This is a genomic window from Gammaproteobacteria bacterium (assembly GCA_016712635.1).
Classification (GTDB): Bacteria; Pseudomonadota; Gammaproteobacteria; order SZUA-140; family SZUA-140; genus JADJWH01.
On record JADJQS010000008.1, the window covers coordinates 1 to 57,671 of the forward strand.

50 protein-coding genes, 1 tRNA gene and 2 pseudogenes (1 of these 53 running past the window's edge) are annotated in these 57,671 nt (G+C 61.8%); 31 read left to right on the plus strand and 22 right to left on the minus strand.

Annotated elements, in window-relative coordinates; genetic code table 11:
* The 13 genes and pseudogenes from IPK65_10865 to IPK65_10925 all read left to right on the plus strand — a co-directional run.
* Window positions 1-486: cbb3-type cytochrome c oxidase subunit II (locus IPK65_10865; GenBank protein MBK8163607.1), on the plus strand; the 486-nt coding region annotated here is incomplete at its 5' end.
* 22 nt (window positions 487-508) lie between these two features.
* Entirely contained in the window at window positions 509-1,177 is a 669-nt protein-coding gene (locus IPK65_10870; GenBank protein ID MBK8163608.1) for a hypothetical protein, read from the plus strand.
* A 263-nt stretch (window positions 1,178-1,440) separates the two neighbouring features.
* Window positions 1,441-1,815 carry a hypothetical protein gene (locus IPK65_10875; protein MBK8163609.1) on the plus strand — a complete coding sequence of 125 codons (375 nt, stop codon included), beginning with the start codon at window positions 1,441-1,443 and terminating at the stop codon, window positions 1,813-1,815.
* A gap of 12 nt (window positions 1,816-1,827) precedes the next feature.
* On the plus strand, window positions 1,828-2,112 hold the full coding sequence (locus IPK65_10880) for a hypothetical protein (GenBank protein MBK8163610.1): 285 nt from the start codon (window positions 1,828-1,830) through the stop codon (window positions 2,110-2,112).
* Window positions 2,099-2,584 (plus strand): cytochrome c, encoded by a 486-nt coding sequence (locus tag IPK65_10885; protein ID MBK8163611.1) that lies wholly within the window; start codon window positions 2,099-2,101, stop codon window positions 2,582-2,584. Before IPK65_10880 ends, IPK65_10885 begins: the two co-directional genes overlap by 14 nt.
* A complete protein-coding gene (locus IPK65_10890) occupies window positions 2,581-3,045 on the plus strand; it encodes a hypothetical protein (GenBank protein ID MBK8163612.1) in 465 nt (154 codons plus the stop codon). Before IPK65_10885 ends, IPK65_10890 begins: the two co-directional genes overlap by 4 nt.
* On the plus strand, window positions 3,045-4,121 hold the full coding sequence (locus tag IPK65_10895) for a formylglycine-generating enzyme family protein (protein MBK8163613.1): 1,077 nt from the start codon (window positions 3,045-3,047) through the stop codon (window positions 4,119-4,121). Before IPK65_10890 ends, IPK65_10895 begins: the two co-directional genes overlap by 1 nt.
* Window positions 4,118-4,345: a hypothetical protein gene (locus IPK65_10900; GenBank protein MBK8163614.1), complete on the plus strand. Its 228-nt coding sequence runs from the start codon at window positions 4,118-4,120 to the stop codon at window positions 4,343-4,345. The genes IPK65_10895 and IPK65_10900 overlap by 4 nt, the downstream gene beginning before the upstream one ends.
* A 19-nt stretch (window positions 4,346-4,364) precedes the next feature.
* Entirely contained in the window at window positions 4,365-4,757 is a 393-nt protein-coding gene (locus tag IPK65_10905; protein MBK8163615.1) for a hypothetical protein, read from the plus strand.
* Between the two features lie 90 nt (window positions 4,758-4,847).
* Window positions 4,848-7,475: a fused MFS/spermidine synthase gene (locus tag IPK65_10910; GenBank protein ID MBK8163616.1), complete on the plus strand. Its 2,628-nt coding sequence runs from the start codon at window positions 4,848-4,850 to the stop codon at window positions 7,473-7,475.
* A 67-nt stretch (window positions 7,476-7,542) separates the two neighbouring features.
* Entirely contained in the window at window positions 7,543-8,871 is a 1,329-nt protein-coding gene (locus tag IPK65_10915; GenBank protein MBK8163617.1) for a 4Fe-4S binding protein, read from the plus strand.
* A pseudogene (locus IPK65_10920) lies at window positions 8,864-9,250 on the plus strand (hypothetical protein). Before IPK65_10915 ends, IPK65_10920 begins: the two are co-directional and overlap by 8 nt.
* Before the next feature lie 507 nt (window positions 9,251-9,757).
* The gene (locus tag IPK65_10925) at window positions 9,758-9,988 is read left to right on the plus strand and encodes a hypothetical protein (GenBank protein MBK8163618.1); all 231 of its coding nucleotides are present in this window, start codon (window positions 9,758-9,760) and stop codon (window positions 9,986-9,988) included.
* Window positions 9,989-9,996: 8 nt separating this feature from the next.
* On the opposite strand, the gene IPK65_10930 is transcribed toward IPK65_10925, so the two are convergent.
* The 7 genes from IPK65_10930 to IPK65_10960 all read right to left on the minus strand — a co-directional run bounded on the left by IPK65_10930 (window position 9,997) and on the right by IPK65_10960 (window position 16,205).
* The gene (locus tag IPK65_10930; GenBank protein MBK8163619.1) at window positions 9,997-10,521 is read right to left on the minus strand and encodes a hypothetical protein; all 525 of its coding nucleotides are present in this window, start codon (window positions 10,519-10,521) and stop codon (window positions 9,997-9,999) included.
* On the minus strand, window positions 10,511-11,047 hold the full coding sequence (locus IPK65_10935) for a cbb3-type cytochrome c oxidase subunit I (GenBank protein ID MBK8163620.1): 537 nt from the start codon (window positions 11,045-11,047) through the stop codon (window positions 10,511-10,513). Before IPK65_10935 ends, IPK65_10930 begins: the two co-directional genes overlap by 11 nt.
* A gap of 369 nt (window positions 11,048-11,416) precedes the next feature.
* Window positions 11,417-13,438 carry a dynamin family protein gene (locus IPK65_10940; protein MBK8163621.1) on the minus strand — a complete coding sequence of 674 codons (2,022 nt, stop codon included), beginning with the start codon at window positions 13,436-13,438 and terminating at the stop codon, window positions 11,417-11,419.
* A 223-nt stretch (window positions 13,439-13,661) separates the two neighbouring features.
* Complete coding sequence (locus IPK65_10945; protein MBK8163622.1) at window positions 13,662-13,958, minus strand: YggU family protein; 297 nt, start codon at window positions 13,956-13,958, stop codon at window positions 13,662-13,664.
* A 30-nt stretch (window positions 13,959-13,988) separates the two neighbouring features.
* Complete coding sequence (locus IPK65_10950) at window positions 13,989-14,573, minus strand: YggT family protein (protein ID MBK8163623.1); 585 nt, start codon at window positions 14,571-14,573, stop codon at window positions 13,989-13,991.
* On the minus strand, window positions 14,566-15,399 hold the full coding sequence (locus IPK65_10955) for a pyrroline-5-carboxylate reductase (GenBank protein MBK8163624.1): 834 nt from the start codon (window positions 15,397-15,399) through the stop codon (window positions 14,566-14,568). Before IPK65_10955 ends, IPK65_10950 begins: the two co-directional genes overlap by 8 nt.
* Window positions 15,400-15,518: 119 nt before the next feature.
* On the minus strand, window positions 15,519-16,205 hold the full coding sequence (locus IPK65_10960) for a YggS family pyridoxal phosphate-dependent enzyme (GenBank protein ID MBK8163625.1): 687 nt from the start codon (window positions 16,203-16,205) through the stop codon (window positions 15,519-15,521).
* Window positions 16,206-16,369: 164 nt separating this feature from the next.
* Here IPK65_10960 and IPK65_10965 point away from each other — a divergent pair, with 164 nt between their 5' ends.
* Window positions 16,370-17,410, plus strand: a complete 1,041-nt coding sequence (locus IPK65_10965; GenBank protein MBK8163626.1) for a type IV pilus twitching motility protein PilT — start codon at window positions 16,370-16,372, stop codon at window positions 17,408-17,410.
* Between the two features lie 80 nt (window positions 17,411-17,490).
* On the opposite strand, the gene IPK65_10970 is transcribed toward IPK65_10965, so the two are convergent.
* Genes IPK65_10970 through IPK65_10980 form a run of 3 tightly spaced genes read right to left on the minus strand, consistent with a single transcriptional unit; the run spans window position 17,491 to window position 19,888 of the window.
* Complete coding sequence (locus IPK65_10970) at window positions 17,491-18,270, minus strand: ABC transporter ATP-binding protein (protein ID MBK8163627.1); 780 nt, start codon at window positions 18,268-18,270, stop codon at window positions 17,491-17,493.
* Window positions 18,267-19,259, minus strand: a complete 993-nt coding sequence (locus IPK65_10975) for an iron ABC transporter permease (protein MBK8163628.1) — start codon at window positions 19,257-19,259, stop codon at window positions 18,267-18,269. The genes IPK65_10970 and IPK65_10975 overlap by 4 nt, the downstream gene beginning before the upstream one ends.
* Window positions 19,235-19,888 carry an HAD family hydrolase gene (locus tag IPK65_10980; GenBank protein ID MBK8163629.1) on the minus strand — a complete coding sequence of 218 codons (654 nt, stop codon included), beginning with the start codon at window positions 19,886-19,888 and terminating at the stop codon, window positions 19,235-19,237. The genes IPK65_10975 and IPK65_10980 overlap by 25 nt, the downstream gene beginning before the upstream one ends.
* 178 nt (window positions 19,889-20,066) lie before the next feature.
* Here IPK65_10980 and IPK65_10985 point away from each other — a divergent pair, with 178 nt between their 5' ends.
* The gene (locus IPK65_10985) at window positions 20,067-20,597 is read left to right on the plus strand and encodes an RNA pyrophosphohydrolase (GenBank protein ID MBK8163630.1); all 531 of its coding nucleotides are present in this window, start codon (window positions 20,067-20,069) and stop codon (window positions 20,595-20,597) included.
* A gap of 27 nt (window positions 20,598-20,624) precedes the next feature.
* A complete protein-coding gene (gene ptsP / locus IPK65_10990; GenBank protein MBK8163631.1) occupies window positions 20,625-22,892 on the plus strand; it encodes a phosphoenolpyruvate--protein phosphotransferase in 2,268 nt (755 codons plus the stop codon).
* A gap of 9 nt (window positions 22,893-22,901) precedes the next feature.
* On the opposite strand, the gene IPK65_10995 is transcribed toward ptsP, so the two are convergent.
* The 4 genes from IPK65_10995 to IPK65_11010 form a co-directional block, all read right to left on the minus strand.
* On the minus strand, window positions 22,902-24,293 hold the full coding sequence (locus IPK65_10995; GenBank protein ID MBK8163632.1) for a hypothetical protein: 1,392 nt from the start codon (window positions 24,291-24,293) through the stop codon (window positions 22,902-22,904).
* Window positions 24,294-24,442: 149 nt separating this feature from the next.
* Entirely contained in the window at window positions 24,443-24,952 is a 510-nt protein-coding gene (locus tag IPK65_11000; GenBank protein MBK8163633.1) for a hypothetical protein, read from the minus strand.
* Window positions 24,949-25,629 (minus strand): zf-HC2 domain-containing protein, encoded by a 681-nt coding sequence (locus IPK65_11005; protein MBK8163634.1) that lies wholly within the window; start codon window positions 25,627-25,629, stop codon window positions 24,949-24,951. Before IPK65_11005 ends, IPK65_11000 begins: the two co-directional genes overlap by 4 nt.
* Before the next feature lie 66 nt (window positions 25,630-25,695).
* A complete protein-coding gene (locus IPK65_11010; protein ID MBK8163635.1) occupies window positions 25,696-26,310 on the minus strand; it encodes an RNA polymerase sigma factor in 615 nt (204 codons plus the stop codon).
* Between the two features lie 473 nt (window positions 26,311-26,783).
* Here IPK65_11010 and rpsU point away from each other — a divergent pair, with 473 nt between their 5' ends.
* The 15 genes and pseudogenes from rpsU to IPK65_11085 all read left to right on the plus strand — a co-directional run bounded on the left by rpsU (window position 26,784) and on the right by IPK65_11085 (window position 46,540).
* Complete coding sequence (gene rpsU, locus IPK65_11015) at window positions 26,784-27,002, plus strand: 30S ribosomal protein S21 (protein MBK8163636.1); 219 nt, start codon at window positions 26,784-26,786, stop codon at window positions 27,000-27,002.
* Between the two features lie 83 nt (window positions 27,003-27,085).
* Entirely contained in the window at window positions 27,086-27,535 is a 450-nt protein-coding gene (locus IPK65_11020) for a GatB/YqeY domain-containing protein (protein MBK8163637.1), read from the plus strand.
* A 136-nt stretch (window positions 27,536-27,671) separates the two neighbouring features.
* Window positions 27,672-29,450, plus strand: coding sequence for a DNA primase (locus tag IPK65_11025; protein MBK8163638.1), 1,779 nt, complete (start codon window positions 27,672-27,674; stop codon window positions 29,448-29,450).
* Window positions 29,451-29,554: 104 nt separating this feature from the next.
* Window positions 29,555-31,399: an RNA polymerase sigma factor RpoD gene (gene rpoD / locus IPK65_11030; protein ID MBK8163639.1), complete on the plus strand. Its 1,845-nt coding sequence runs from the start codon at window positions 29,555-29,557 to the stop codon at window positions 31,397-31,399.
* Between the two features lie 181 nt (window positions 31,400-31,580).
* Window positions 31,581-31,657: transfer RNA gene (locus IPK65_11035), tRNA-Ile, on the plus strand.
* A 459-nt stretch (window positions 31,658-32,116) separates the two neighbouring features.
* Window positions 32,117-32,866, plus strand: coding sequence for a thermostable hemolysin (locus IPK65_11040; protein ID MBK8163640.1), 750 nt, complete (start codon window positions 32,117-32,119; stop codon window positions 32,864-32,866).
* On the plus strand, window positions 32,863-34,338 hold the full coding sequence (locus IPK65_11045; protein MBK8163641.1) for an AMP-binding protein: 1,476 nt from the start codon (window positions 32,863-32,865) through the stop codon (window positions 34,336-34,338). The genes IPK65_11040 and IPK65_11045 overlap by 4 nt, the downstream gene beginning before the upstream one ends.
* Window positions 34,339-34,995, plus strand: coding sequence for an iron-containing redox enzyme family protein (locus IPK65_11050; GenBank protein MBK8163642.1), 657 nt, complete (start codon window positions 34,339-34,341; stop codon window positions 34,993-34,995).
* 17 nt (window positions 34,996-35,012) lie between these two features.
* Window positions 35,013-35,675 carry a hypothetical protein gene (locus IPK65_11055; GenBank protein MBK8163643.1) on the plus strand — a complete coding sequence of 221 codons (663 nt, stop codon included), beginning with the start codon at window positions 35,013-35,015 and terminating at the stop codon, window positions 35,673-35,675.
* Between the two features lie 14 nt (window positions 35,676-35,689).
* Entirely contained in the window at window positions 35,690-36,490 is an 801-nt protein-coding gene (locus tag IPK65_11060) for an SDR family oxidoreductase (GenBank protein ID MBK8163644.1), read from the plus strand.
* Window positions 36,491-36,791: 301 nt separating this feature from the next.
* A complete protein-coding gene (locus IPK65_11065) occupies window positions 36,792-40,238 on the plus strand; it encodes a tandem-95 repeat protein (protein ID MBK8163645.1) in 3,447 nt (1,148 codons plus the stop codon).
* Window positions 40,235-40,492: a hypothetical protein gene (locus IPK65_11070; protein MBK8163646.1), complete on the plus strand. Its 258-nt coding sequence runs from the start codon at window positions 40,235-40,237 to the stop codon at window positions 40,490-40,492. Before IPK65_11065 ends, IPK65_11070 begins: the two co-directional genes overlap by 4 nt.
* Window positions 40,393-43,683 (plus strand): annotated as a pseudogene (locus tag IPK65_11075) (tandem-95 repeat protein). Before IPK65_11070 ends, IPK65_11075 begins: the two are co-directional and overlap by 100 nt.
* A gap of 93 nt (window positions 43,684-43,776) precedes the next feature.
* Complete coding sequence (locus tag IPK65_11080) at window positions 43,777-44,130, plus strand: cadherin-like domain-containing protein (protein MBK8163647.1); 354 nt, start codon at window positions 43,777-43,779, stop codon at window positions 44,128-44,130.
* Entirely contained in the window at window positions 44,093-46,540 is a 2,448-nt protein-coding gene (locus tag IPK65_11085) for a tandem-95 repeat protein (protein MBK8163648.1), read from the plus strand. Before IPK65_11080 ends, IPK65_11085 begins: the two co-directional genes overlap by 38 nt.
* Window positions 46,541-46,595: 55 nt before the next feature.
* On the opposite strand, the gene IPK65_11090 is transcribed toward IPK65_11085, so the two are convergent.
* The 8 genes from IPK65_11090 to IPK65_11125 all read right to left on the minus strand — a co-directional run.
* Complete coding sequence (locus tag IPK65_11090; protein ID MBK8163649.1) at window positions 46,596-47,804, minus strand: alanine--glyoxylate aminotransferase family protein; 1,209 nt, start codon at window positions 47,802-47,804, stop codon at window positions 46,596-46,598.
* Between the two features lie 179 nt (window positions 47,805-47,983).
* Complete coding sequence (gene glcF / locus IPK65_11095; GenBank protein MBK8163650.1) at window positions 47,984-49,216, minus strand: glycolate oxidase subunit GlcF; 1,233 nt, start codon at window positions 49,214-49,216, stop codon at window positions 47,984-47,986.
* A gap of 154 nt (window positions 49,217-49,370) precedes the next feature.
* Complete coding sequence (glcE, locus tag IPK65_11100) at window positions 49,371-50,474, minus strand: glycolate oxidase subunit GlcE (protein MBK8163651.1); 1,104 nt, start codon at window positions 50,472-50,474, stop codon at window positions 49,371-49,373.
* A 105-nt stretch (window positions 50,475-50,579) separates the two neighbouring features.
* Entirely contained in the window at window positions 50,580-52,697 is a 2,118-nt protein-coding gene (locus IPK65_11105; protein ID MBK8163652.1) for an SPOR domain-containing protein, read from the minus strand.
* Window positions 52,698-52,704: 7 nt separating this feature from the next.
* A complete protein-coding gene (locus IPK65_11110) occupies window positions 52,705-53,199 on the minus strand; it encodes a hypothetical protein (protein MBK8163653.1) in 495 nt (164 codons plus the stop codon).
* A 5-nt stretch (window positions 53,200-53,204) separates the two neighbouring features.
* Entirely contained in the window at window positions 53,205-55,268 is a 2,064-nt protein-coding gene (locus IPK65_11115; protein MBK8163654.1) for a cytochrome C, read from the minus strand.
* Window positions 55,269-55,336: 68 nt separating this feature from the next.
* The gene (locus IPK65_11120) at window positions 55,337-56,941 is read right to left on the minus strand and encodes a cytochrome C (protein MBK8163655.1); all 1,605 of its coding nucleotides are present in this window, start codon (window positions 56,939-56,941) and stop codon (window positions 55,337-55,339) included.
* A gap of 16 nt (window positions 56,942-56,957) precedes the next feature.
* Window positions 56,958-57,671: the 3' portion of a pyridine nucleotide-disulfide oxidoreductase gene (locus tag IPK65_11125; protein ID MBK8163656.1), read on the minus strand. The gene runs 255 nt beyond the window's last position; 714 of the gene's 969 nt are visible here — the last part of the coding sequence; the start codon falls outside the window, past its right edge; the stop codon is at window positions 56,958-56,960.

A 57,671-nucleotide genomic window follows, 5' to 3' on the forward strand; every position in this document is an offset into this window, starting at 1 on the left:
ACGCCTGATGTCGTGATGAACTCGGTCACCGACGCGGACGTTCGTTACATCGGCGCCGGCAAGATCATGTTCGTGAAGGAAGGTTGCTGGTGGTGCCATACCCTGCTGCCGGAAGAGACCCAGGACTGGCAGGTCTTCGGCGCACCGCCGCGTCTTGGCGACTTCAACAGCGAATCGCCAACCGCGCTGGGATCCGACCGCAAGGCGCCTGACCTGCTGCACGTGGGTTCGCGCAACTCTTCACGTGAGTGGATGATCATGCACTTCTTCAACCCGCGTCTGGTGCAGCCGCATTCGATCATGCCCCGCTTCGATTATCTGTGGGGCGAGGTGGATGCGCAGGGCAATGCGATCGACTATGACAAGTGGCGTGCGGAATACAATGAGTATGCCGCCGGCACGCGAGTCTACGCGCCGGATGTTCCGGAACCCGCGGCGAACAGCGAGGCGCGCAAGCTCATCGACTTCGTGTTGAACCTGAAATAAGAAGAGTGGGGGAGAATATAACATGGCTTGGAAATTTGAAAATCCGCTCTATTCTCTGACAGATGAGGCGCAGAACGATCAGGCGCGCAAACTGTGGGAAGGCGAAAGCCTGGGGGGCATCACCGAGGACAATAATCGCCTTCCCCGCCCTGTGGTCTGGTTGCTCGGGTTGACCATCATTACCGCGTTCCTGGTGACGGCCCCTCTGTGGGGGCAGCGGCCGACGGCGGCGATCTACGCAGAGTATATCGCCCTGATGGACACCCCGGCGGTACTGGATCTGGTGGAGACCAAGGGTGACGACGCAGCGATGCAATATATCGTCAAGTCTGTCAAATCCACCGGCTCCCAGTGGGAGGCATTGCAGGATAGGCATCCGCTCACCATGAATGATCTCCGTCTGATCAAGGACCAGGTCATCGAACTCCAGAACGCGGGTGTCGATCTGTCGGAGTACTCAATACTCGGTGACAAAGTCCTGCTGGCCAATTTTGAGGGCAATTGCAAAGGTCCGATGAATGCCGCCGGTAATTGTGTTGAAGGTGTAGAGCGTGAGAGGAAACAGCCACACTGGGATCGCGGTTATACCATCGACGTCTTCTACGTGATCTACTTCTGCATTGCGGTCATAATCGCGGTAAAGCGGTTACCCAACCACAAGTGGCAGCCGGATCACAACAAGCATCATTAATTCGCAGGGGGATTTACCATGATCGATATCGATAACCCGCCGCTTGCGCTGTTGATTCCCATCATCATCGTGTTCGTGGCGCCGTTCATCTACAGTTTCTTCGTAGACAAGCACGAGAAGGGCAAGCCGCCGATTCGTGATTGAAGTCCGGCTGCGGTCGATCCGCCACCTCGGCTGGCGGATCGACCGCAGCGAAACATCACTGCACCTGACAATGCCGCTCGCGAGAGCGGCATTGGCTTTTCAGCCAGGGCATGTTTTCCATGCATTTCTCCCCCGGGCCATCGGATATTTCCATGGATATATTTGAGTTTACCGACTCATCCGGCCTTTCCGGACACCTGCGCGACGCGGGCGTGAAACCCTGGTCAGCCGTCGTGCAGGCTGAGGACCCGGACGATTCCAGCTATTTCACCATCGAAGGGATGCGCGGTGAGGAGTACAGCGTAGGCATCTTCATCTTCATGCTGATCGGGGTGCTGGTGTTTGCCGGCGTCATACTCCGGTTTGTCTGGATGGCGAAGAAGGAATCCGGACTGAAAACCGGGGAGAAAATCATGTTTCTGTGGATAATTCTCGGGACAATTGTTGCCGTGATATTCGGTGGATTACAATTGCTCCATGGTCGGCTGTTCTAGGAGGAACTGGATATGAACTTCTTTCAATCACTGCCGGACGGCTGGACCATATATGTCTGGATGGTCGCAGGCGGCCTGATCATCATCGCGGCGATCTTCGGCATCCGCTGGGCCCATCACAACGAGCAGTTCGACGAGGATATCAAGTACCTGGTATTCGACGAGAATGACAAGGAAAAGATGTCGCCGGAAGAATTTGCAAAGAGCCAGGAGGTCAACAAGCGGCAGGTGGAGCGTCGCAATGAGGTCCTGAAGGAAAAGGCCGAACAGCACGCGTCCAGGCATGAAAAGAGGTGAGAAGACCATACTCATCATCACCGTGGCGGTCGTGGTCGGGTTGATGGCGTGGAATTACCACCGGCAGAGCGAACGCACCGCGAACGACAACAGCATCCCGTTTTACAGCACTGCTTCCGCCGAGCTGGGCCGGCAGGCGGGTGAGCTCATCCGGCGACACGAATGCCGCAGTTGCCACACGCTGTGGACCCTGCGCGACATGCTGCGCGCGGTTCCCGCGCCCGCCCTAGACGGCATAGGCTCGCTGCGAGACCAGGACTGGCTCTATGCCTATCTTTCGGCGGACGACCCGCAGCGCATCCTCCCGACGCGCCTGAAGAAGGAGTATCAGATGCCTTCCTACGCCGGCCTGCCCGAGCACGAGCGCCGGATCCTGGCGGAGTATCTGGCGAGCCTGAAGGTGGAGGACTGGTACCTGGAGGAAGCCCGCATGGCCGAATGCAGCAAGCTGACGGGAGAGAACTGCCAGTGAACGTCAAGACCAGGCGTTACATCACGGGTTGTGTCGCGCTGCTCGCAGGCTGTCTGGTCAATTACGCAGGCGATCGCCTGCTGGGCGTCGATCCGGAGCTGTGGTGGGGGCTCGGCACGTTCAATCTGGCCTGGATGCTGGACATCTTCGTGGTTCCGCTGCTGGCCGGCATTGTGGTGGCGGTCATCTTCGGACTGGGAGGAAAGTGGCTGTGCTATTTCCCCCCCCTCATCGTGCGCACCATCAACTATTTCAGCCTGTATTCCGCCGAGTCGCTGCCGGACGGCGCGCTGATGCTGACCTTCCCGCTCTGGATCCTGATCGTCATCCTGGTGGTCGAGTCCGCGGCCTTCGGCGGGGTGATCGGCGAAATCATGATCAAGCGCACCTATGGCCGCATCCCGCGGCATCTGCTCTACCGCGACAAGGATCAGGCTGACTCCACCGAGACGAAGGGCTGATGGCCGTCCCCTATCAGCAGAGGGAATCCCTCCCGGCGGAAGAGCGCGCGCGGCGCCGGCGCTTTCTTGCCGCCACACTGGTGACCTGTGTGGTGCTCGCCATGCTGGGGGGGATCGTTCACGTGCTCATGCTGGGCGCCGACCGCCTGTCCTATATGAAGGGCAAGGCGTCCTACGATCTGGCCGAGGTGAAGCAGCGCATCCGCGCCGCCGGCGAAGACATCACACTGAACCGGAGTAATGAGCACCGTCTCGTTGCGCTGAGCAGCTATACGGTGGCGGAGGTCGAGACCCTGCTCACCCCCGGGCAGTGGCAGGAACTTGCGACGATGGTGACGGTTCCCGCCGGGGACTTCCTCATGGGCACCGACCGCGAACGCAGCGATGCCCAGGATCAACCCCAGCACCGGGTTCGCCTCGCGGAATACCGCATCGACAAATACCCGGTCACCAACGCCCAGTACGCGCGCTTCGTCGCCGAAACCGGACATCGTCCCCCGCTGCACTGGGAGGAGGGGCGGATCCCGCCCGGACTGGAGCTGCATCCGGTTACGATGGTGTCCTGGTTTGACGCGAGCGCGTATGCGCGCTGGGCCGGCAAGCGCCTGCCCAGCGAGGCGGAATGGGAAAAGGCCGCACGCGGCCCGGACGGCCGGCGCTGGCCATGGGGGGACCTGATGGATGCCAGCCGCCTCAATACCTATTATCAGGTGGCATCGACCACCGAGGTGCTGCAGTATCCGGCCGGTGCCAGCTACTACGGGGCCATGGACATGGCGGGTAACGTGAGCGAGTGGATCGCCGACGATTTCCATCCGTATGCCGGATCGACCGCGCCGGCGGAACTGTTCCAGGGCAAGGTCGGGGTGGCGAATTCCCCTGCGGACCGCGCCATGAAGGTGGTGGACCTGGTGCCGGTACAGGGATTTTACAAGGTGTTGCGCGGCGGGTCATGGAAGAGCGACCCGTTTTCGACCAGCACGTATCATCGCAATTTTTCCTGGCCACACTATGCTTCTGACTTTTTCGGCTTCCGCTGCGCGGCGGATGCAGCATCGGGGGTTGAAGTTAAATGAACAAATGGACTGGATGGATCATCGCGGTCGCGGGCGCGTTGACGCTGCCGGAACTGGCATGGGCGGTGGACAGCTACCGGTATTTTCACGTCACGCCGGAAACGCCCTGGTACATCTTTCTCTTCCTGTTGCCGATCGTCGTCTCGCCGTTCATCCTGATGGCGATCCTCTACTGGTATTTTGCCTGGCACAAACCCGGCGGTCAGGACAAGGAAAAGGATTAGGTCGCACGGCCGCATGAACATGTTCGCTGGAAGGTCGGGCGCGCTGTGCTGGCTCCTGTTGTTGCCGCTCCTGCTGCTGCTGGCGGGGGCCGTCCATGCCCAGGATGCGGGGGAAGCGCCTGCTGCGGAGCCCGTGCCGGAAACCCAGGTGATGCATGCCTTCACCCAGCAGGCCCTGGAAGGCGGTGACGTCTTCGCGGTGCCGGATCGGACGAAGCACCTGATCATGTTCATCATGGGCGCCTCCCTGCTGGTATTCCTCATCGTGACCGTGGTGCTGGGTGTGGCGATGGCCCTGTACGGGAAGCGTGTCTTCATCCCGCACATGATATTCGCCGGCTTCAGCCTGACCCTGGCCATCGTCCACTCTGTCGTCGCGGTGGTGTGGTTCTTCCCGTTTTCCTCACCCTAGCCTGCAGCAGGCCCGCATGAGCGTCGACCGGCTGCCAGCGCGATTGCCGTTCAGTGTCGGCCGGGTGCGAGACGCGGGCGGCGGCCGATCATGACGGGCGCAACCGCCGTCCACCCCGCGCCGGCACGGACCCTGCCGCTCGCACTACTGTATGCCGGTTCGGGCGCGACCAGCCTGGCCTTCGAGGTGCTGTGGGCCCGCATGCTGTCCATGCAGTTCGGGATCAGCATCTTCGGGGTGGTCGTGACGGTGGCGGCGTTCATGGGCGGGCTGGGTTTGGGCAGCCTGCTCGGCATGCGTTGGCGCCGCCGCTGGCCGCGGCCACTGCATGTCTTTGCGCTCCTCGAGGGCGGCATCGCAGCGTATGCGCTGCTCCTGCCCTCCCTGCTGGCGCTCACGGAACGCGGCCTGGACACCATCGCACCCGGTGTGGGTCTGGCGGGCTGGTATCTGCTCCAGGGCAGCGGGCTGCTGCTGCTGATCCTGGCGCCCGCCACGGCGATGGGATTCGGGTTCCCGCTGGTCCTGCGCGCCATCGACGCGGGGCCGCGTACCCTGGGGCGGATCTACGGCGCCAACGCCTGCGGCGCGGCCGTCGGTGCCCTGCTGCCGCTCTGGCTGCTGCCTGAGTACGGCTGGGGATCTGCGGTGCAGACCGTTGCTGTTTTCGGATTGCTCGTCGCCCTGGGCGCACTCTGGCTCGGCGGGCGGGTCGGCACCGCGGACGGCGCGTACCTGCCTGCGGCCGTCACGCCGGGCGGCATACCGCGTGCGACACTGCTGGTGTACGGCGCGCTCGGCGCCGCCGCCATCATGCTGGAGGTCGGCTGGAGCCGTCTGTTCGGCATGGTGCTGATGCGGACCGAATACGTGCTGGGGGTGATCCTGGCGGTGTATTTGGCGGGGATCGGCGGCGGCAGCCTCTTCGCACATCGCCTGAGCGATCGCCGCTGGTTCGCACTGCTGCCGCTGATCGCCGGCGCCGCCGCTCTGGCCAGCCTCGCGGTGGTTCCGCTGGTGTCGACCTGGGTGGAAACACAGACATTCGCCACACTGGGCAGCGCCTTGATCAGCGAGGCGGCGCTCCTGGCCGCGCTCACCCTGCCGGTGACGCTCGCCCTCGGCGCATGGCTGCCGCTGCTGGCCACGCGCTACGGTACCCGCCCCCAGCAGGGCGCGGTGCTGTATGGTGCGAATTCGGTCGGTGCTGCGCTGGGCGCGTTGCTCGCGGGGTTTGTTCTGATTCCGGCCCTTGGCACCGCCCTGACAGTGGCGGTCGCCGGACTGCTGCTGTTTGTATGCGGCATGTATTGGTCGTTTCACCGGCGCGCCTGGCTCGCGCTGCTGCCGCTGCTGGCCGCGGCCTGGCCGCTGGCAGGTTTCCCGCCGGTCAGCGCCATGCTCCCCGCAACCTATGCGGGCAGCCGCGACCTCTATCGATATGAAGACGCCGTGAGCATCACCCATGTGGTGGAACAGGCCGATGGCCAGCGCGTGCTTCTGACCGACCTGCAGCGCATGGACGCCTCGAGCGAGCCGGCGGCGGTGGAACTGCAGAAGAACCAGACGCGCCTCGCTCTGCTGCTGCACCCGGCGCCCCGGTCGGTGCTGTTTCTCGGGCTGGGTACCGGCATATCGGCGGCAGGCTCGCTGGCCTACCCCGGCATCGAGCGTACAGCGGTGGAGCTGTCGCAGGGTTCCATCGTCGCCGCACAACACTGGTTCGCCCCGGTCAACCACGGGATCAGCGAAGAAATGTCCGTAGTGCGCGACGACGTGCGACGGTTCCTGCGCGTCTCCGGGCAGCACTACGACGTGATCATCGGTGACGTCTTTCATCCGGATCTGGCCGGCCGCAGCGCGCTGCTGTCGGTGCAGCAGTTCGAGCTCGCGCGCGCGCGCCTCAATCCGGGCGGCGTGTTTGTCCAGTGGCTGGCGCTGAATCAGTTCGACCTGGAAACCTTGCGCATAGTATTGCGAACCTTCCGCCATGTGTTCCCCGGAGGCGTCCTGTTCATGGACGGTTTCCGTATCGCCCTGGTCGGTTTCGAGGGTGAATCCGCTCCCTCCATGCGCCGGCCCGCGGGAGATCCGGGTACGGATCCCACCAATGATGCGACCGGAGGAGAGGGATTCTGGACCTGGCAGGGGCGTTACTGGGGGAAGATCCCCGCCTCCGAAGGGCCGCTGCAGGACGAATGGCGCCCGGTGATCGAATATCGACTCCCGCATGCGCGCTATCGCGTCGAGCCGGATCTGGTCGGCCTCCTGGAATGGCTGCTGCTGCGGCGTCCGGCAGTCGAGCAGGCGGCCGTGGAACTGAGTATCCCGGCGGAGGATTTCCCCGCCATGGAGCGTGCGTACATCGCGACGGATCTCGGCCTGCGCAGCTGGCTGGCTGCGCTGCGCGGCGCGGATGCCGAATCAATCCGGCTGATCCGCTATGCCTATCAGGCCAATGCACGCGATCGCTGGGTGTCCTATTCCCTGGCGGATGACATGTACGAATCGCTCTCGCAGTCGTCCCTGGCGGGTGACGAGCGGCGGCGGGCCCTGCTCACGATCCTGGGCGGCCGCCCTGACCACAGCGAGGTGCTGCGCGGGCGCTGGCGCCTGGAACGGGACGCGGGCGACCCCCTCGCCGCCGGGTCCTATCTTGCGAGACTGCGCACAGTGAGCCCGCTCGACCGCGATGTCGTGACGCAGGCGGGCGAGTAGGCCGGCAGAGTGTGCCCGCCGTACGCATCTGGGTGAAAATCGGCACCCGGCATGTTAGTCTAATGCCATGAATTATCAAAGGACATTGGCCGGAATCCCGATCGTATCGGCGGACGCGAAAGCGGGCCGCCGCCTGCACCTCGTGCGCCGTACAGTGCAGATTGTCACCCTCATCGTCGCTGTCCTGGTTCCGGTGTCCGGTCTGTTCCGCATCGATCCCGTCGAAGGCGCCTTTGTGGTGCTCGACAGGCAGATCTGGTTCGCCGACTTCTTCCTGGTCGTAGGCCTGTGGCTCGCGATATCGAGCCTCCTGGTGATGACATACTCCCTGGTCGGCACCGCCTTCTGCGGCTGGTCCTGTCCGCAAAATACGCTGGCGGAGTGGGCCAACACCATGACGTACAGACTGCTGGGTAAACGCGCCGAGGTGAGCCTGGACGGGAAACCGATGAGGGTGTCGAGCGGCAAGGACAAATGGCTCAATTGGACGATACTGGGAACGATCTTCCTGGCGGTTGCGGGTGTGGCGGCGCTGGTGCCCATGTTCTATTTCTATTCTCCCGAGATGATCTGGATGTTCGTGACTTTCCAGAGCGACCCGCGCCTGGCCGGTTCCCTGTACTGGATTTACACCATGTTCGTCCTGATTCTGTTCCTTGACATCGCCTTCATCCGCCACTTCTGGTGCCGCTTCATGTGCGTCTATCGCGTCTGGCAGCATACCTTCAAGACCCGTGAGACGCTGCACGTGGCGCATGACAAATCCCGCCCCGAGGAGTGTTCGCACTGCAATTTCTGCGAAACGTCCTGTTTTATCGGCATCGACCCGCGCCGGACCGAGGTCTACGATGCCTGCATCAATTGCGGCGAGTGCATCACTGCCTGCAGCAGCATCCGCGGTTCGCGCAAGTCCGGCAACAGTCTGCTGCGCTTCGCCATCGGGGAGGCGGGCAGTCCCGCTGCAGCGGATTTCAAGCGTACCAACGTCGGGTCCATCCTGCTGCGCGTGCCGTGGTCCCTGATGCTGACGGTGTTCGGCCTGGGCCTGTTCAGCTGGGGCATATCGTCATACCAGCCATATCATTTTTCGGTCTACCGGGCGGAGACCCTGCAGGGCGGGCAGATCAGCGACTATCGCATCAGCCTGGCGAACAAGCTGTACCGGCCCGCGGTGCTGAGCATACAGGTGGAGGGGCTGGCACCTGATGAGTACACCCTGGGCACATCGCAGGTCTCGTTCGTCGGCGCCGGCCGCCAGGACGTGAACCTCCATATCGATGGCGGGCTGTCACCCGGCCTGTATCCCGTCCTCGTGCATGTGGACGGGGAGGATGGACGGCGGGAAAGCTTCCGCGTCCAGCATTTTGTTGCGACTTCGGACATCGGCCATGGCTAGCAAAGATACGCAATCCAGCGACAAATCCGAACTCGGTACCGTGAGCAGCGAGTGGGGCAGGCAGCCGCAGGATCACTTCGGCTATGCCACGGAGGAGGAACGCCTGGCCAAGCGCGGACTGGAGGACTGGGAGCTGGTCGACAAGATTCCCGAGTCCCAGAAGAATGTCCCGGTATGGTTCGTCGCCGTCATCTTGGTGGTCTTGCTGGTCGCGGTCGGCCTCAGCTTTCCCTTCTGGGGTGACCGCCCCGGTTACGAACGCAGCTGGTTCAACTGGGGATTTGTCATCGCCCTGGCATACATAGCCGGAGCAAGCGCCTTCGTATATTTCATGGTGAGTTTGTACGGCACGAATCTGGGCGGGCGCCTCGACAGCGACAAGAGCACCGAGCAGAAATCCATGCAGTCAGATGACCACAATCAAGACAAGGATGCGGGTCATTAGCCTGGGCGTGGTTGCAGCGGCGCTGTTGGGCGCGTGCTCGCGAGGATCCCCTTCTTCGCCTGAACAGGCATCAGTTGGAGTTCCGCAGCCTGTGCGGGAGGCTTCTGCCGTCGTCGCCGACTATTGCGGCGGTTGTCACGCGCCACCGCGTCCGCAAGCACACCAGCCGTCGAATTGGCCAGCCATCGTCGCCCGGATGCAGGAGCACCGCATCCGGGCCGGAATGCCGCCCATACCGGCGGCGGAACTGGATGTGATCATTGGTTTCCTGCAACAGCCTGGAGGGAACGCCTGATGCCGCACCGCTACGGGTTGCTCGCGCTCATGTTCGCACTCATCGCCGCGTGCGGCCGCGGGCCTGATACAGCTGGACCTCCGCCGCAGCAGTGGGGCAATGTTGGCATTATGATTGAAACCCGGCCGCTTCCGCCCAGAGCAGGTATGAACGAATTTCTCGTCATCGGGACCGAGGCGCGGGGGAAACCGGCCTGGAATATGATGGTCATGCTGCGAACCAACACGAACGACGGCTGGCGCCAGGCAATACAGGACGGTGAAAGCGGCGTATATCGCAAGGCCCTGGCGCTGGAATCCGGGCCGCAGAGTTTATATGTCAAGCTGCAGCGCCGCGGGGAAGAAGCCGTGCTGGAATTTCCACTGCAGGTCGAATAATCCGCCCCTCATCCGCGGTCAGGCCTGGCGCTGCGCCTTTTCCCGAGCAGATCGCTTTTAAGCCAGTGGCGCAGCAGCAGGATCTGGTCCCCGCCCCGCTGGGTGGCGCAACGGGGGCAGGTCAAGTAACACAAATAGAGCTCCTTCGGCATGCATCCCGCGTCGAGCAGTTGCGCCTGCATGTCGCGAACCGATTGCCGTATGGTGCTGACATTCCCGCAATGCAGATATGCCCGCACCTGGAACGGACGGGGTAGGTATCCGACGTGGCGAGACAGCGACGGAACGTCCTCCAGCAGCCGTGTGATGCTGCCGCGCAGCAGCCCGGTTCGTGTCAGCACCAGGCCCGGCCAGAGTTCACGCAGGTGCAGTTGTTCGATCGAGCGCTGCTGCCGCTGCAGGTAGATCTCGTAGGCCAGCGGCATGTGTACGAGCGTGGGGATCGGCAGGGTATGTGTACGATACCCGCCGAGGTCGACGTCCTGCTCATGCCAGGGAGGATAGGCGGATGGACAGCCGCAATCAGGCGTCATGCCGTTGTGAGTAGTATTTCTTGGCCGTCAGGAAGATGTTGGCGAAGAAAGTCCAGAACCCGATCCCCATCACGGTGGAGACCGTCGCGATGGTCGGTCCATAGATCCGATGTACCCTCTCCATGGCTTCGGAATTGTGCGCGAGGAGGTAATGTCCTTCCAGGCCGCCGAAGAACAGCAGGGTGGAGTAGAAGCAGCTGACGCCGATGGTGGTCCACCAGAATGAATGTTCTACCAGGCGCTGCGAGTAGAGCGGACGGCCCGATATCGTCGTGAACATGTAGTAGGTGACTGCCATGCAGAGCAGCACGACTCCGCCGACGACGTTGATATGGGCATGGGCGAGGGGGTCGATCATGTGTCCCGGTCCGCCATAGGGGCTGCCAATAGAATCCAGCCACGCCCGCACCGAAGGCATGACCTGGATCACTCCATGGACGGTGCCAATGAAAAAGAAGGTGGCGGAGGCGATCAGGTATTTGATGAGCCTCTTCGGATCCAGTGATGTCGTGGAACCGGAATTCATTGTCCAGATTCTGCGGGGCCTGCGCGATTAACAGAAAAAAGCCCGACAGCGCCGGGCTTTGAACACTGCATTGCTGAATAAACCGGGATTACTTTTTCTGTATCCCTTTGATGGCGGTTTCGCTCAGTGAACCCGCGACGAACACGCTCAAGGTGAAAAACAAGACAATCGGAACCAGAATGCTCGGCCACATAATCACTACCTCCCCTCGTTATCGATTATCGTGATTCTATCAGGCAACAAAGATGGGGCCAGTCTAGCGGATCCAGGGGGGTGACGCAAGCCGGCGGCGGCGGGGCTCGCCCGCCTCTGCCTGATAATCATGTGGCTTAACAACAAGTAAACTGCGGCTGGCGATGAGAACGGTCGTCAGATGACCGGATCGGCGCGGTCGGGCGCAGCACCTTTATCGAGTTCCGGAGGGGTGCAGGTGCTGAGGTTTTCTGTCAGTTTCTTCAGTGTGCTCGTCTGTTCGATCAGAATGGTCTTGGCGGTCAGCAGCTCCTTGAGTTGGGACTCAAGGTTGTTCTTGGATTCCCGGATTTTACTCAGGGTCTTCATGTGCTGCTCAATGCTGTTCCGCTTCTCCTGGATCTGGTTGACCAGCGGGTTTACCAGTTCCTTCAGCCAGGTGTCGGCCTCCTTGCCAGCCTGGATGAACACGTTGCGGGCATGGCTCACCAGCGAGATGAAGAATTTTTTCACGACGAAACTCTGCTCGGACATCGTGGTGACCGGGCTGTTGCGGAATTCCTCCGCCTTCAGATAGAGCAGGTCGAGCTCGTCGGTGTACTTCTTGGTCGGGAACAGCCGCGGCGAGCTTACCCTCAGGCCATACTCGTCGTGGAACTTCTTGTAGATTGCCTGCACAAGCTTGAACGTCTCTTCGGACTGGCGGCTGACGATCTGCATCGCATCGCGCATGCTGTCGAAGAACACCGACATGCCGTTCTTCATTCCTGCGGTGGTCCAGCTCCCCGCCATGTCCTTCCTGCTCCTGTCGATGATCTTGTCGATGGATTCGATATCCAGGGTGTTGAACATGATCTTTGCCTGCAGTGCGAGTTTCTTGCGGCTCAGCTGAAAGGTCTTCACGCTTTCATAATAGGCGTCCTTCTTTTCCTTCGCCTTTTGCAGCAGCTGCTGGACGATATCCTCGTTGTTGCCGCGCATAGCCTGCAGCTCGTTGATGCGGCTGCTGAGGTCGTCGAGCTGTGCGGTCAGCGGCGCATAGACATCATCCATGGAGCGTCCAAGACGGGCGACGATATTATCCCAGATGACCCGCTGCCTGTCGGGGAGGATCTCGTTGCCGAGCATCGATTCGAGTGCGGGAAGATTGCTCCTCTCGAGCAGCTCGCTATTCCCGCGGATCTTCGCCACCAGCGCCTTGTGCGCCGACAGGGGAAAGACGTTGGCAATGTCGATACCGAGCAGTTCGGCGCTGCTGCGGCACTGCTCGCGTATCGTGGCATCGACCTGCTCCGGTCTTTTCATCTCGTCCCACAGCGTATCGATCTTGTTGAGCACGGCCACCAGGCCCTTCTGCCCCTTGTTGCGGTACGCCATGATGTAGTTTTGCCATACATCGAGATCGCTCTTGGTCACCCCGGTATCTGCGGACAGGACGAACAGCACCGCCTGAGCGCTCGGCAGCATGTTGATCGTCAGCTCGGGTTCGCTGCCCAGTGCGTTCAGGCCAGGGGTGTCCAGAATAACCAGCCCCTGCTGGAGCAGGGGGTGAGGAAAACTGATGAGCGCGTGCCGCCAGACGGGGATCTCGACGGTCTGCGGTCGCACGCGGCGGTTGCCGTCCTGTTCGCCGTGAGTCAATTCATCGACGTAGAGGCCGAGCTTTTCTGCATCTTCAACGGGAACGCGCTTCGTTTTCACGACCTCGTGAAAGGTCTGGGCCATCTGGTCCGGTGAGCTGACATTGAGCGGGAATGTGGTCCAGTAGCTGTCCTCGTTCTTGAGATCGGACAGACTGATGTCGCTCAGGCGCGTCTCGATCGGCAGCAGCTTGAGGTACGATTCGCTGTTATCCCTGTCATAGAAGAGCTCGGTTGGGCACATGGTGGTGCGGCCGGCTTCGGACGGCAGCAGGCGGCGTCCGAAATCGGCGAAGAAGATCGCATTGATGAGCTCGGTTTTGCCGCGCGAGAACTCGGCGACGAAGGCGATATTCAGCTGGTCGGATTCGAGCGCGCGCAGGGCGTCATAGATGCGCAGGTCGATTTCCGGGCTGTTGAGTTGATGTTGCCCCAGCCAGTCCTGAAAGTCCCTGATAAGCTTCGTCAGATCCGCCTTCCAGTCGGCGAAGGCCTGCATCTGATTTCTGAAGCGGTCCTGCTCCTGTCCCTGGTTTATCTCCATCGCATTGGTCGACATGGGTTCCTTAATCCAAAATGCTTCCAGAGCTTTTGTGTAGTCCACTAGTTATCGGAATCGGCGAGGTTTTTTTGAATATTTTTCCGTCGCGGCGAGGGGGAAAACGCCGCGCAGCATCCACCGTGAATCCCACGTATCGGCGGATGCTTCGCAAGGTAAAGTTTTGCATGGTATTTTTCCGGGCGATTCCCCGGCAGATAGATGTACAGACCCGTGAACCGCGTCACACCGGGCGGGTCAGCCCTTCCGGCAATCGCGTCGGAGCGACGATCAGGAGGCGCTTTTCGCGCCCGTTTTCACCGCAGAGCAGAGAAATCCGTGCTTTCGGGACGTCGAACACCCGGGCGAGGAACTGTATCAGGTGGGCGTTTGCCTTGCCATCGACCGGCGGCGACGTGATCCTGATCTTGAGGTGGTTGCCCTGGATCCCGACGATCTCGTCTTTGCTGGACCGCGGCTGCACCCGGATGTTCAGCGTGAGGCGATCGCCATTCCAGGTGTAAGGGGCGGGATTGCTCATGCGGCTGTAATCGGCCGTCGACCGGTTGATTCATCCGTACGCCAGCGCCTTACCCAGGTCATTGAGCGGGCTTACGGCCAGAATTTTGAGCAGTTGGATTGCGACCAGGACGAGCAGGGGCGAGAAATCGATCCCGGACATGGAAGGCAGTATCCGCCGTGCCGGTCCCAGCAGGGGTTCGTTCAGGCTGTACAGAATGGAGAATATCGGATTGTTGTGTCTGCCGGGACCGACCCAGCTCAGGATGATCTGGACGAGGATGGTGATCAGGAAGGTGTTCAAGGTCAATGCGAGTAGCGCGGCGGCGGAAAGTACGAACAGGCCGTCGATCGAGATGGAGCGTCCGGCTGCCAGATGGATCAGCCACAGGGCGCACATCTGCAGGGCAAGCAGTAGGACGACAGAGGCCAGGTCTATCTTCCACAGCCCGGGAATAATGCGCCGCAGAGGCTTGAGCGGAGGATTCGTCGCCTTGACCAGGAACTGGCAGATCGGATTGTAGAAGTCCGCGCGCGCAATCTGCAGCAGGAAGCGCAGCAGGATCAGGAGGATGTAAAGCCCGAACAGGGTATCTATCAGGAAGGCAGATGCGGTGGACAGGTATGGATTATCCATGATGCTCTCCGAGCTTTTCCGATAGCTCGACGGATCGGTCCCGGGCCGCCTTCAGTGCACGCTCGAACAAGCCCTCGATTCCTCCATCCCGGAGTACGCTAAGTGCGCGTTCGGTAGTACCTCCCGGCGAAGTGACCTGCACGCGCAGTGTGGCGCTGTCAACCCCGCTTTCAAGCGCCATCTTGGTCGCGCCAAAGGCGGTTTGCAAGGTTAGAAGACGTGCGGTTTCAGGCGGCAAACCGAGCTTGCGTCCGGCCTGTTCCAGAACCTCCATCATCAGAAAAAAGTAAGCCGGACCGCTGCCGGACAAGGCTGTTACGGCGTCCATCAAGGATTCGTCATCGATCCACAAAGTCAGGCCGACGGCGCGCATAACCGATTCCGCGACATCGCGCTGCTCGGTCGAGACGGCATGATTGGCGTACAGCACCGTCGCCGCGCTCTGGACCAGCGCCGGAGTATTCGGCATCGCCCGCACCAGCGGGGTTCCCTGGCCCAGCCACTGCGACAAAGTCGCCGTCCGGATACCCGCCGCGATTGATATGACCAGCTTGTCTTTCCGGCCGAGCGCTGATCCGATCTCCGGTGCGACACGCTCCACCACCTGAGGTTTCACTGCAATGACCACGATATCGGCTGATTCGACTGCTGACGTATTGTGCGTGCTGGTCCTGATGGCGAATTCCTGTTCCAGGTCCTGCAGGCGTAGCTGGTCGGGATCGGCAGCGATGATGCGGGCTGGTTGATAGCCGTCGCTGATCAGTCCGCCGATCAGGCTTCGCGCCATGTTGCCCGCGCCTATGAAGGCGATGGTATGCTGTTTCATCTGGGTGAGCGGTATTCTTTATATTAGCCGTCGGCCTTGTTTCGTAAGTCTAACCGAATCTGCTGTCAAATGCGCCTGTGGACTATCGGCTACGCCGGCATGCCCCCTTGGGACGCGGATCATCCGGCGCGATGACCGAAGATTCCGCTGCCGATGCGCACGATCGTGGAGCCTTCGGCTATGGCCGCCTCGAGGTCGTCCGTCATTCCCATCGACAACGTGTCAAGCGCGTGAGCGGACCGGTTAAGGGCGTCTTGCAATTCCCTCGCCTGGTGGAAGAGGTCGCGCTGTGTATCGAAGTCGCGGCATACAGGCGGGATGACCATCAGGCCGCGCAACCGCAGCCGCGGCAGGCGGGATAGCTCCTGCGCGAGGGCGGGAACCTCCGCCGACGGCGCACCGGATTTACTGAGCTCTCCGCCGATATTGACCTCGATGCAGATGTTTAGCGGAGGCAGATGCTCTGGCCTCTGCGCGCTGAGGCGCTGTGCGATCTTGAGCCGGTCCACGCTGTGGACCCAGGCGAAGCGCTCGGCGATTCCGCGGGTTTTGTTCGACTGGACGGGCCCGATGAAATGCCATTCTATGGGCTGGTCGGCGAGGGCATCCATTTTAGTGGCGGCCTCCTGCAGGTAGCTCTCTCCAATCAGCCGCTGACCGGCACCGACGACGGCTCGAATGTCTTCCGCGGCGCGCGTCTTGGTGACCGCCAGCAGGCTGACCGAACCGGGCGGCCGGTCATAGCGCCGTTCCGCGGCGGCGATGCGTGCTCGCATGGCGTTCACTGTCCGGGCATAATCGTTCATCGGTCAGTTTCGCGCGGGTGAGTTCATCCTGTGCAGGTATCCATCCGGCGTATGGTCACGCTCAAGATGTATGGACGGATGCCGCTAAATGTCAGCGTAATCATATCAGGTCGAGGCTGAGGTAGTGCAGGCCAGTGTGCCACAAAGAACGGGAGAAAACGTAGATGGATATCGCCGAACTGCTGGCGTTCAGCGCCAAGAATAACGCCTCGGACCTGCACCTTTCAGCCGAATTGCCGCCGATGATCCGGGTTGACGGCGATGTGCGCCGCATCAACGTGCCGCCGCTTGACAACAAGACGGTGCAGACGATGCTGTACGACATCATGAGCGACAAGCAGCGCAAGGATTTCGAGGAATTCCTGGAGACGGATTTTTCCTTCGAGATCCCCGGTCTGGCGCGATTCCGCGTCAACGTATTCAACCACAATCGCGGAGTGGGCGGGGTCTTCCGCACGATTCCCTCCACTATCCTTTCCCTGGAGGAGCTGGGCGCGCCATCGGTGTTCAAGGACATATCGGATTATCCGCGCGGCATCGTGCTGGTTACCGGCCCGACCGGCTCGGGTAAGTCGACCACCCTGGCTGCGATGATCGACTACAAGAACAATAACGAGTTCGGTCATATACTCACCATCGAGGACCCCATCGAGTTCGTGCATCAGAGCAAGAAATGCCTGGTAAACCAGCGTGAAATCGGGCGCGACTCGCTCGGATTCGCCGAGGCCTTGCGCTCCGCCCTGCGCGAGGACCCGGACGTCATACTGGTGGGTGAAATGCGCGACCCGGAGACGATCTCGCTCGCGCTTACCGCCGCCGAGACCGGCCACATGGTGTTCGGCACGCTGCACACGAGCTCCGCCGCCAAGACCATCGACCGTATCATCGACGTGTTCCCGGCCGCTGAGAAGGAAATGGTGCGTTCGATGCTGTCGGAGTCACTGCGCGCGGTTATCTCGCAGACCCTGCTCAAGAAGGTCGGTGGCGGCCGTGTGGCGGCGCACGAGATCATGATCGGCACCCCGGCCATCCGCAACCTGATCCGCGAGAACAAGGTGCCGCAGATGTACTCCGCGATCCAGACCGGCCAGTCGCACGGCATGCAGACCCTCGACCAGTGTCTCCTGGAGCTGGTGCGCAAGGGCATGGTCAATCGCCAGGAGGCGATGGCCAAGGCCGCGCATCGCGACGCCTTTCGCGAATAAGGCGGCGGACGCTGCGGTCCAGTTGTTTCTTCCGGGGTGATGGTTACCCGGCGGGCACTCTCACAGAATGATCCGTACGTTCATTCGTCCCATACGGGCGAGAATATCCCGCCCTGATCCGTGCGGTGTTTCACCAGCGGGTGGCCGTACAACCTCAGCAGATTATCCTCCGTCAGCACTTCGTCAATCGGGCCGTGTACCAGGGCGTCTGAGCCGAAGAGCAGCAGCGCATGATCACAGAACCGGGCTGCCAGATTGATGTCGTGCAGCACCATGATCAGCGCCTTGTCGCCGCCACGGCTCAGTTCGCGCAGGATGCGCAGGATATGTATCTGATGATACAGATCCAGATGGGTGCTCGGTTCATCGAGCAGATAGAGCTCTGGGGCCTGTGTCAGAAGTGTCGCGATGGCCAGGCGCTGGCGTTCTCCCCCGGACAGGGTCGAAAGGGTGCGCGATTCCTTGCCGGCCAGTCCCACCTGCGCGAGGGCGGAACGCGCCCGAGCGATATCATCCTCAGTCTCCCAGCGCCAGGGTCCGAGGTAAGGGTGCCTCCCGATCAGCGCAGCTTCTAGCACCGTGCCTGGAAACAGGGTGTCCTGTTCCTGAAACAGGATGCCGAGTGAGCGCGCCAGTTGCGCGCGCGGGATCGTGTCGAGAATCTCACCGCCGAGGGTAATGGTGCCTGAGTCCTGGGCGTACAAACCTGCCAGGGTTTTCAGCAGCGTTGTTTTTCCGCAGCCATTGCGTCCGAGTACGGCCCAGCGGCTGCCGCGCTCGACCTTGAAGTTGAGATCACGGCTGATTCGTACGTCCGCGATCGATACGCCGAGATTGCGGGTTTCCAGCAGCGTGTTCAATGCTGGCTCCTGCGCAGCAGGTACAGGAACACAGGTACGCCGATCAGCGCCGTCATGACGCCGACCGGCAGCTGAAGCGGCGGGAATGCCGAGCGGGCCAGAGTGTCGGCGATGACCAGGAAAGACGCGCCTAGCAGCGCCGAGGCCGGCAGCAGGATGCGATGATCGTGGCTCACGACCATGCGCACGAGATGGGGCACGATGAGACCGATAAAGCCGATGTTCCCGGCGATGGTGATAGCCACCGCGGTCAGCAGCGATGCAAGGATGTACAGGCGCAGACGCAGGCCGGCCACGCCGATGCCGAGCGTGCGGGCCTTGAGTTCACCGAATACCAGAACGTTGAGTTCGCGCGCGCTGACGAGCGCGACCAGGAGTCCGAGACCGAGCATGATTCCGCCGAGCATGGGGTGGGGCGTCTGGCTGAGATCGCCCAGCAACCAGAAGATCATGCCGCGCAGAGTGGTGTCGGGGCTGAGTGAGAGGATCAGGCTGATGATGGCGCCCCAGCCCGAGGCGACGACTACACCGGTCAGCAGCAGCCGGGTTGGCGTCCATGCGCCGCGTCCGTGCGCCAGCGTGAATACGAGCAGCATCGAAAGCATGGCGCCGAGAAACGCCCCGCCAGTGAGCCAGAGTCCGCCAAGGCCGGCCAGCAACGTCGACAGGGCGCCGACTGCGGCGCCGCCGGAGACTCCGAGTATATAGGGGTCGGCGAGCGGATTTCGCAGCAGGACCTGCATCAGGGCACCTGCCAGGGCGAGCATGCCTCCGCAGGCGAAGGCGGTCAATGCGCGCGGGATCCTCAGTTCGGTCACGAGGGTATAGTTTGGCGCCGCGCGGTCGCCAAGCAGTATTCGCCACAGCTCATTCCAGGACACGGAAACGCTGCCCGCGGAGACGGCAAGCAACAGGCTCGCCATACCTGCGATCACCAGGGATGCGAGTATCAGCGTGTTCGTGCTCAGCGCAAATCGAGGATGGGCCATGACCGGCTTGCCGCGTAACGCGCCAGGGTGTCGTCGGGGTTGACGGCTACCGGATGCTCAACCAATTGCAACAATGGCAGATCATTATGCGAATCGGAGTAAAACCAGCTGCCGGCCAGGTCCTTGCGATTCTCGGTCAGCCAGGCGGAAAGGCGATCGACCTTGCCGTTTCTGAAGCACGGGATGCCGGTGACGCCGCCCGTGTAGCGTCCCGCCACGATCTCGGGCTCGGTCGCGAGCAAATATTCAATCCCGAGGGACGCGGCGATCGGGCGCGTGATGAAGGAATTGGTCGCGGTTATGATCAGGGGCGTATCCCCGCGTGTGCGGTGGTGTTCGATCAGTGCCCGGCCTGCCGGCAGGATGATCGGGCGGATCTTCTCCTCCAGAAACTGGCGGCGCAGGTCGAGCATGAAACCTGGTTCATGCTCGGCGAGGGGCCTCAGCTGGAAGGCGAGCCATGCATGGATATCCAGCGTCCCTGCCTGGTACTCGTGATAAAAGCGCTCGTTTTCGCGGGCGTAGTGATGTCTGTCCACGACGCCCCGCTCCACCAGGAACTCCCCCCACAGGTAGTCGCTGTCACCGGCGAGCAGGGTGTTGTCGAGATCAAATAGGGCGAGCGGCAACTTAGGGAATCCGAATATTCAACTTATTGATATTGCTTAAAGTAGTTGATCGTCGCACGGCATGCAAGGCCCAGGCGCGAGTCCGCGCCACAGACGTGATCGGTGGGCTGTGGAATTGCGGAGGCGACGGGGTTTATGGGAGAATCAATTACAAAAAGTTCTTGAGAAGGTTTTGCAAGTGATTGATTTAGATGGGTACAGGGCCAATGTCGGCATCGTTCTGAGTAATCGCGAGGGCAAGGTTCTGTGGGCGCGGCGGATCGGTCAGGACGCGTGGCAGTTCCCCCAGGGCGGCATACGCGAAGACGAGGCGCCCGAGCAGGCGATGTATCGCGAGTTGCGCGAGGAGATCGGCCTTGAGGCGGAGGACGTCGTGGTGCTCGGCCGCACGCGTAACTGGCTGCGTTACCGCTTGCCCAAACATCTGATCAGACGGCGCAGCCGTCCACTGTGCATCGGCCAGAAACAGGTCTGGTATTTATTGTACCTGGTCGGCGACGAAGGGCGGGTCCGCCTCGACTGCACGGATCAGCCGGAATTTGACCAATGGTGCTGGGTGGATTTCTGGAGCCCGCTGAAACAGGTCGTTTCCTTCAAGCGCAATGTGTACCGTAGCGCGCTCGAGGAGTTTTCTGAATTGCTGTTTAGCGATGGAAAGGTCAGCCCGGTGGTGCCGGCGGGGAAAGATATGGGTCTCGGCCATGGATAACACGATCCCGCAGCCGCGGTATATAGGATGCTCGCCACACTCCGGCGCATAGTACTGGAAGTCAATGCGGCCCGCGATCTGGAGCAGGCCCTGTCGATTATTGTCACCCGGGTCAAGCAGGCCATCAAGGTTGACGTCTGTACCGTTTATCTCTTCGATCCGTCCCAGGACGCATTCATCCTGATGGCGACCGACGGCCTGAATCCACAGGCCGTCGGCAGGGTTTCCCTCGCGCGTGGCGAAGGCTTGGTCGGTGTGGTGGGAGAAACTGAAGAACCTCTCAACCTCGACGACGCACCTGCCGACCCGCGTTATCGGTTTATCGCAGAAACCGGGGAGGTCTACTACCACGGTTTTCTCGGCGTGCCGATCATCCATCACCGCAAGGTGATGGGCGTACTGGTTGCGCGGCAGTACGACAAGCGCCGTTTCCACGATGATGAAGTGGCGTTTCTGCTCACCATTGCCGCGCAGCTGTCAGGTGCTATCGCGCTCGCCGCCGCGAGTGGCGGTATAAAGGGCTTCGCCGCGGATCAGGAAGACGCCGAATCACGCCCGATCGTCGGCCTGCCGGGCGCGCCTGGCATCGGCATCGGCGAGGCCGTGGTGATCTATCCTCCGGCGGATCTCAACGCAATTCCTGATCGGCAGGTGAGCAACATCGAGGGAGAGGTGGCGGTCTTTCGCGCAGCGCTGGAGGCCGCACGCGGCGATATCAGTGCACTGGAGCACAGGCTCGGCGACTCGCTCGCCGCCGAGGATCGCGCCTTGTTCAACGCCTATACCCTGATGTTGAGCAGTCCCAGTCTCGAGAGCCAGACTGTCGAACGCATCCGTGCCGGCAACTGGGCGGCGGGTGCGCTGCGCGACACTATCGCCGAGCACACGCGGATTTTCGATCTGATGGAGGATCCCTACATCCGCGAACGTGCGGAGGACGTGCGCGACGTTGGCCGTCGGATCCTGGCGCGGCTGGAGAACTCGCCGCAGGAACAGCGGCAGTATCCCGTGCGTACCATCCTGGTCGGTGAAGAGATCACGGCCTCGATGCTGGCGGAGGTCCCGCTGGATCGCCTGGCGGGAGTGGTGACGGTGCGCGGCTCCGGATCCTCGCATGTGGCGATATTGGCCCGTTCCCTCGGCATACCCGCGGTGGTAGGTCTGAGCGAGCTTCCGGTCGGACGCATAGATGGGCGCGAGCTGATTGTAGACGGTGACGGCGGCAGCCTGCACATTTCACCGTCGGCCAAGGTGCGCGATGAGTACCGCTTGTTGGCGCAGGAAGAGGAAAGGCTCGCGGCTGGGCTGGCTGAGCTGCGCGATCTCCCCGCTGTGACGCCGGACGGCATACGCATCCCGCTCTACGCCAACGCCGGCCTGTTATCGGACATCACCCCCTCGCTGCACCACGGAGCGGAAGGTGTTGGACTGTATCGGACCGAGTATCCGTTCATGATCCGCAACCGTTTCCCGAGCGAGGAGGAGCAGCGGCAGATCTACCGCCAGGTACTGGAAGCGTATGCGCCGCTGCCGGTGACGGTGCGCACGCTGGATATCGGCGGGGACAAGATGCTGCCCTATTTCCCGATTCATGAAGAGAACCCGTTCCTGGGCTGGCGCGGAATCCGCATCACACTCGATCATCCGGAAATATTTTCGGTGCAGTTGCGCGCGATCTTCCGCGCCAACATCGGGCTCGACAATCTGCGTCTGCTGTTGCCGATGATCAGCAACGTCGGAGAGGTCGATGAGGCATTGCGCATCATCAGGCGTGTGCATCAGGAGCTGCGCGCCCAGGGCGAGGCAGTGGTGATGCCCGACATCGGAATCATGATCGAGGTGCCTTCTGCAATCTATCAGATCGATGCGCTGGCGCCGCGCGTGGACTTTCTTTCCATAGGCACCAATGACCTGACCCAGTACATGCTGGCGGTGGACCGGAACAATGCACGCGTGGCGCCGCTATACGACTCGCTGCATCCTGCTGTACTGCGCGCACTGATGCAGGTGGTCGTGACGGCGCAACGCTGCAAGCGGGAGGTGGGCGTCTGCGGAGAGATGGCGGGCGATCCCGCATCGGCGATATTGCTGCTCGGCATGGGAATATCAAACCTCAGCGCGAGTGTCACCAGCCTGCCACGTGTCAAATGGGTGATCCATAACTTCAGCGTCGCCAGGGCGCGGGATATCCTGGACGAGGTGCTGACGATGGAAGATACACGCAGCATCCGCCGTCATCTGGACACCATCCTGCAGCAGGCCGGGCTGGTCAGCCTGGTCAGACCTGGACGTTAGCCGGGTTTGTCAGAATGACACCAGCAATCCGAGCATGGCCAGGTATTGCTTGTAGTCGTAATCGTCGATGTTGGAGCGGTTGTCAGTGCGGCGGTACTCGAAGGAGAGCTCGTTTCCTCCGGAGAACCCGTGCGTGAGTCGCGCGATTACGCTGAATCGGTCGTCGTTGCGGGTGAGAAAACTTCCATCCGCCATCTCATTCGGATTGAGGTAATGAGAGCGGTAGTAGCGCAGCTCGAACGTGGCGTTGAACAGGCGGCCTGCCGGGCTTTCCACACCGATGCGCAGCGAATTCCGCACCGGTGAATAACTGGTAAAGCGGGGTGCGTCGAGTTCCTCGCGATAATTGGTTTCGAGCTGATACAGCAGGTACAGCTGTAGTTCTTCGCGCAGCCAGGTCATCCCCACATCGGTATTGTGGCGCCAGCCTGCGAGATAGGAATAGAGTGTGTCCAGATCTTTGATATGGCTCATTTCATAACGCAGGCGCAGGCGGCTGCGGCCTGGGTCCAGCCAGCGGCTGGCGTTCAGATTGAACTGGGTCTCAAGGGTGAAGTCATCGCCGTCCAGAAAACTGTGTACCAGTTGGGTGCGGCCCAGCGTCGACCATCCCGCGAGATTCTTCTCCAGTGAACCACCAACGCGCAGGGAATCGATGTCGTAGCCTTTTATGTCCTGGTATTTGATGACATAAGCACTCCCCTCAAGGTTCATCTGCAGGCCGCCATCGTTTTCGCCGATGCGGCGGTTGAGATGGGCGAAGACGTCGAGGAAAAAATCGTCCTGATCGCTGGTGACCAGGGCTTGGTTGTCCGCGCGCAGGATCACGTTGCTGTCATACCCCGATTCTCCCCCAATGTAACCTGACCAGGGCGACGCAGCCGTAGCGGCCGCGTCTTCCAGCATGCGGGCTGTTTCCCGCTGGCCCGAATAGCGCGCCAGCAGGGTCAGGGCAAGATTCCGGAGCTTCGGGTTGTCCGCGCTTTCTACGGTGTGCTGCAGCCAGACCGCGACCTGGTCCGGCTGATTCAGCTTGATATCGACGAGAGCCAGGTTGTAATAGCCCAGGGCCGCAAGTTCGGGGTCGGCGATGACCTTCAGAAAAGAATCCCTCGCCTCCGGGTAGCGCGCGAGTTTGTAATAGCTGGCGCCGAGATTGTAGTGCAACAATGCGGATGCGGTGGCATCGGCTTGTGACGCGAGAAAATGTGCGACTGCAGCCTCGTAATCGCTGCGGTTGAAGGCGTCAATGCCGAGATCGTAAGCCTCGTCGGCGCAGGCGCTGGACAGCAGCAGGCAGATGATCAGGGCAAAGAGCAACTGACCGGGTTTCTTCGCGCGCTGCGGGACACGGGCGCTGGACGACATGTCGGCACGGGAATGGCTTGCCTCTCCTGGCATCCGGGAGCAGCGGATGAGATGCGTGGAGGGCCGTGGATTTACGCCTCACCATCCTTAACAACGGTGAGAACTCGTGGACCGGTGCCTAATTTATACTATTTCTGGCGGCCAGGCCATGCGGAAGGAGGATAGGGGTCGCGGAATCTGTCTCAATTGCTGCGGGAAGCATCCTGGATCGATTGCCGCTGATCACGCGTAGTCGTCTGGCGATCCTCGCGCTGCTCGCGCGATTCAATCGAGCGATCGCGGAAGCCCGTGATTTCTCTTCGGTCACCGTCGTTCGCTCGATATTCGGAGTCTGGCCGGTTTGCCCGCTGATCATTGCCGGCATCCCTATCCCTGCGTACATCACGGTCTCTCCTGCCATCGCGGCGGTGATCGTTCGAGCCTTCGTCGGTTTGCTGGCCAGCGTTCGGGGAATTCTCGGTCGCGCCACCCTTCCGTTCGCTCGTTGCGGGGGCGGTCTCTATGGGGCCCCTGGGCAGTTCAATGCGGTTGATGAATTCATTGATACCTTGTTTTGTATCCATCATCCGGATGGTTACGTCGAGGTCACCGGCCACATCCGCCGCGTACGCCTTCGCTGTCAGGACGGAGCTGATGATGATGGACAGGCAGGTTGTATAGATGATCCGCATGGACAGGCTCTTTATGGTCACATTACCGTAACTGGCACCGCAACCTGATCCGGAAGACCGGCGGCTGGCACATCCTGTGGCGGCAGCACGTCCAGCCTCAGGGCAAAATTCTTTCTCTTCCCGGTGTGCGTCACTACGGCGACCAGTTCGCCGCCGTGGCCGCTGTGCGCCTCGACCGGCAGCACCAGAAGATTCTTTCCTTGCGCCAGCCCGCCTTCCCAACTGAGCTCGCGCTGGCCGGGATAACCGCTGACTTCGACGCCATCGGGTAGCTCTATAGTAAAACGGGCATTCTCCATGGCGTGCTCGGACTCAAATACCAGACTTACCTCCTGGGCCTGGTTCAGTGCGATCATCAGCCCGGGGATTTCCTGCGCAGGCGGTGCGTCGGATTTATACAAGACATTCACCGCAAATATCAACATGATGCTTGCCGCGAGTGCCGCACCCGGGATGCGCCATCCCAGGCGTCGGCGCTCGTGTGTGACCGCCTGCGCGATGGCGCGGTCGAAAAACGCATCGGAGGGCTCCGGGGCAGGCAGGTTGCGCAGCGCGCGGCGGACGTCATTCTCCCGCTCCAGCAGGGCACGGCATTGCCGGCATTGGCGGATATGCCGCTCAAGCGCGATGTCCATCTCAGGCCTCAGCAAGCCGTCGAGATAATCGTCCAGTTGCTTGAGGATCTGTTGGCAATCCATAGGTGTCCCCATTTGCATACACTAGTACACGAAGGGACGGAAAAAAAGTTCCCGATACATATCCAACTATATGAATGACACCGATTTATTTTTTTCTGGCCGTGGCTGGCGTTCATCTTCCAGATGAATCAGCAATTCGCGCAAGCGCGCTCGAGCCCGGTGCAGGCGGGATTTAAGGGTGCCAATCGGGCAATCAAGGATCACTTGCATCTCTTCCAGGGTATAGCCTTCGATGTCGTGCAGGCCGAGGACGTGCCGGTGATCTTCACTCAGTCTGTCGATGACCTGCAGCAGGTGTCGAGTCAGAACGCTTTGTTCGGTTTCGAGCTCCGGGTTACCTTCCACGCCGGGGAGATTGTCGATCGGATCGGAGCTGTGCGCATCGGCGCCATGATCGACAGCCAGATGGACAGGGGAGCGGGAATAGCGTCGGTGGTTGTCGACGAAGATACGGTACATGACGCGGCTCAGCCAGGGGCGAAGCCGATCGACTTCCATCAGTTCCTGACGGCGCGGATACAGCTTAAGCAACAGCTCCTGAAGCAGGTCCTCCGCGTCTTCCCGGCTCCGGGTGAGGCGGTAGGCGAGCCGGAAAAGCGGTTTGAGATGGGGGCGGACCAGGGTTTCAAAGGCTGATTGCTCAGACCGTCCCTTATCGCCTGCGGTGGATTTACGGTGCAATGGTGGCGACCCCGAAGCTTAGCCTTTCTTCGCCCCTGCCAAGAGGTGGGCTGTGTTATTGCCCGCTGCCGCTCGATCTGGGATACCGGGAGGAGTGTCGGGAAATGAGTGGTACGGATTAGTACCCATGACGCGCGAAAAGGTTCCCAATGTTCCAGTTGTTATTAGGGTATCTCGTCTCGATCTAGTCCCCGGCCGTACTTTGCTATAGACCCGCCCGACGGGAATAATCGGGGGTGATCGATATCATACTTGTTGATATTAAACATTTATTTCCGACGTGACTTGTAAGCGGAGATGTCATTGGCCGGTTACCCGGACTCTCAGGCGCAGCTTTTCAAGCATGTCCACAACCGCGTTCTGTCGCCACTGCGGTATTGAAGCTTCCCTTTACAGCGGGCGAGGGTGGACGGTAAAATACGCCCCCTTTGAGGTCTTCTTGTGTAGCAGCCAGCTTATTGCGAGGGATGTGAATGCCTAATGTTCGCGTGAGAGACAACGAGCCGTTCGAAGTGGCGTTGCGCCGCTTCAAGCGTATCTGTGAAAAAAGCGGTGTTCTGTCCGAGATACGCCGGCGGGAGTTTTATGAAAAGCCCACCTCGGTTCGCAAGCGCAAGGCCGCGGCTGCGGTCAAACGCCAGCAGAAGCGCACATCGATGGAGCGTGCTCGTTTCTCCCGCCCTCATTCTTGAATAAACCAGACGGCGCGTGCCCCGGCGAGGGGCCGCGTCGCTTGAAATCGCGCCACTCCTAGCTATTCCGCGGGCTTCTTCATATGGAAACATCGATCAAGCGTCGCCTGCAGGAAGACATGAAAACCGCCATGCGTGCCAGGGACAGCCAGCGCCTGGGCATCATCCGGCTCATCAACGCGGCGATCAAGCAGCGTGAGGTCGACGAACGCATCGCCCTTGATGATGAACAGGTCATCGTCGTACTTAGCAAGATGATCAAGCAGCGCAATGACTCCATCGACCAGTACGGCAAGGCCGGACGCCAGGATCTGGTCGATAAGGAAGCCTATGAAATCAAGGTCATAGAAGAATACCTCCCTCCCGCGCTCTCGGAAGAGGAACTGACCGGCCTGATCGATCGGGCGGTGGCCCAGACGGGTGCGCAGTCAGTCAAAGACATGGGCAAGGTCATGAGTGTGTTGAAGCCGCTGGTTCAGGGACGCGCCGATATGGGAGTGGTCGGAGCCCGGATCAAGGCCAGGCTCGGTTAGAATCGCGGATACAAGGGATCGGCATTACAAGGAAAAGAGGGGGTGTATGCGCATGCGGGCGCCTGATCGAGACTCCAGCCACGGCCCCGGCGATACCCTTGTCCCTTGTATCTTCGCCCTTGTATCTTAGTTCACCATGGCAGGCAGGATTCCCCAGGACTTCATCGATGGATTGACCGCCCGCGTCGACATCGTAGAAGTGATAGACAGTTACGTAGCCCTGCGCAAGGCCGGGCGCGAATATGTGGCGCGCTGCCCGTTTCACGAAGAAAAAACCCCGTCTTTCACGGTCAGTCCCGAGAAACAGTTTTATCATTGCTTCGGCTGCGGTGCCCACGGAACCGTTATCGGTTTCATGATGGAGTACTGCCATCTCGATTTCGTCGACGCGGTCCATGAGCTTGCCCAGAGAGTCGGACTGGAGGTCCCCCAGGCGCCTGGCAGCGACCGGGCCCGGCAGGGCGGTGAATCCTTCGATATCCTGCGGGAGGCGGCGCACTATTTCCGCCGCCAGCTGCGTGATCACCCGCGGGGAAAGCTGGCAGTAGACTATCTCAAGGGACGCGGCGTCGCCGGGGATACCGCCACCGAGTTTGCGATCGGTTATGCCCCCGCAGGATGGGACAATCTGTCCGGTTCCCTTGGCGGCATGTTCGGTGCGGAGGCGCTGGCGGCGGCGGGACTGCTCATCAAGCGCGATCAGGGCGGATACTACGATCGCTTTCGTGACCGCGTCATGTTTCCCATCCGGGATGTTCGCGGCCGGGTGATCGGATTCGGCGGCCGGGTGATCGGCGACGACACACCGAAGTACCTGAACTCTCCGGAGACAGACCTCTTTCATAAAGGGCGCGAACTTTACGGGCTGTACGAGGCGCGCAGCAGCATCAAGCAACTTGAACGCCTGCTTGTGGTCGAAGGTTACATGGATGTGGTCATGCTGGCGCAGCATGGAATCCGTTATGCCGTTGCGACCCTCGGCACCGCGACCACTCCGCAGCATCTGGAGCGCATGTTCAGGCTGGTGCCGGAGGTGGTCTTCTGTTTTGACGGTGACCGGGCCGGCCGCGAGGCAGCATGGCGCGCCCTCGAGCAGGCACTGCCTGCTCTGCGGGACGGGTGGCAGGCGCGCTTCATGTTTGTTCCCGAGGGTGATGACCCGGATTCGCTGGTGCGCAAGGAACACAGGGAGGTGTTTGAAACACGTGTTGAGAACGCAATCACGCTTTCCACTTTCTTCTATGACACGCTGGTAGGGCGTGCCGATATATCGAGCATAGATGGTCGGGCTCGATTGGTGGAACTGGTGCGCCCCTATCTTGCAAGGCTGGCCCCTGGGGTTTTCCGGCAGCTGATGATCGATCGTCTGGCGGAACTGTCGAGACTGAACCCCGATGTCCTGGCGGGAATGCTGTCAGGCAAGCAGGGGTCCAGCCGTCCCGCCGGACGCCCCCGGGGTCCTCAAGGCGAGCGTACGGTGGTCTCGCTGGTACGCAGGGCGATCTCCCATCTGTTGCGGAAACCCGCCTTGGCCCAGCATGCGGTAGATTACAAGCGGCTGATTAGTATGGAGACTCCCGGCGTAGGATTATTGGTGGAGATGCTTGATTTGTTGCAGGTTAACCCTCATTTCACAACAGCCATCGTGCTGGAGCATTGGCGCGACCACGAGCACGCCAAGGCGCTGGCCAGGCTGGCCCGGGAAGAGTCGCTGGTACCGTACGAAGAGCTGGATCGGGAGTTTCTTGAAGCCTTGCACCGCCTCCAGCTCGGTTATGTCGAGCAGCAGATCGGCACCCTGAACAGCCGTCCGCGGGACGCATGGAGTCAGCAGGAAAAGGAGGAGCTGACCCGGCTGCTACAGGAAAAGAAGTCGCTCAAACAGTTAGTTATGGATATGTCGACGGTCGAATGACGGGTGTTTAAGTATTGCCGCGATATGTTCTCAATCCCCGGCTGCATGTAGTAGAATCGGCCGTTTCATTGTCAATCTAGTCGACCAGAGGTCGGGAAGCCATTATGAAGCAGGATCAGCAGTCGCAACTCAAGACCTTGATCGCCAAGGGCAAGGAACAGGGTTATCTGACCTATCGCGAGGTCAATGATCACCTGCCCAACGACATCGTTGATCCCGAGCAGATCGAGGACATCATCGGCATGATCAACGACATGGGTATCACCGTGCACGAAATCGCGCCTGATACCGAAAGTCTGCTGATGAACGATGCGGCGGTGGACGGCGACGACGATGCCGCCGAGGAAGCAGCCGCTGCGCTGGCGAGCGTGGACAGCGAGTTCGGGCGCACGACTGACCCGGTGCGCATGTACATGCGTGAGATGGGTACTGTCGAGCTGCTGACCCGCGAAGGCGAGATCAAGATCGCCAAGCGCATTGAAAGTGGTCAGCGACAGATGTTGCTCGCCCTGACGGAGTACCCGGATACGGTCGCCGAGTTCCTGCGTTCCTATCAGAAAGTGCAGGCGAACGAGGCGCGTCTGGGCGACCTGATCACCGGCTATGTCGATCCCAACCAGGATGAAAACGTCAATTTACCGGTCGCGCAGGCGGCGGTAGTCGAAGAAGAGTTCGTCGTGGAAGCGGTCGAGGTGGAGGGCGACGAGGAGGGCGGAGAAGCCGGCGAGGCCGCGGACACCGGCCCGGATCCCGAAGTAGCCCGTGTGCGCTTCGAGGAGCTGGAGAAGCTGTACAAGAAGGCCATGGCGGCGGTGGAAAAACAGGGGCGGGCCCATGACAAGACCGCCAAGCTGCTCAGGGAACTGACCGACTGTTTCATGACCTTCAAGCTCACCCAGCGCATGACGGATCATCTGATCAACAACCTGCGTGAAACGGTGGAGCGCATCCGCGCGCAGGAAAAGATCATCATGACGGTGTGCGTGAGCAACGCGCACATGCCGCGCAAGGAGTTCATCACCTCCTTCCCCGACAACGAGACAGATCTCAACTGGCTGCCGCGCCAGATCAAGGCGGGCAAGAAACACTCCAGGATTCTGGAGGTGCACCAGGACGAGATCCTGCGCGCGCAGAAGAAGCTGATCGGGATCCAGACCGAATCAAACATGGCCATCAACGAGATCAAGGACATCAATCGCAAGATGTCCATCGGCGAGGCCAAGGCGCGCCGCGCCAAGAAGGAGATGGTCGAGGCCAACCTCCGCCTGGTGATCTCGATCGCCAAGAAGTACACCAATCGCGGCCTGCAGTTCCTCGACCTGATCCAGGAAGGCAACATCGGCCTGATGAAGGCCGTGGACAAGTTTGAATACCGCCGCGGTTATAAATTCTCAACCTACGCCACATGGTGGATCCGTCAGGCCATCACCCGCTCGATCGCGGACCAGGCGCGCACCATCCGCATCCCGGTGCACATGATCGAGACGATCAACAAGCTCAACCGCATCTCGCGCCAGATGCTGCAGGAGATGGGGCGCGAGGCGACGCCGGACGAACTGGCTGCGCGCATGGACATGCCCGAGGACAAGATCCGCAAGGTGCTTAAGATCGCCAAGGAGCCGATTTCGATGGAGACCCCGATCGGTGACGACGAGGATTCCCACCTGGGCGATTTCATTGAGGACTCGAACATCCTGTCGCCGCCCGAGGCGGCCACCATCGCCGGTCTGCGCGAGGCGACCACCGCTGTGCTCGAGAGCCTGACCGCGCGCGAGGCCAAGGTGCTGCGCATGCGCTTCGGCATCGACATGAACACCGACCACACGCTGGAGGAGGTCGGCAAGCAGTTCGACGTCACGCGCGAGCGCATCCGCCAGATCGAGGCCAAGGCCCTGCGCAAGCTGCGTCACCCGAGCCGTTCGGAGGCCTTGCGCAGTTTCGTGGATTAATCAGGCAATCGCCGCAAGGCAAAAGTAAAAAGGGAGCCGCGAGGCTCCCTTTGTTTTCCGGCTCGCCGTTTTTGCAGCGATCTTCCAGCCATATCCTTGATTTCCGCTAGCTTCGCAGCGCTGAACGCCGGCGTTGTGTGGTGTGAATTTCACAATGCTGCGCTATACTTTCGCGCATTCCGGGCCTGTAGCTCAGTCGGTTAGAGCAGGGGACTCATAATCCCTTGGTCCTCGGTTCGAGTCCGAGCGGGCCCACCAAATCGTCCGTGACAACGCGATTGCGCGATCGCGCTCACCCCGGGAGTCATGGATCTGTTTTCCGCACACATGTGCCGTCGACACGTCTATCGACCTGGCGGGACGGCATCGCCGCGAATCTGCTGGCCGGTGGTGAGCAGGGGTGCGCAGGAGTCCTCGATACCATATCTTGATGTTGAGACCGCGATGTTTCGAAGCCTCGACTTGCTCAAGGATGAACTTTTTACCTCGGGCGCGGTCTTCTAGTATAAGTTCTGTCAAGGTCTGTCAGCGACAGCTAAAGTCGATACGGACGTCGGCACCTTGACAGGCTTCTAATTCCCATAGGCCCCGCCCGGTGCGGGGCCTTCGTGTTTGTATCCCACAGAATTTCCCTTTGTAATAAGCAGCTTACTTAAGCGTATTTTAAGTTCGGCACCCTATCTTAGGCGCTGTATGAAGCCGAAACAGGTACCAGACATGAATACATCAGCAGAAATCAACACGGGGTCCGCGCGGTGCGCGGTATCGGCGTTGCCGCGCCTGGGTGAGCCGCATACGACGCTGACACTGGCCACGCATGGTCGCGGCGATCCCCTGCGCCCGGTCATGGAGGGCTTCGTGCGCGACCGTTTCCGTCGCGCCTACGGAGCGGAGGTTGAAAGCTTTTGTCCGGAACTGCTCAGTCTGGTGTGCGAAGACCAATCCCTGTGCGCCGTGGCAGGGGTGCGGCCGGCGGCGGACGAGCGGCTGTACTCCGAGTATTACCTCGATACCGATGTCGAGGCGTTTCTCGCGGAGCAGCTGGGCCGATCCGGTATTCCCCGCGCCTCCATCGTCGAGGTGGGTAATCTGGCCCCGGCAAGCGTCGGACAGGCGCGCTGGCTGATTGCGACCCTGACTGCATACCTCTATTCATCCGGTTTTGAATGGGTGGTGTTCACCGCCATTCCGCCCATCTATAACGCATTCGTCCGCCTTGGACTGCCGTTGAAGATCCATGCCCAGGCGGATATCACGCGCCTGCCACCCGAGGTGCGCGACCAGTGGGGCAGCTATTACGAGGCGGGTCCTGTGGTGTGCTACGGCGATATCGCCGAGGGCTTCCGCCAGCTGGGCGCCGCCATCCACCCGGATAGACGCAAACTCTGGAGCCTGTGGCTGGACGCACAGCGGCTCGGAAACCATGAAGCCGGAACGACTTCGTTCCGTGCAGTGGGGGGTGAATGAGCAGACTGATCACGCGCCTGCGCGTGCACGCACAGGAACGGCCGGATGCGCCCGCAGTAGCTGGCGAGCACGTGTCTCTCGGTTATGCCCGACTGGTCGATGAAGTCGAGAATCTGGCTGCGCGGTTGCCGGGGCGGTGTCTGGGTTTGTTGCTGGATAACGGACCGGCATGGGTTATTGCCGATCTCGCGGCGCTGACGGGAAATATCATATGTATTCCCCTGCCGGGGTTCTTCACCGATGAACAGCTCGTGCACACCGTACGCGATGCCGGCGTAGACTGCCTGCTCACCGATCAACCGGAGCGCCTTGCCCGGATTGCCATTGGCGTGGTGTCGACCGCAGTAGAGGTCGCCGGCGAAACGCTGGCCCTGGGTGTGCTGCCGGGCGCGATTGCGGCGATCGGTTACTCCGATATGGCAAAGGTCACCTATACCTCGGGCAGCACAGGTGAGCCGCGCGGGGTCTGCGTGTCTTGTCAGGCGCTGGAACACAAGGTCGAAATTCTGGCTCGCGCCACCGGCGCCACCGAAACAGACGTCAGTCTGTGTCTGACTCCGCTCTCCACCCTGCTGGAGAACCTCGGCGGTGTGTATGTGCCCTTGCTCGCGGGTGCGCTGTGCCGCGTGCCCCGCCTGAGTTCGGTCGGACTCTCAGGTTCCTCCGGCCTCGATGTGGCACGACTGATCAGTGCGTTGAACAGCTATCTCCCCAGCAGCGTGATCGTGATCCCGCAGCAGTTGCGCGCGATGCTGGCGGCGCGTGCGCGAGGTGCGAATCTGCCCGACAGCCTGCGCTTCATTGCCGTGGGAGGTGCGCCGGTGGCGCGGGATCTGCTGCTGCAAGCGCGGCGCGACGGGCTGCCGGTGTACCAGGGCTACGGGCTGTCAGAGGCGGTGTCGGTCGTCGCCCTTAATACGCCCGGCGCCAACCGTATCGGTTCGGCGGGCAGGCCACTTCCGGGCTTGACGGTGCGCATCGCCGGGGATGGCGAAATCATGGTGCGGGGCGATTTGTTCAGCGGTTACCTGGGCGACCAGCCGCGCGGAGATGATGAGCTGACCACTGGCGATCTCGGCTATCTCGATACCGAGGGCTATCTTTACGTGACCGGGCGCAAGAAGAACGCCTATGCGACAGCGTACGGACGTAATGTCTCCCCCGAATGGATCGAGGGCCAACTCTTGGCCCAGACGGCCTTGGCGCAGGCTGTGGTTTTCGGTGAGTCGAGCCCGGTCAATGTTGCGCTGATCGTCGCGATGAAGGGCGCGCGCGCCGAGGATGTCGGGATGGCGGTGGAGGCGGCGAACCGCAGTCTGCCGGATTACGCGCGCGTGGGCAGATACGTGCTCGCCGCGGAACCGTTCACGATTGCGAATGGACAGCTTACAGGAACCGGGCGTCCGCGCCGCGACGAGCTCGCACGCCGCTATGCCGACGTGCTCCGGCCCATAATGCGGGAGGCAGTCTAGATGAGTTTCAGTGATGATCTGATCGTCGCTACCGAAGCGGCGCGCGGGGACTTCCTTGCTATCCCGGCGATCACGCGCGGCATGCGTGGCGAGATACCACTCTCGGCCTATATCGCATTTCTTGCCGAAGCCTACCACCATGTCAAGCACACGGTGCCTCTGTTGATGGCGTGCGGAGCCGCGCTGCCTGAACGTCTCGAATGGCTGCGCGAGGCGATGGGCCATTACATCGAGGAGGAGATGGGACATCAGGAATGGATATTGAACGACATCCGCGCCTGCGGCGCCGATGCCGAGGCGGTGCGGCGCGGCAGACCGGGCGCGGCCACGGAGGTCATGGTGGCATATGCCTATGACACCGTTCGGCGCGGAAACCCGGCAGGCTTTCTTGGCATGGTATTCGTGCTCGAGGGCACGAGCATCCGGCTTGCCTGCCAGGCGGCGCATGTCATACAGGCGTCTCTCGGTCTGCCCGACCGGGCGTTCAGCTATCTGAATTCGCATGGCGCGCTCGATCTCAAGCATATGGAGTTTTTCAGTTCTCTGGTCAATCGCCTTGATGACGAGACAGACCGGCAGGCGGTCCTGCATGGGGCCATGATGTTTTACCGGCTTTACGGCGACATCTTTCGCAGTCTGCCCTTGGACAAGGATTAATTCAGGAGGAAGCGCTTATGAAGGCACGATCGATGGTAATGGCATTTATATTGGCAGTGGCGACAGGGGCGGTGGCTCCTGTTTTAGCACAGGATGACGACGTCCTCGCGCAGGATATCCGGCAGTTGCAGGACGGCTGGGCGGTGGCGAACTATCAGACGCCGGAAAAGCAGCGGGATGATGCCTTCAAGCAACTGACCGGGACGGCAGACCAGGTAGTGGCTCGCCATGAGGGACGTGCCGAGCCGCTCATATGGAAGGCCATCATCCTGAGTTCGCATGCCGGTGCGGTCGGCGGGCTGGGCGCGCTTGGCAAGGTCAAGGAGGCGCGACGCCTGCTGGAGCGGGCGGAGTCGATCAACCCGGAGGCGCTGAACGGCTCGGTCTATACCTCGCTGGGCAGCCTCTACTATCAGGTGCCGGGTTGGCCGGTTGGATTCGGCAACGACGAGCAGGCCGAGAAATATCTGAAGAAGGCGCTGTCAGTCAATCCGGACGGCATCGACCCGAATTATTTCTACGGCGATTATCTGCTCGAGCAGAAGCGATATGAGGAGGCCGCGCGTTATCTCGAAAAGGCCTTGCAGGCGCCCGACCGTCCGTTCCGTGCCAGCGCCGATCAAGGGCGGCGCGATGAGGCGCGGGCCAGGCTGGCTCTGGCCCGCAAACATCTGGATTAGTCAGGAGATAAAACATGAAGCTGGAATCTGCGCGAATACTGCTGACCGGCGCCTGTGGCGGGATAGGACAAGCCCTGTTCGTGGAATTGCTGGATCGCGGCGCCAGCGTCGGCATAGTCGACCGTCGCGGCGATGAGCTGGTGCAGCTTGCCGGGCGGTTCGCCGGTGAGGCCTCCCGCATCGAGCCGGTCTGCGCAGACATCACCGACAGCGCCGGGCGCGCCCTGATCCTGCGGCGCATGCACGAGCGCTTCGGCGGTGTGGATGTCCTTATCAACAACGCCGGCATTCTGGCCTTCACCGAATTCGCGCGGCAGGATCCCGCCGGCATTGAGCAGATGATGCGGGTCAATGTGACCGCCCCGCTGGCGCTTGCGCGGGCGGTGCTGCCGGAGATGATCGGGCGCGGCTGGGGCCGCATCGTCAATGTTGGTTCGATTTTCGGTTCGATCGGATTTGCATGGCACACGGCCTATTCGACGAGCAAATATGCAATGCGCGGATTCTCCGAGGCCTTACGGCGGGAACTCGATGGCAGCGGCGTAGGGGTGACCTATGTTGCCCCGCGCGCGGTGCGGACGCCGCTCAATCCACCCGAGATGTACCGCATGGCGGAGCGGACCGGCATGAAGATGGACGAACCGGCGGCGGTCGCGCGACAGATCGTGCGGGCAATCGAGCGCGATCGCAAGGATGTCTACCTGGGTTTTCCGGAATCGTTCTTCGTCAGGATGAACGCCCTGTTTCCACGCCTTGTCGACGGGGCGTTGCGGCGGCAGAACAGTGTGATGCGAACCTTCATACCGGAAGCCTGATGCTTCCTCCGCCAGGCTTTGATGCCGGCCTCTGGAACTAATCTCTCCCCCTCTCGTCAAATACGCATATCGACCCTCGCGCGTGCAGCGCGAGAGCAGGAATTTCCTACATCAACAATAAATTGTAGGGTCGCGTGGATGACCATTAGAGGCCTCTGGGGTATAATCTGCGCTTATAAACATATAACCGCGCGCCAGCCGATCTAGGCGACGCGGGATGCGGGTAGGAACTCTTGATAGGGATATCATATCATCTTGCGTCACGGCGGGTCCTGGTGCGCAAGTTGCTTAGATAATCCATATGAGCTTGCTGAAACCATTCCATACCCGTCTCGTCTTCCTGGTATTGTCCGGCCTGTTATTGCCGGCCTGTGACGTCAACGAACCCTCCGAGTCCTCTGTTCCGAACCTTGTCACCGGCGTCGTCAGCGCGCCGAGCGAGGACAGCCTCCAGTTTTCATCCGCTGATCCGTTCATCAACCCATTTTCGCAACTTGCCGCCTGGCTGACGGGCACGGCAAACGCCGCTGTCACCGGCCTCGTCCCGGTCAACGGGGCTACTGTGCAACTGGTACGCCTGGATAGCCTGGGGAATGTGGTCACCGTGATCGCGGCGGCGACCAGTGCCTCCGACGGCTCGTACACCTTCAATGACACACCGGCGCCGGACAGCACCCTGGCCGTCCGGGTGACAGGCCAGGCCAATACCATGCGCGCCATTGTGACCGGTTCCGAAGTTGATGTTTCGCCGGCGTCGGAGGCAGTCGTCGACAGTATCGTCGACGCCTTGACGGGTGGAGTGACCCTCGCGAATTTTGCGGTGGAGGAGGTCGCGGCGCTGTCGAATCTCGTCGCCGGCATGGATGTCGACCTTGACGGCCTGAACTTCACCCAGGCGGTAGCCACGATCCAGAATGCCTCCTCTCCCATTCTCGGCGGTCTCATCGACGGGTTTTCCGGCGGCGGCGTGGAAGTCGTGCTGCACAACGGCCTGTATGGCGGTCTGCAGCATGAGTCAGCCTTTAAGGACACCTTTACCCTGGGCAGCGGCGAGGGCGGCATCGAGATCCACGCACTCGGCGGCGGGTGGGGCTATGGGGACGGCGGCGCGGCCACCGGCGGCATTCTCTTCGGCACCCTCACGAGGCACGACCTTGCCACCGTCAACGATCCGGAGAGCGACGTCGGCGGCGTTGATGGATCATCCCACGTCGTGACTGCGGAAGGGCAGGTCCTGGCGACGGATGCGGCGGGCAATGGAGCCGTGGGTGCCGTCACCTCTGACGGTTCCCTGCTGATCTACCCGGTGGAGACCAATGCGGCGGGGATCATGGGCCGCGGCCTGATGCTGGCGGTCAAGCGATCGATCGATACGCTGGCGCTCGATAATACCGTGCTCGATCCCGCAGGGGGCTCCGAAACCGCATACAACCTGGTGAGGCTGAAGGAAACCCTGTCGGGGCCGCTGTCCGGCACGGGCGAGAACTTCGCTGCCCTGACGACGGAAAACGGTTCGATATCCTTCGACAGCGACGATCAATTCATCTCCGGCGAGAATGTCTACGCGTCGTTTTCGGCCGATGTGACATCGACCAACCGCCTCGCCCTGGACCTCGATAGCGACAGCGTCGTCCAGGACGGTCCCCTGGTGGATAATTTCAACGGCATCTATCAGGTGATCATGGACGGCAGCCTGGTCATGCAGAATGCCGCCGGCAACTTTCTCGGCCAGGGGTTCGTCACCTCGAACGGACGGCTGCTCGTCATGTCAACCACCACCGATCTGATGCAGATCGAGCTGGATGTCCTTGCCAACGACAACGATCCCGATGTGGGCGACAGCCTGACGATTACCGGAACCTCGCTCACGCAGCTCGGGGGTACGGTGACGGTCAATGCCGCCGGCAACAAGCTGCTGTACATCCCGCCGAGGAACACCCTCGGCACCGAGGTCTTCACCTACTCGGTCAGCGATGGTACGACGACCAGAACGGGCAATGTCAGCTTCGTCCTCGACAACACGAACAGCGCCCCGACGGCGGTTAATGACTCCGGCCTCAGCGTGCCGCTGGGCAGCGTCAACAGCCCGCTCAACGTGCTGGCCAACGACAGCGACCCCGACCTTGGCGACTCGCTGTCGATCAGCGCAGTCGGTATCCCCGATTCAGGCGGCACCGTGGCGATCAACGGGACCGGAACCGCCCTGCTGTATACCCCGGCGACGGGACACACCGGTGATGAGAATATCAGCTACACCATCAGCGACGAACTGGGTCTTACCGCGACGGCGACAGTCACGGTCACGACGATAGACGGGGGCAACAACAGTGCCCCGACGGCGGTCGATGATACCGGCATCAGCGTCGGCAAGGACAGTCTCGACAATCCGGTAAACGTGCTGGCAAACGACAGTGATCCCGATGTCGGCGACACGCTGATCGTGATCGCAGCCGGTACGGTGCAGGCGCCCACGGCCGGCGGCACGGTGACCGCCAACGGCGGCAACCTTCTTTATACCCCGGCATCCGGATATACCGGAAACGAGAGTTTCAGTTATACGATCAGCGACGGTGTCGACACGGACACCGCCACGGTAACGGTCACCGTCGTGGCCGCGGGCAATACGCCGCCGACCGCGGTTGATGACGGCGGCTTGAGTGTCGCCATGGGCAGCAGCGGCAATATACTGAATGTGCTTGTCAACGACAGCGATCCGGACATCGGAGCCTTCCTGTCCATAACCGCGGTCGGTGCTACCAGCAACGGGGGCAGCGCGACCATCAACGGTACCAACGACCGACTGATCTACACCCCTGCGCCTGGCTACAATGGCAGCGAGAGCTTCACTTACACGGTGAGCGACGGGACGGCGACGGATACCGCGACAGTCACGGTGACCGTGGTCGGAATCGGCAACACGGCGCCGAACGCCGTCGACGATTCCGGTCTCAATGTCCAGCAGAACAGCAGCGGCAACCTGCTCGACGTACTTTCGAATGACAGCGACCCGGATCTGGGCGACACGCTGACGATCACGGCGGTTGGCGCAACGAGCGCGGGCGGCGCTCTTATCAACAACGGTACCAGTCTGGGCTACACGCCGGCGGCGGCATACACCGGCCCCGAGACCTTTACCTATACTGTCAGCGATGGCGCTGATACGGACACCGCCACGGTGAGCATCAACGTGGTCAACGGCAATACGACGCCGAGCGCGGTTGACGATACCGGCTATCTTGTGGCCGAGAACAGCACCAACATCCTCCTCAATGTGCTGGCGAACGACAGCGATCCGGATGTGGGTGATGTCCTGGCGATCACGGCGGTGGGGGCGACCAGTAACGGCGGTTCGGTGACCAACAACGGCACCAGCCTGGGCTACGCCCCGGCGCCCAGCTACAGCGGCCCCGAGACCTTCACGTACACCGTCAGCGACGGCTCGGCGACCGATACCGCGAGTGTCACCGTCACAGTGTTGCCCGCCAACAGTGCGCCGAACGCGGTGAATGACAGCGGTTTCAACATCCAGTTCAACAGCAGCAACAACGTGCTCAGTGTGCTGGCGAACGACAGCGACCCCGATCTTGGCGACACGCTGACGATCACGGCGGTGGGGCCGAGGAGTGGCGGCGGCGCGGTCACCAACAACGGCACCAGCCTAGGCTACAGCCCGGCGGGGGCTACAGCGGCCCCGAGAGCTTCACCTACACGATCAGCGATGGCGTCGCGACGGACACGGCGACGGTGACCCTGACGGTGGTCGGGACCAGTAATACCGCGCCCAATGCGGTCAATGACAGCGGTCTGAGCGTGCAGCAGGGGAGCGCGAACAACGTGCTCAACGTGCTGGCGAACGACAGCGACCCGGACGTGGGCGATACGCTGACGATCACGGCGGTGGGGGCGACGAGCGCGGGCGGGTCGGTGACCAACAACGGCAGCAGCCTGAGCTACCCCCGGCGGGGGCGTATACCGGTCCCGAGAGCTTCACCTACACCGTGAGCGATGGCACATCGACTGACACTGCAACCGTGAGCGTAACCGTGGTGAGCGGAAACACTGCGCCGAATGCGGTCAATGATACCGGCTACCTCGTGGCGGAGAACAGCGGAAGTGTCGTGCTTGGCGTGCTGGCGAACGACAGCGATCCGGATGTGGGTGATGTCCTGGCGATCACGGCGGTGGGGGCGACCAGTAACGGCGGTTCGGTGACCAACAACGGCACCAGCCTGGGCTACGCCCCGGCGCCCAGCTACAGCGGCCCCGAGACCTTCACGTACACCGTCAGCGACGGCTCGGCGACCGATACCGCGAGTGTCACCGTCACAGTGTTGCCCGCCAACAGTGCGCCGAACGCGGTGAATGACAGCGGTTTCAACATCCAGTTCAACAGCAGCAACAACGTGCTCAGTGTGCTGGCGAACGACAGCGACCCCGATCTTGGCGACACGCTGACGATCACGGCGGTGGGGCCGAGGAGTGGCGGCGGTGCGGTAACCAACAACGGCACCAGCCTGAGCTACAGCCCGGCGGGGGGCTACAGCGGCCCCGAGAGCTTCACCTACACGATCAGCGATGGCGTCGCGACGGACACGGCGACGGTGACCCTGACGGTGGTCGGGACCAGTAATACCGCGCCCAATGCGGTCAATGACAGCGGTCTGAGCGTGCAGCAGGGGAGCGCGAACAACGTGCTCAACGTGCTGGCGAACGACAGCGACCCGGACGTGGGCGATACGCTGACGATCACGGCGGTGGGGGCGACGAGCGCGGGCGGGTCGGTGACCAACAACGGCAGCAGCCTGAGCTACACCCCGGCGGGGGCGTATACCGGTCCCGAGAGCTTCACCTACACCGTGAGCGATGGCACATCGACCGACACTGCAACCGTGAGCGTAACCGTGGTGAGCGGAAACACTGCGCCGAATGCGGTCAATGATACCGGCTACCTCGTGGCGGAGAACAGCGGAAGTGTCGTGCTTGGCGTGCTGGCGAACGACAGCGATCCGGATGTGGGTGATGTCCTGGCGATCACGGCGGTGGGGGCGACCAGTAACGGCGGTTCGGTGACCAACAACGGCACCAGCCTGGGCTACGCCCCGGCGCCCAGCTACAGCGGCCCCGAGACCTTCACGTACACCGTCAGCGACGGTGCGGCGACCGATACCGCGACCGTGACGGTGACAGTCGTGCCGGCGAACAACGCGCCGACTGCCAATGATGACAGTGGTTTGAATGTCCAATCAAACAGCAGCAACAACGTGCTCAATGTGCTGGCGAACGACAGCGACCCCGATCTTGGCGACACGCTGACGATCACGGCGGTGGGGGCGACCAGTAACGGCGGTTCGGTGACCAACAACGGCACCAACCTGAGTTACACACCGGCGGCGGCCTACACCGGCCCCGAGACCTTCACCTACACCGTCAGCGATGGCGTCGGAAGCGATACCGCGACCGTGAGTGTGACGGTGGTGGCGGGGGGGAATGCGGCACCGGCGCCCGCCGACGATTCGTTCAACGTGGGTCAGGATACGAGTGGTAACGCGCTCGACGTACTGGCGAATGATAGCGATGCAGATCTGCCGGCGCCGACCCTGTCGATCACGGCGGCCAGCATCAGCACTCCGCTCGGCGCCGGCGGCACAGTCAGCATCAACGGCACCAGCGACGGCCTGCTATACACGCCTGCAGCCGGTGCGACCGGCACCGAGGTGCTCAGCTATACGGTCAGCGACGGTGTCGATACGGCGGTGGCCTCAGTCACGGTCACAGTCGGCGGCAATGCGGCGCCGAATGCGGCCGATGACAGCTTTAGTGTCGGCAGGAACAGCTCCGGTAATGTGCTGACCGTCCTGACCAATGACGGCGATCCGGATGTGCCTGCGCAAGCCCTGGCGATCACGGCGGTGGGGGCGACCAGTAACGGCGGTTCGGTGACCAACAACGGCAGCAGCCTGAGTTACACGCCGGGGTCTGGCTACAGCGGCCCCGAGACCTTCACGTACACCGTCAGCGACAGTGCGGCGACCGATACCGCGACCGTGACGATCACGGTGATCGCGCCCGCGAACACCCCGCCGACTGCGACCGATGACAGCGGTTTCAACATCCAGTTCAATAGCAGCAACAACGTGCTCAGTGTGCTGGCGAACGACAGCGACCCCGATCTTGGCGACACGCTGACGATCACGGCGGTGGGGCCGAGGAGTGGCGGCGGTGCGGTAACCAACAACGGCACCAGCCTGAGCTACAGCCCGGCGGGGGGCTACAGCGGCCCCGAGAGCTTCACCTACACGATCAGCGATGGCGTCGCGACGGACACGGCGACGGTGACCCTGACGGTGGTCGGGACCAGTAATACCGCGCCCAATGCGGTCAATGACAGCGGTCTGAGCGTGCAGCAGGGGAGCGCGAACAACGTGCTCAACGTGCTGGCGAACGACAGCGACCCGGACGTGGGCGATACGCTGACGATCACGGCGGTGGGGGCGACGAGCGCGGGCGGGTCGGTGACCAACAACGGCAGCAGCCTGAGCTACACCCCGGCGGGGGCGTATACCGGTCCCGAGAGCTTCACCTACACCGTGAGCGATGGCACATCGACCGACACTGCAACCGTGAGCGTAACCGTGGTGAGCGGAAACACTGCGCCGAATGCGACCAACGACAACTACAGCGCCAACCGGAATAGCACGGCTAATGCGTTGAACGTGCTGGCGAACGACAGCGATCCGGATGTGGGTGATGTCCTGGCGATCACGGCGGTGGGGGCGACCAGTAACGGCGGTTCGGTGACCAACAACGGCAGCAGCCTGAGTTACACGCCGGGGTCTGGCTACAGCGGCCCCGAGACCTTCACGTACACCGTCAGCGACAGTGCGGCGACCGATACCGCGACCGTGACGATCACGGTGATCGCGCCCGCGAACACCCCGCCGACTGCGACCGATGACAGCGGTTTCAACATCCAGTTCAATAGCAGCAACAACGTGCTCAGTGTGCTGGCGAACGACAGCGACCCCGATCTTGGCGACACGCTGACGATCACGGCGGTGGGGCCGAGGAGTGGCGGCGGTGCGGTAACCAACAACGGCACCAGCCTGAGCTACAGCCCGGCGGGGGCCACAGCGGCCCCGAGAGCTTCACCTACACGATCAGCGATGGCGTCGCGACGGACACGGCGACGGTGACCCTGACGGTGGTCGGGACCAGTATACCGCGCCCAATGCGGTCAATGACAGCGGTCTGAGCGTGCAGCAGGGGAGCGCGAACAACGGCTCAACGTGCTGGCGAACGACAGCGACCAGGACGTGGGCGATACGCTGACGATCACGGCGGTGGGGGCGACGAGCGCGGGCGGGTCGGTGACCAACAACGGCAGCAGCCTGAGCTACACCCCGGCGGGGGCGTATACCGGTCCCGAGAGCTTCACCTACACCGTGAGCGATGGCACATCGACCGACACTGCAACCGTGAGCGTAACCGTGGTGAGCGGAAACACTGCGCCGAATGCGACCAACGACAACTACAGCGCCAACCGGAATAGCACGGCTAATGCGTTGAACGTGCTGGCGAACGACAGCGATCCGGATGTGGGTGATGTCCTGGCGATCACGGCGGTGGGGGGCGACCAGTAACGGCGGTTCGGTGACCAACAACGGCAGCAGCCTGAGTTACACGCCGGGGTCTGGCTACAGCGGCCCCGAGACCTTCACGTACACCGTCAGCGACAGTGCGGCGACCGATACCGCGACCGTGACGATCACGGTGATCGCGCCCGCGAACACCCCGCCGACAGCAGTCAACGATGGCGGTTACAGCGTTGCCATGGACAGCAGCAACAACGCGCTCAACGTGCTGGCGAACGACAGCGATGTCGACCTGGGCGACACGCTGACGATCACAGCGGTGGGGGCGGCCAGTAACGGCGGCTCGGTGACCAATAACGGCACCAGCCTGAGTTACACCCCGGCTCCTGGTTTTAACGGCAGTGAGAGCTTCACCTATACCGTCAGCGATGGTACTGCGACTGATACTGCATCCGTGTCGGTGACGGTGGTCGGGATCGGCAATACCGCGCCGGATGCAGTCAACGACTCCGGCTATAACGTGCAGCTGAACAGCAGCGGTAACGTGCTCGATGTGCTGGCGAACGACAGCGACGCCGATCTGGGCGACACGCTGGCGATCACGGCGGTAGGCGCGGCCAGCAACGGCGGCTCGGTGATCAACAACGGGACGAACCTGAGCTATGCGCCGGCGGCGGCGTATACCGGGCCCGAGACCTTCACCTATACGATCAGCGATGGCACCGACACGGATACGGCGACGGTGAGCATTAGCGTCGTGAACGGCAATACGGCCCCCGCTCCAGTGGATGACACCGGGCTCAGCGTCGGCGAGAACAGCTTTAACAATATCCTCGACGTGCTGGCCAACGACAGCGATCCCGACGTGGGCGACACGCTGACCATCACCGCGGCCGGCACTGTGCTGGCGCCGACGGCGGGCGGCCTGGTGACGCCCAACGGCAGCAACCTCATCTATACCCCGGCGGTCGGCTTCAGCGGTACGGAAAGTTTCAGCTACACCGTCAGTGACGGAACCGCTACGGCGAGCGCGACGGTGACGGTGACGGTGGTGGGGGCCAACACGGCGCCGAACGCGATCAACGACTCCGGTCTGAATATCCAGCAGAACAGCGTCAACAACACGCTTGACGTGCTGGCGAACGACAGCGATTCCGACGTGGGCGATGTGCTGACCATCTCCGCCGTCGGGGCGACCAGCAACGGAGGCGCGGTGACCAATAACGGCACCAGCCTGAGCTATACGCCGGCAGCGGCCTACACCGGCCCCGAATCATTCAGCTATACCGTGAGCGACGGTCTGGCGACCGATACCGCGATCGTCACGGTGAACGTGACAACAGGGAATACGACGCCAGTGGCGGTGAACGATTCCTCGTTCAATGTCGGCATGGGCACGACGGCGAATCCCCTCAACGTGCTGGCCAATGACAGCGATGCCGACGTCGGCGATACGCTGACGATCACCGCCGTCGGCACGACCAGCGCGGGCGGCGCGGTGGTCAACAACGGCACGAGCCTGAGTTATTCGCCCGCGCCCGGTTTCAGCGGCAGTGAAAGCTTCAGTTACACGATCAGCGACGGCACCGCGACCGCCGCCGCCACGGTGACGGTGACTGTCATCGCCGCCAATACCCCGCCGACGGCGGTCAATGACGCCCTCAGCGTACGCGTGAACAGCAGCGGCAACGTGCTCAGCGTGCTAGCGAACGACAGCGACCCGGACGTCAACGACACGCTGACCATCACGACGGTGGGCGCGGCCAGCGCGGGCGGGACGGTGAGCAACAACGGCACGACCATCGGCTATACGCCGGCTACGGGCTACAGCGGCGTCGAGACCTTCAGCTACACGATCACCGACGGCAAGGTCACGGCCACCGCCTCGGTCACGATCAATGTCACGGCCAGTAATACCGCGCCGCTGGTCACCGACGATACCACTATCTGGCATGTGGTCATGCCGACCGGAGACGTGCTGGCGACGAACCTCGCCAACCGCGAAATCGGCGTCGCCATCCGCCGCGCGAGCGGCGCCGGCACCGGCCTCGTCAGCGGCAGTTATAACGTGGTCCAGCACGCCGGGTACTTCACGGGCGGCGCGGGGGCGACGGCCGGGGTCGGGTATCAGTTCGGCGACATCACCTTCAACGGCACCGGCGGGATCACCTCGGGCGACCTGCTCGGCAAGCGAGCGATTCTCGATATAGACGCGGCCAGGAATGGCGCCGCCGCGGCCTTGAGCACCCTGCCCGCGAGTACGGAGGGCGTGGGCGGCGGTTCCTACAGTGTGTCCGCGAACGGGACCATGACGCTGAGCCTGAATGTCGGCGGTTCGATCGTGACCGGGAACGGCGCAGTCAGTTCGGACGGGGAGGTCATCGTACTCGCGATACGTGTCACCGAGGGCGGTAACGACTCCGGCCGCGGCCTGCTCTTCCTGGTGCGCCAGCCTTAAGGCAAGCTCTGCGGGGACAGATTTAACATCTGTCCCCGTCCTCCCTGTTCAATCCTTACTCTTCGTCATCCACCGGCTGAGGGGACGCGCTCAGCACCGCGCGCGCGGCCGCGTGGGCGCGGCCGTGCCGGATCGGGGCCTTCATGTCGGTCAGCACGTCTTCCAGCGCGCCGAGGCAGAACAGCACGTTGCGCGCGTTGCAGGCGTGGCCCATCAGGCCGATGCGCCAGATCTTGCCCGCCATGGCGCCGAGGCCGGCGCCGATCTCCAGGCTGTATTCCCCGAGCAGCTGCGCGCGTACCACCGTGTCGTCGACGCCTTCCGGGATCTTCACCGCGTTCAACTGCGGCAGGCGTTCGTCCTCCGGCACGGCGAGTTCCAGCCCCATCGCCTCAAGGCCGGCGCGCAGCGCGCGGTGGTAATGCAGGTGGCGCGCCCAGGCGAGCCCGATGGTCTCCTCGTGCAGGATCACCAGCGCCTCGTGCAGCGCGTACAGCGTGTTGACCGGTGCGGTATGGTGATAGGTGCGTTTGCCGGCGCCGCCCCAGTAGGACATGACCAGGTTGAGATCCATGAACCAGCTCTGTACCGGGTGCTTGCGCTTCTTGATGGTTTCCTGTGCCCGCGTGCTGAAGGTGACCGGCGACAGGCCGGGGACGCAGGACAGACATTTCTGCGTACCCGAGTAGACCGCGTCGAGCTGCCAGTCGTCGACCAGCAGCGGGATGCCGCCGAGCGCGGTGACCGCGTCGACGATGGTCAGGCAGCCGTGGCGCTGGGCCAGATCGGACAGCAGCTTGGCGTCCGAACGCGCGCCGGTGGAGGTTTCTGCATGGACGAAGGCCAGGATCTTGGCGTCCGGGTTGGTCTTCAGCGCCTGCTCGACCTTGGCCGGATCGACGGCGCGACCCCACGGGTCCTCGACCATCACCGGCACGCCGCCGCAGCGCAGCACGTTTTCCTTCATCCGGCCGCCGAACACGCCGTTCTGGCAAACGATCACCTTGTCGCCCGGCTCGACCAGATTGACGAAGCAGGTCTCCATGCCGGCCGAGCCGGGTGCCGACACCGGGAAGGTCAGGGTGTTCTTGGTCTGGAAGGCGTACTGCAGCAGCGCCTTGATCTCCTCCATCATGGTGACGAAGGCCGGATCCAGATGGCCGATGGTTGGCCGCGCCATGGCGGCGAGGATGCGCGGGTTGACGTCGGACGGACCGGGCCCCATCAGCGTGCGCTGGGGCGGATAGAATGACCTGAATTTCATCATTTGCCTCATGCTGTTCGTTGTTAACGGCCCCGGCCGCGAAGGCGCAGATTCAGGCGCGAACGGGTGGCCTGACAGGCTACCTGATCCCTGAACGGGTCGTGCAGGAAAGCATAAGGTAAACCGCCGCGGTTTTCATCCGTGCGGATCGTGAGGGATCGACATGCGGATGGCATGATCTAGGGGTATGCCTCCTCGATCAGTTCGATCCAGTGGCGCACCCGCGTCTGCGCGCCGCCCTGCAGATGGATCAGGCAGCCGATGTTGGCGCTGGCAATGACTTCGGGCGCCGCGGCTTCGAGGGCCGCGAGCTTGTTGGCGAGCAGTTGCCCGGAGAGTTCTGCCTGCAGGATCGAATACGTGCCTGCGGCCCCGCAGCACAGGTGGGCATCCGCGACCGGCGTGAGATCGTAACCTGCCCCGCGTAGCAGGCCTTCCACTGCCGCATGGGCGCGCAGCCCGTGTTGCAGGCTGCAGGGGGCGTGAAAGGCGACCCGGCGCGGCGTACCGGCCGGAAGGCGCGGTTTGAGCCCGAGCCCAGCAACCACCCCGGTGATATCACCGGCCAGCGCCGCGATGCGCCGCGCCTTGTCCGCGTAGTCCGGGTCGTCCCGCAGCAGATGGCCGTAGTCCTTCACCATGGCGCTGCACGCGCTCGATGTCGTCACGATCGCCTCTGCGCCCCTTTCCACCTCGGGCCACCAGGCATCGATATTACGGCGCATGAACGACCGCGTGGGCGCGTCTTGGCTCAGATGATGGGTGACCGCCCCGCAACAACCGGTGCCGGTGACCCGCACCAGCGAGACGCCGTGCCGGTCGAGCAGACGGGCGGCCGCGGCGTTGATATGCGCGTGGGTCACGGACTGGACACACCCGTCCAGGATCAGCACCCGCCGTGCGTGGTGCGGAGCGGGCCAATGGTAGGCGTCCCTGCGTTCGGGACGCAGCCGTGCGGGTACCGCCCGGGCGAGAGCGGCCGGGAGCAGGGCGCCGAACCAGCGGGACAGTGCCAGCGCCACGCGCACGCGGCCAGGAAAGGGCAGTACGGTGCACAGCAGGCGACGCAGCAGGCGCTCCCTGCGCGGGCGCACGGCCATCGATTCCATGCGTGCGCGTCCGATATCGAGCAGGCGGCCGTACTCGACGCCGGAGGGGCAGGTGGTCTCGCAGGCGCGGCAGGTCAGGCAGCGGTCGAGATGCAGCCGGGTACCAGCGCCGGCAGATTCCCCTTCCAGCATGCGCTTGATCAGATATATCCGCCCGCGCGGCCCGTCGAGTTCGTCGCCGAGCAGCTGGTAGGTCGGGCAGGTGGCATTGCAGAAACCGCAATGAACGCAGCTGCGCAGGATGCGCTCAGCTTCGGCGCCGGCGGTGCTGTCGGTGAATTGCTTTGGAAGTTGTGTCTGCATGACTCAAATAATGGTGAGGTGTGAGGTGTGAGGCGTCAGGAGGAACAGCAGCATCCGTTCACTTGCAGTGAGATTCACGGCGCGCTTCCATGGATTCGATGTAACGGTGACAGGCCGTTCCTTCCTCCTCACGCCTGACGCCTGACGCATCACGTCAGAGCTCCCGGTACATCCGCTGCGGATTCAGGATGCCGCGCGGATCGAAGGCCTGTTTCAGGTTCTTGTGCAGGTCGAGCAGGGCCGGTGGCAGGGGATGGAACACGGATCCGTCACGCTCGCCGCCGCGGAACAACTGGGCATGTCCGCCGTGGCGTGCCGCGGTTTCGCGGATCAATTTGGGCGGCAGGGCGGTCTTGAGCCAGCGCTGCGCCCCGCCCCAGTCGATGAACCAGCGGCCCACGATCGACAGCGGCGGCGTGGCCGGCGGGAGTGAAAGGCGCCACAGGGGTTCGTTGTCGGCGAAAAAGGCATGGCGGTGTTCGCGCACATCTTCCCAGAAGTCGCCGGCGCAGGATATGACTTCGCCGCCGAGCCTGTCATGCGCGGCCCGTACGCCCGCCACACTGCCTTCGATCCGTATGAAGAGCTGCGTGCCGTCGCAGACGCTCGCGCTGACAGGGAGCGGGGAACAGTGCCAGCGGTTCAGCCTGGCCAGCGCATCATGTGTGTCGCATTCAAATGCCAGGGTTACCTCGTGCTCGGGTCGCGGCAGCACCTTGAGGGAGATCTCGGTCAGTACGCCGAGTGTGCCGAGCGCCCCCGCCATGAGCCGGAAGGCATCGAAGCCCGCCACGTTCTTGACCACCTCGCCGCCGAAGCGAAGCAGGCGGCCTTCACCCGAGAGGCAGCGTATGCCGAGCAGATGATCGCGTACAGCGCCGGCGTAGGGGCGGCGCGGGCCGGACAGGCCGCACGCGACGGTGCCTCCCAGGGTGGCCCCGGGGCCGAAGTGCGGCGGCTCGAACGCCAGCATCTGGCCGTTTTTCTCCAACAGGTTCTCCAGTTCGCGGAGCAGGGTGCCGGAACGGGCTGTGACCACGAGTTCCGCCGGTTCGTAGTTCACGATGCCACGATGGGCGGAGAGGGCGATGGGTTCGCCGCGCGCTGTGCGGCCGAAGAATCGTTTGCTGTTGCCGCCCTGGATCGACAAGGGCGTGCGCCGTTCGAACGCGGCGCGAACGGTTTCCTGCAGTTCCCGGGTCATATCCCTGGAATCGGACACGTGTACTGCCTCTGTCAGTTCGTGGAGATCCGTCATGCAAGCGAACCGGCCGGCGGGGCGAGAAAAAGGTCCGTCCGGCACGGTTCCCGCGGTGCGGGGAAGTGGATATTGTTGCAGAAAAAGACGGGATGCGGAACTTGTCTAGAAGCCGAGGCTGTAGCCTATGAAGAGATAGTAGCCGGATGTCTTTTCCGAAGTGCCGGAGGTATCTCGATTGGACCATTGCATTCCGATGTCCGCGTCCAGATCGATATTGCGTCTATAGCGGTAATCGAACCGTATCGATGGTGTGGTTATCAACTGCGTCCCTTCGTCCTGGTCGAACTGTCGGTAGTCGAGCCGCAGCCTGGGGTTGATGCGCAGCAGGTCGGTGACCGGGTAGCGGCTGTTCAGGTGGAGAGAAATCGTGTTCGTGGTGCTGGCATCGGCATAGATCAGGCCAAGGATCGAAAGATCTCCCTGTCGGATGAGACTGTTGCCGACGAGCTGGAATGAATAGAGATACTCGTTGCCTGTGCTCTCTGTCGCGGCGACACCGCCCGATTCGGGCGTGCCCGACAGACTGTAAAGAGTGATGTCCGCGTTCAATTGGAGTCTGTCGTTCAGCGTACGCGTGATGCCGCCCGAAAGTGCGCGGCTGGTGGCGGTGCGGTTCAGGGCCAGATCCAGGATGACGCTTTCGCTGTAGGTATCGAGCAGGTCTTCCACCTGTGTCACTGTCTGGCCGATCAGAGCGTTCGTGGTACTGAGGAAGGGGCTGCGGCTCTGGTTGAATCCGAAGTTATAGGCCGTCGATTCGTCTACCGTCCAGTTGCCAATCAGGGAGAAAATATTGAGCTCCCGGAAGTGCAAATCATAATCGAGCAGTGCCAGCAGCGAGCGGGCGTCGTCGAGATAGCGCGCCTCCCCGCCGACCGCCCGGCGGTCGGTCAGGTCTCCCGCCTGCTGGGAGATGGCATAGACGCTGTAATCCCACCGTTCCATCCACGGCGGCAGATCGGCGCTGATACCATAAAAGACCTGCTCGTGGTTGAGCGAGGTGTCGGAGGATCTCTCGACCGGATAACCGCCGACGACGTTGAATTTCCCCCAGTGCTCGGTCTGGTAGCCCACAAGAAGTCCGTCGAAGCGGCCGAAGACGCCGCCCGAACTGCGCGTCTGCCGCCCGAGCCGGCCGGAGAGACCGCTGCGCCGGTTGCTGGCGTCGATATAGAGATTACTGATGCGGGACAGGTTCTCACCGTCACTCTGCAGGTCGTAGGTGTAGCCGCCGTTGAAGCGGGCGCGCACGTCGACATTCTCGCTGCGTCCCCGTGCGGACAGATCAAGATCGGTGATGAGCGCCGACTGGTTAACGGTTTGTCCTGCGCCGTCGATTGTCGTCACGTCGCGACGATAGTACTGGGACAGGCTGCCGGCGCTGCTCCACTCCATCGGTTTATCGGAAGTGATTTTCTGCTCGGGCAGCTTTTCGCGCGGCTCCTCCCGTGCCGTCAGCAGGCCAGCCAGGCGTTGACGGATGCGTTCTGCGCCGGGACCCTCAGGATAGAGTACGAGATACTGGTCGTATTCCGCCTTCGCGTGGGCTGCCTGTCCGTTGCGGTCACGCGCCAGCCCGAGATATTCGAGCGCGTCCTGGGCGTAGGGGTTGTCGGGTGTATCCAGAACTTTTGTATAGATCCGTATTGCGAGTGGATAGTCACCGGTGGCGACTGCCTGACGTCCGCTTTCCATCAGGGTCGCCAGGCGGTCATCGGTCGCCGGGGCGGCAGCAGGTGCTGCCACGACCGCCGGGGCCGGAGTGGTGGCAGGACCGTCGGTGGGCGGTGCCGCCGCTGCGTTGAACGCCAGCGGGATCCCATCACGCTGTTCCTGCAGCGGGGACACTTTCAGGATCCAGCTGGCCGGGAAATACTGCATCAGCTGATCCTTGACGGTCTGCGCCTCCTTTCTGTCGGTGAAAAAGCCGAGGCGCAACCGGTATGCGAACGGCTTGCCCCGTTCCGCCGGCAGGGCGTACAACCAGTACCGCTGCAACGGCGCTGCCGAGGGGAGGGAGTCGGGGCGCGGCAGCTCGTCGGTGGCCGCCAGCTGGATGACGTATGCCTCTGCCGGCACCTCGGCCTTGACGATCCCTGTGGCTGGACCGGCTGCCCTGGCAGCAGCGGTGAGACACAGCAGCAGTACGGCCAGCCAGGCGGATCCATATTGATGCCTGAGGCTGGCGGTATTCCAGCCGAGGCGGGAAAGGATGGCCATATGGATCCTATTCGTCAGGGTCTGATACGGACTGGCAGCCTGGTCCGGTGTCCGCCTCGGGCGGATGCACCTGTAGCAGCAGGCTTCTGAAATCGTCACCCTGAATGAGGGAGTAGGCGACGACATGCGTGAACTGGACGATGAGCTGGGGTTCATCGGCGTCACCTTCATAGGTGACATCCACCAGCGGTGAGCCGTGCACGACGTTTGGTCGCGCCGATTCGCGGAGCGAAAGGATGTCGGGCGGTAAGGACTCCGTCACGGCCGGCTTGAGCCGGATACGGAGCAGATCGCCCTGTTCCGCCGGAAAATGGCCGACGTACTGCATGGGAAAGGTCAGGCCGATGCGTATGTCGTAACACCCCGTCGATCGCGAGACGACTACCCGGTCGATTACTTGTCCTGTGACCGGTTGCGCCTGTGCGGTGTGCGAGAGGCACAGGACCGCCAGAAGATTCAGACCGACAGCGCTCATGCGCCGGATGGAGGTCGTGCCTTTCATATCGTTTAATCCCAGTTTCTGTCGCTGACGCGATGCTCGGGAGACGATTTATGACAGGTACCGGCGCAGTTCCGGTTGGTACTCACAGATGCGTTCTCATGCTCGCCCGCCTTGTAGTCGCCGGCATGGCATGCCGCGCAGTCAGGCTGGTATGCCGAGTTGGGCCAGGGCACGATCTCGGCGTTTGTCTTGTGACAGTCGGTGCAGCTCAGGCTGACCCGATGATCGCCGGGATAGGCGGTGCTGTTGTGGCGGAAGGTCAATGTCGTCCAGTTGCTGGTGTTGTGGCAGATGTTGCACTGCTGGGTCGTTACGAAGTGTCCGGTCGGCTTGCCGGTCGCCCCGCTGCCGTTGTGGCAGCTGGAACAGGAGCCAGTGACGGTGCTGTGATCGAATGTCGCTGGTACCCACGCCGTGGTTGAATGACAGGTATCGCACTGGGCCGAGGTGGTCACGTGGTTGTTCGTCTTGCCGGTGGCGGTGGTGCCGTTGTGGCAGCTGGAACAGGAGCCAGTGACGGTGCTGTGATCGAATGTCGCTGGTACCCACGCCGTGGTTGAATGACAGGTATCGCACTGGGCCGAGGTGGTCACGTGGTTGTTCGTCTTGCCGGTGGCGGTGGTGCCGTTGTGGCAGCTGGAGCAGGTGCCGGTGACACCGCTGTGATCGAAGTCTGCCGGTGTCCAGGCATTGGTAGAGTGACAGCTGTCACACTGGGCCGAGGTGGCGACGTGGTTGTTCGTCTTGCCGGTGGCGGCAGTGCCGTTGTGGCAGCTGGAGCAGGTGCCGGTGATGCCGTTATGGCTGAAATTCGCCGGGGTCCACGCCGTGGTCGAGTGGCAGGTGTCGCACTGGGCCGAGGTGGTCACGTGGTTGTTCGTCTTGCCGGTGGCGGTAGTGCCGTTGTGGCAGCTGGAACAGGTGCCGGTGACACCGCTGTGATCGAAGTCTGCCGGTGTCCAGGCATTGGTAGAGTGGCAGCTGTCACACTGGGCGGAAGTGGCGACGTGGTTGTTTGTCTTGCCGGTGGCGGTGGTGCCGTTGTGGCAGCTGGAGCAGGTGCCGGTGACACCGCTGTGATCGAAGTCTGCCGGTGTCCAGGCATTGGTAGAGTGGCAGCTGTCACACTGGGCGGAGGTGACGACGTGGTTGTTCGTCTTGCCGGTGGCGGTGGTGCCGTTGTGGCAGCTGGAGCAGGTGCCGGTGATGCCATTATGGCTGAAATTCGCCGGGGTCCACGCCGTGGTAGAGTGGCAGGCGTCACACTGATTTGTGGTTGCAAGGTGGTTGTTCGTCTTGCCGGTGGCGGTGGTTCCGTTGTGGCAGCTGGAACAGGTGCCGGTGACACCGCTGTGATCAAAGTCTGCCGGTGTCCAGGCGCGGGTCGTATGGCAGGTATCGCACTGGGCCGAGGTAGCGATGTGGTTGTTCGTCTTGCCGGCAGCGGTGGTGCCGTTGTGGCAGCTGGAACAGGTGCCGGTGACACCACTGTGATCGAAACTTGCCGGTGTCCAGGCGCGGGTCGTATGGCAGGTGTCGCACTGGGCCGAGGTGGTCACGTGATTGCCCGGCTTGCCGGTAGCGGTGGTGCCATTGTGGCAGCTGGAACAGGTACCGGTGACCTGGGAGTGATCGAACACCGCGTTGTCAAAGGTGCTGGTGGTATGACAGTCGTCGCAGTTGTTGTCGCTGCTGATGTGGTTCTTGCCTTTGCCCTGCGCCGTGCGGCCGTTATGGCAGCTTGCGCAAGAGCCGATGACCGAGAAATGATCCACCTTCAGCGTCGGTCTCCATGCGTTCGTGGTATGGCAGTCTTCGCAGAAATCAGTGGTATCGATGTGGGTGACGGGTTTCTTCGAGGCGGAGGAGGATCCGGTCGAGGTATGGCATGCCGCACACTGGCGCGGTGTTCCCTTGAATATTCCGCGCATGTGGCAGTCCGAGCAGGCAACATCGCGATGACCGCCGGTGAGCGGGAAGCCGGTCGAGAAATGATCGAACTTCTCGTCCTGAGCCGCAGCGTTGTGTGCAATGAGGACGCCGACTCCCAGAAGCAGCGCAGATATCACGAGGGCTGCGCGATACAGATGCCTCCCGCCAGTGCGGGATCTGTTCAAAAAATTCGATTTCATGGCAGTCAGCGTCCCGTTGTGGTCTGTGTATCCCGATTATTATTGATGTTGATGCGCGCGAAGTCCTCGGTATCGTGACAGCGCTCGCAGCGCGGACCAAATCCGCCGGCATGGATATCGTCCCGCTGATGGCAGGTATTGCACTCCTTGGGAAGCTTGAGGTCTTTCGTCACGCGTGCAATATGACAGTCATGGCAATTCAGCTTTGTGTGTTTGCCGTCCAGTTTGAATTTCGTCTGCGAGTCGTGATCGAAGATCCAGAATTTCCAGCCGTTCGGATTGTGGCAATCGGCACATTGGGTGCCCAATCGCCTCTTGTGTTCATCATCAGCTTCATGGCATGAGTGGCAGCCCGGCTTTGTGTCCTTGAAGCTGGCCGTCAGATGGCACTCCTGGCAGGGCGTCACCGCGTGCGTGCCTATCAACGGAAAATGGCTGACGTCGTGATCGAAGACGATGCGGTCGCTCCATGATGTCTCGTTGTGACATTGTCCGCAGAGCTTTCCTTGTTGTTCCTTGTGTACGTCGTCTTTTTTATGACAGTCGATACAGCCCGTCGGAAGTTTCTCCTTGTAGACGTCTCCGCCGTGGCAGTCGCTGCACACGAGATCCTTGTGCCGGCCCGACAGTCTGAATTTGGTGTCCTTGTCATGATTGAAGGCATTTTTTCCCCAGCCCGTCGTCGCATGACAGCTGGCGCATTTCTTCCCGAACTGGCCCTTGTGGCTGTCATCGTTGGCATGGCAATCCACGCACACTGTGCTTGTTTTTTCCTTGTAGAGATCCCTTTCGTGGCAGCTGTCGCAGGCGACCTTGCTGTGGCGTCCTTCAAGCCTGTACTTGGTCGACTTGTCATGATCAAAATGTGAATCTTTCCATTTTTTTTCCGCATGGCAGTCATGGCACTTTTCGCCATAACGGCCCCTGTGCACATCGTTGAGGCGGTGGCAGGCGACGCAGTTTACCGCGATATTCTTGTAGCGTTCGTTCGGATGGCAGCTGTTGCAGGCCGCCTCACGGTGTTTGCCCTTGAGTGCGAATTTGGTTTTGTCATGATCAAATGCAGATGTCTTGAGCCACGAGGTTTCGTTGTGACAATCCCCGCATTTTGACCCCAGCTCCTCCCGGTGCGGATTTCTCTCCTTGTGGCAGTCGGCACATTTCACGCTGGCCTCGTGGTATTTCTTTCCGGTGCGGTGGCAAGCCTGGCAGCGCGTGGCGGCATGCGCGCCCTTGAGGGAGAAGTCCGTTTGTGCATGATCAAAGGTCTGTGTATCGAGATGGATGATGTCCGCTTCCCGTCCAAGGTGATCACTGTGGCAGCGTTTGCAATCCAGCTCTCCGCCAGTGGCGATCCGCCCGTGATAACCACGTTTCTCCTTGATGTCTCTGGCAATGTTTTCATGGTCATGGCAGTCCACGCAGCGCCGGCTCTGAGTATGCTTGCTGAATGCCTCGTGACATTGTTTGCAGTCTGTCTCAAATTTGGCGTGACCCCGGACCAGTTCGCCCGGCATCAGCATGACTTCCAGCGTCGATCCTGCTGCCTTGCCGCAGAGGAAAGCCATGCTCAGTCCGAACGCCAGCCAAAAGACGAGGCGGTTGTACATGTCCCAGCCGCCCGCCTTAGTACATGTGGACGGCAATTACATGGACGACCCCCGTGATCACCATCATGAGGAACAGCGGCATGTGCAGCAGGTGCCACAGCGAGAACATGCGCTCGAAAAAGCTGAAACCGGCAACCTTGCGCGTGGTGGTGAAAAAGTCACCCAGGTAACGACTCATGATGCGGCGCTGGTGCTTGTGCTGTGCTGGCGTCCAGTTCATGCGCTTCGAGTGCGACCGGATGGCCTGATCGACCCGCAGGAGCAGCTTGAGCTGGAGCCAATGACTGTAAAGCGCGAACAGGATGATGCGGATACCGGCATACAGTACCCCGCGTTCGATGCGGGGTTCCCAGCGCTGAATAGACTGTAGCTCCTGTTTGAGTTTAGGCGCGGAGTCAAGGATCTCAGCCAGGCGGTTTTTTCGCAGCGCTTCGTCGTCCAGAAGCTCCTTGAGCGAGGCCTTCCTGCCGTAGAGGCCGTAGTGAATCTTGCGGTAAAAGTAACGTCCGATCAGTCCGCTCGATGCGACGGTGATCATGCAGAACAGGGCGATATTGCTGTTCATCGACCCGAGCTTGAACCCGGCATGATAGAGAACGCATACCGGGCCGATGACACCGAGCATCATGTGCGTACGGAACCAGAACTTGACGGGCCCGAGAACGCGCAGGATACGTATCCTCTTTCGCAGGGGATACAACAGCAGAAGCAGCATCAGTACGGCGCCGAT

What these genes read in the sequence shown, in the direction of transcription:
- IPK65_10870 (MBK8163608.1), top strand. Translation starts at nt 509, where the DNA reads ATGGCTTGGAAATTTGAAAATCCGCTCTATTCTCTGACAGATGAGGCG.
- IPK65_10875 (MBK8163609.1), top strand. Translation starts at nt 1,441, where the DNA reads ATGCATTTCTCCCCCGGGCCATCGGATATTTCCATGGATATATTTGAG.
- IPK65_10880 (MBK8163610.1), top strand. Translation starts at nt 1,828, where the DNA reads ATGAACTTCTTTCAATCACTGCCGGACGGCTGGACCATATATGTCTGG.
- IPK65_10885 (MBK8163611.1), top strand. Translation starts at nt 2,099, where the DNA reads ATGAAAAGAGGTGAGAAGACCATACTCATCATCACCGTGGCGGTCGTG.
- IPK65_10895 (MBK8163613.1), top strand. Translation starts at nt 3,045, where the DNA reads ATGGCCGTCCCCTATCAGCAGAGGGAATCCCTCCCGGCGGAAGAGCGC.
- IPK65_10900 (MBK8163614.1), top strand. Translation starts at nt 4,118, where the DNA reads ATGAACAAATGGACTGGATGGATCATCGCGGTCGCGGGCGCGTTGACG.
- IPK65_10905 (MBK8163615.1), top strand. Translation starts at nt 4,365, where the DNA reads ATGTTCGCTGGAAGGTCGGGCGCGCTGTGCTGGCTCCTGTTGTTGCCG.
- IPK65_10910 (MBK8163616.1), top strand. Translation starts at nt 4,848, where the DNA reads ATGACGGGCGCAACCGCCGTCCACCCCGCGCCGGCACGGACCCTGCCG.
- IPK65_10915 (MBK8163617.1), top strand. Translation starts at nt 7,543, where the DNA reads ATGAATTATCAAAGGACATTGGCCGGAATCCCGATCGTATCGGCGGAC.
- IPK65_10925 (MBK8163618.1), top strand. Translation starts at nt 9,758, where the DNA reads ATGAACGAATTTCTCGTCATCGGGACCGAGGCGCGGGGGAAACCGGCC.
- IPK65_10930 (MBK8163619.1), bottom strand. Translation starts at nt 10,521, where the DNA reads ATGACGCCTGATTGCGGCTGTCCATCCGCCTATCCTCCCTGGCATGAG.
- IPK65_10935 (MBK8163620.1), bottom strand. Translation starts at nt 11,047, where the DNA reads ATGAATTCCGGTTCCACGACATCACTGGATCCGAAGAGGCTCATCAAA.
- IPK65_10940 (MBK8163621.1), bottom strand. Translation starts at nt 13,438, where the DNA reads ATGTCGACCAATGCGATGGAGATAAACCAGGGACAGGAGCAGGACCGC.
- IPK65_10945 (MBK8163622.1), bottom strand. Translation starts at nt 13,958, where the DNA reads ATGAGCAATCCCGCCCCTTACACCTGGAATGGCGATCGCCTCACGCTG.
- IPK65_10950 (MBK8163623.1), bottom strand. Translation starts at nt 14,573, where the DNA reads ATGGATAATCCATACCTGTCCACCGCATCTGCCTTCCTGATAGATACC.
- IPK65_10955 (MBK8163624.1), bottom strand. Translation starts at nt 15,399, where the DNA reads ATGAAACAGCATACCATCGCCTTCATAGGCGCGGGCAACATGGCGCGA.
- IPK65_10960 (MBK8163625.1), bottom strand. Translation starts at nt 16,205, where the DNA reads ATGAACGATTATGCCCGGACAGTGAACGCCATGCGAGCACGCATCGCC.
- IPK65_10965 (MBK8163626.1), top strand. Translation starts at nt 16,370, where the DNA reads ATGGATATCGCCGAACTGCTGGCGTTCAGCGCCAAGAATAACGCCTCG.
- IPK65_10975 (MBK8163628.1), bottom strand. Translation starts at nt 19,259, where the DNA reads ATGGCCCATCCTCGATTTGCGCTGAGCACGAACACGCTGATACTCGCA.
- ptsP (MBK8163631.1), top strand. Translation starts at nt 20,625, where the DNA reads ATGCTCGCCACACTCCGGCGCATAGTACTGGAAGTCAATGCGGCCCGC.
- IPK65_10995 (MBK8163632.1), bottom strand. Translation starts at nt 24,293, where the DNA reads ATGCCAGGAGAGGCAAGCCATTCCCGTGCCGACATGTCGTCCAGCGCC.
- IPK65_11005 (MBK8163634.1), bottom strand. Translation starts at nt 25,629, where the DNA reads ATGGATTGCCAACAGATCCTCAAGCAACTGGACGATTATCTCGACGGC.
- rpsU (MBK8163636.1), top strand. Translation starts at nt 26,784, where the DNA reads ATGCCTAATGTTCGCGTGAGAGACAACGAGCCGTTCGAAGTGGCGTTG.
- IPK65_11020 (MBK8163637.1), top strand. Translation starts at nt 27,086, where the DNA reads ATGGAAACATCGATCAAGCGTCGCCTGCAGGAAGACATGAAAACCGCC.
- IPK65_11025 (MBK8163638.1), top strand. Translation starts at nt 27,672, where the DNA reads ATGGCAGGCAGGATTCCCCAGGACTTCATCGATGGATTGACCGCCCGC.
- rpoD (MBK8163639.1), top strand. Translation starts at nt 29,555, where the DNA reads ATGAAGCAGGATCAGCAGTCGCAACTCAAGACCTTGATCGCCAAGGGC.
- IPK65_11040 (MBK8163640.1), top strand. Translation starts at nt 32,117, where the DNA reads ATGAATACATCAGCAGAAATCAACACGGGGTCCGCGCGGTGCGCGGTA.
- IPK65_11045 (MBK8163641.1), top strand. Translation starts at nt 32,863, where the DNA reads ATGAGCAGACTGATCACGCGCCTGCGCGTGCACGCACAGGAACGGCCG.
- IPK65_11050 (MBK8163642.1), top strand. Translation starts at nt 34,339, where the DNA reads ATGAGTTTCAGTGATGATCTGATCGTCGCTACCGAAGCGGCGCGCGGG.
- IPK65_11055 (MBK8163643.1), top strand. Translation starts at nt 35,013, where the DNA reads ATGAAGGCACGATCGATGGTAATGGCATTTATATTGGCAGTGGCGACA.
- IPK65_11060 (MBK8163644.1), top strand. Translation starts at nt 35,690, where the DNA reads ATGAAGCTGGAATCTGCGCGAATACTGCTGACCGGCGCCTGTGGCGGG.
- IPK65_11065 (MBK8163645.1), top strand. Translation starts at nt 36,792, where the DNA reads ATGAGCTTGCTGAAACCATTCCATACCCGTCTCGTCTTCCTGGTATTG.
- IPK65_11085 (MBK8163648.1), top strand. Translation starts at nt 44,093, where the DNA reads ATGTCCTGGCGATCACGGCGGTGGGGGGCGACCAGTAACGGCGGTTCG.
- IPK65_11090 (MBK8163649.1), bottom strand. Translation starts at nt 47,804, where the DNA reads ATGAAATTCAGGTCATTCTATCCGCCCCAGCGCACGCTGATGGGGCCC.
- glcF (MBK8163650.1), bottom strand. Translation starts at nt 49,216, where the DNA reads ATGCAGACACAACTTCCAAAGCAATTCACCGACAGCACCGCCGGCGCC.
- glcE (MBK8163651.1), bottom strand. Translation starts at nt 50,474, where the DNA reads ATGACGGATCTCCACGAACTGACAGAGGCAGTACACGTGTCCGATTCC.
- IPK65_11105 (MBK8163652.1), bottom strand. Translation starts at nt 52,697, where the DNA reads ATGGCCATCCTTTCCCGCCTCGGCTGGAATACCGCCAGCCTCAGGCAT.
- IPK65_11110 (MBK8163653.1), bottom strand. Translation starts at nt 53,199, where the DNA reads ATGAAAGGCACGACCTCCATCCGGCGCATGAGCGCTGTCGGTCTGAAT.
- IPK65_11120 (MBK8163655.1), bottom strand. Translation starts at nt 56,941, where the DNA reads ATGTACAACCGCCTCGTCTTTTGGCTGGCGTTCGGACTGAGCATGGCT.